This is a genomic window from Sulfurimonas sp., assembly GCF_047622445.1.
Taxonomy (GTDB): Bacteria; Campylobacterota; Campylobacteria; order Campylobacterales; family Sulfurimonadaceae; genus Sulfurimonas.
Genome location: NZ_JBLHOE010000015.1, coordinates 1 through 53,026, shown reverse-complemented (window position 1 = coordinate 53,026; position 53,026 = coordinate 1). Strand labels below are relative to the sequence as shown.

The window sequence follows — 53,026 nt, the reverse complement described above, 5'->3', positions numbered from 1 at the left end:
TGTAACCGAACTTTATGTAATGCCATTTTTACTTATAATTTTGTTTGTCAGTGTTTTTACAATTACTGCTATACTTGGAAGATTTTGGTGTGGATGGGCATGTCCTCAGACTATTTTTAGAGTTATATACAGAGATCTTATAGAAGGAACACTTTTAGATTTAAGAAGAATGAAAAACAAACAAAAAGAGGTTGACTACTCTAAAACAAGTAACTTTCTAAAAACAGTTGTTGCTATAGTCTTGTGGTCAATTATCTCTATAATTATTTCATCGAATTTTATCTGGTACTTTGTTCCTCCAGAAGACTTTTTTGTTTACATACAAGAGCCTATGGAGCATCTCTTTTTAATCTCATTTGTTCTCTCTACAGCTTTATTTTTAATTTATGACATGATATTTTTAAAAGAGAATTTTTGTACTTATGTTTGTCCTTACTCAAGAACACAAAATGTACTCTATGATGATGATACTAAACATGTCATTTACAATACAAATAGAGGTGGAGTGATTTATGAAAATAAGGCAAAATCTATATTTAATGTCAGTGAGTGGTCACAAAACGAAGAGTGCACAACATGTGAAGCTTGTGTTACAGTATGTCCGACACATATCGACATACGAAAAGGTTTACAGTTAGAGTGTATCAACTGTTTAGAGTGTTCTGATGCTTGTGCAACTGTGATGGGTAAACTTGATAAAGAGTCACTCATTAGCTGGGGAAGCAGTAATACAGTTATACATCAAATTAAAACATCACTTTTTTCTCCAAGAAATAGTGTCTACTTTGCTACTATACTTGGTTCGTTTATTTTAGCAGCTGTTTTTATCTCAGAAAAAGAGTACTTATTGGTTAATGTAAACAAAACAACTCAACTTTACAGAATTGATAAAAATGGCCTTGTAAACAACGGTTATGTAATGGCTATACATAACACACAAGACAGAGCGTATACTTATGATGTAAAGATTAGTGGTAATGAAAACTTTGAAATTAAGAAATTTAATCCTGTTACATTAGACGCTGATAAAAAGGCAAAAAAAGTCTTAATCATACAAAGCAAAGAAAATCTCAACTTATCTGAGAGAAAAGACACAGTACTAAAATTACAACTTACTATTTTTGCAAGAGAAGACGCTAAAGTGAAAATTACCCGAGATGTAGCTTTTATCTATCCAAGGAACGAACTAATTAAATAGCTTTCTCTAAATAGAGGGTAAATTCCGCACCCTCTATTTTATTTTTAACTTCGATTCTTCCTTCAAAACTTTTTTCGATTATCATCTTTACTAAGTATAAACCTATTCCTGTTCCACTATCTTTTGTTGAAAAGTATGGTTCAAATATCTTTTCAATATTTTTATCTTTAATACCCTTAGCATTGTCACTTATCTTTATAATACACTCAGCACTTGATGCATTCACTTCTATTTTTATCCAAGGGTTCTCTACGTTATGTAATGCTTCTGAAGCATTTGAAATGAGTGCGAGAACAACCTGAGCGAGCTCATTTTTAATGCCGTGTACTTTCATCTCCTCATATGTATTGAATTTAAGTTCAAAGTCAATATCTTTTTGTTTGAGGTCGGAGCTTAAAATAGTAATACTATTTTCAATGGCTTCTTTAACTATAAAGTCTTCTTTTTGTTTAGAGGGAACATAAAACTCTTTAAAATCATCTATAGTCTTTGAGAGAAACTGTAGCTGCTCTTCTGCTGAGTTAAATTTTTTATTGAAGTACTCACTATCCATCTTACCATTTTCATACTTCTTTTTCATATTTATTAAGATGTAAGATATATTGTTTAAAGGCTGTCTAAATTGATGTGTAATATTTCCTATCATTTCACCACTTTTTGCCATTTTTGATTGCTGTAAAAGCATGTTTTGATAATCTGTAGCTTCATTTTTTAAAAGAACGTACTTGTAAGATATGGATGTTGTAAATAGCACCGCTTCAACAGCAAATCCCATTAAAACTATATCCATATAGCCATTTTGGATAAAGTACTCTTTCATGTCAAACACAAAAAGAAAGAAACACAGTAGTGCCCATCCAACAACATAGACAATAGTAGGATACTTCCCTCTTTTTAAATTAAATATTACAGAACTAAAAAGTATTGCAAAAACTACAGTATATGGTAGATATTCAAAAAGTATATAGTGATAAAATACTGTAAGGATTACTATGTATAAGAGTAGGGTGTTAATAATGAACTCTTTATAATTGGTAATATCGGGAGTAAATTTCCCTTCATAAAAGGCTATTGCGAATAAAACAGCACTTGCTGTTGCCAAAATTAAAGAAAAATCTTGAATATAATGTGGTATGTCAAAAATAGTACTATAGGTAGCAATATAAGATAGAGAAAATACTTGCATAAAACAATAACAAATATAGATGATTTCTTTAGAATATATATACCTAATAAAGCTATAAAAAATACTCATCATCAAAATACCAAAAATAATACCGTATGCTAGTATTTCATTAGCTTCAAAGTGCAAGTTTATATCCGGTTCCAGTGAGATTGGAAATGAGATCTTTAGGTAGTTTGAATTTAAGATTTTTAATGAGTGTTTTTAATGCATCCTTTGTCATCACACTGTCTTGCCAAATGAGATTCTCTATCTCATTGTATGTAACATATCTGTTTTTATTTTTTAATAAAAGTGTAAAGAGCTCTAGTTCTTTCGTTCTTAGCTTTACTATTTGCTCATCCCTCACTAAAGTTTGATTATATATATCAAAATATGTACTACTTGAGAGGTCTACAATATTAGAAGATTCTTCATGAATACTTTGTACACATAAATTCAATGCATCATCAAAATCTTTTTCTTTAACAGGTTTTATAAGATACTTAATTAATTTTAGTTCAATAGCTTCTAAAAGATACTTAGTATCACTAAATGCAGTTATTATAATTACTTGAGTTTTTTTATCTTTGTGTCTTATTTTTTTAATAAACTCGAGACCATTTAATTTAGGCATTTGTATATCAGTAATAATAATATCGGGCTTATGTTTTTCGTATAGTTTGAGAGCACTGATAGCATCTGGTGCTTCATAAATATTATGAAAGTAGTTTTCTAAATACTCAACTCCATTCTCACGAGCGATACTGTCGTCTTCAACATATAGTATTGCTAGACTACTGTTTAATGATTTTTCCATCAAGTATTATAACCTAAATGAAAGATACTAAAATGTGCACAAATCAGCATAATTATGTGCTATTACTTTTGCATTTTATAGTAACTTTTTAAAAGCTAGAAAAAATTTGCTATTTTGTTTATTTGTACCAACTGTAACTCTTATGGCATTCATATCGTAACTATGTAAGTCTCTCACAATTATCCCTTTAGATAAAAGTTGATAGGAAATTTTAGATGAATTTTGATTTTGATTTAAATGAAAAGTCACAAAATTTGTATAGCTATTTGTTATGTTTATTTTTTGTTTTAAAGCAAAGTCTTCATAGCGATCCATCTCTTGGAAATTAAGGGAGCTAGTCTTATGTACAAATTCTTCATCTTCAAGTGCTACACTAGCCGCTTCTAATGAAAGTGTTGTGATATTAAAAGGTGGACGTAATTTATATAATTCTTTTATAATATTTTCATTTGCTACCCCGTAACCTACACGCATTCCACCAAGACCGTAGGCCTTGGAAAATGTTCCAAGGTAAATTACATTTTCATACTTTGAAACTATTAGTTTAGGGTCTACTTTTTTAGAATTATCTTTAGCTTGAGCATACTCCATATACGCGCCATCTATAACAACTAAAGTATCGCTATCTATTTTGTCTAAAAATGAGAAAAGCTCCATTGAACCTAGTGCATCCCCTGTAGGGTTATTTGGTGTACATAAGAAAATAATGTCTGGATTTTGATCTTGATAAAGAGTATAAAATTCCTCTAAGTTATGTTCTATCGAAGTTGTTTTGATAACCTCTGCACCTACATGTTTTGCATAAATTTCATACATTGCAAATGTTACACTGTTTATTAGAATTTTAGAATTTGCATTGGCTTTAGAATGCATTATAAACTCTATAACCTGATCACTTCCAGAGCCTATAATTATATTTTCTACTTCAATTTCAAATCTATTACTAAGAGCGATTTTGAGTTTTATCATAGAATCATCAGGATAAAGAGCCATACAAGAAATAATATTTACAATAGATTTTTGAACTTTTGGTGAACACCCATAAGGATTTTCATTTGAAGCTAACTTCATTATATCTTTTGATTCAATACCAAACTCTCTTACAACCAGCTCAATAGGTTTAGCAGTTTCATATGTGTTCATACTTTCTAGTTTTTTGTTAAATTTCAACCTTTATCCTTTTTTGATAAAGTTTTATTTTTATTTCTTTGTGTGATTTCCTCTAAGAAAATCATCATGCTCATTCCACTTTAGTTTATCGCAATGTTTAGTAGTAGAATATGCAAACACAAATAGAAACATATCCCAAGTTTTAAGTAAGTATTTCATAAGTATCCTTTTTTAGTTTTAGGTTTTATACCTTAGAGAAGAGGAGTATATCTACAAATGGTGTTCATTTAGTGGCTTCGTAAAAATAAAAAATTTAATCATCTCAGAGTATTGATTTTAAACTAAAGTAAAGAAATTTTTATAAACAATAATTACTTTTTTTAAAGCTATGTTTATTTCGCTTATACTAACTATACTTCCATAATTTAATAATCAAAAGGAAGCACTTTATGTATACAGTACAAATGGAACAAGAATGTGGATGTTTTAAAAAAAGTGAATACTCAAACAATAATTCATTCCAAACTCAGCAGGATGCATATAATTATGCAAATATTGTAGCCGAATTTATGAATGAAGAATTTTGTAGTCAACATACTTTTTATTCTGAAATAGCTGAAAATAATACCTTTGTAATTAGAGTGGCTATAAATGCTACTTCTGTCTCTGGTTGTAGTACGGGTGTCAGTTGTGATGTTGGTTGTGAATCTACTGATGACTGGACTCTTGAATCTACTGATACGGCTAATGATGAGAACTGTGGTACTGGCTGTGGCTGTTCTTAAATTGTAAGCTCTCAAGCAATGTTAAAGTATTGTTTTTATCTTTGGTTTTGCCTCTGTCGCGTACGTTTCTAAAATAAGGAAGATATATGAAAGTAATAGAACAAACCTCTGGGACTGTAGGAACGCTTAGTGATCTAGCAAAATTGGCAAACTACTCACTAATGGATACTCTTAACTGTGATCCTGAAGCCAAAGCAAATGGAGTTGATCATTCTCCTCGAGAAGTCTTCACCGGACACTATGTCCCTGTGAATCCAACGCCAATTAAAGACCCACAGTACATTGCGCACAGTAAGAACTTTTTTAGCGAACTAGGCTTTTCTGATACTTTGGCAGAATCGGCCGATTTCGTTCGTATGTTCTCTGGCGATATGAGTCAGGTACCAGAGCCGATGCGTCGTATAGGTTGGGCGACAGGATATGCTCTTTCTATCTACGGAACTGAATACTACCAGCAGTGCCCCTTCCAAACTGGTAATGGGTACGGTGACGGTCGAGCAGTTTCTATCCTTGAAGCTGTTATAAATGGAAAACGTTGGGAAATGCAACTTAAAGGTGGTGGTAGGACACCATACTGCCGGGGAGCTGACGGTCGTGCAGTTTTGCGTTCGAGTATCCGTGAATTTTTAGCACAGGAGCATATGCATGCGCTTGGAGTGCCAACATCACGCTCTTTGAGTTTGTATACATCAAAAACTGAGAAGGTTCAGCGACCATGGTTTCGAGATGGTTCATACTCTAAAGACCCTGAAGTAATGATAGAAGAAGCTGTCGCTATCTCGACACGAGTCGCACCTTCGTTTCTTAGAGTGGGTCAAATCGAACTTTTTGGTCGTCGTGCGCGTAAAAATGAGCACCCCAAAGCGATGGAGGAGCTCGAGATGATTGTCTTGCACTTAATCCATCGTGAGTACAGTGAGGTTATTGATACAAATTTAACTACGGCTGAAAAAGTGGTTTTACTTGCCGGTGAGTTCCGCAGTCGCCTCACATCACTTGTGGCAAATTGGATTCGTGTTGGTTACTGCCAAGGAAATTTTAATGGTGATAACTGTGCAGCAGGAGGCTATACACTTGATTACGGTCCATTCGGATTTGTAGATATGTTCGACCCTTCTTATCAGCCGTGGACGGGTGGTGGAAAACACTTCTCATTTCTTAACCAACCTCAAGCTGCCGAGCGTAATTTTAATATGTTTTGTAAAGCACTGCAACTCTTACTTGAATCACATGAAAACGAGCTACAACAACTCCAAAAGCTACAAGACGATTTCTCTAATGTCATGCAAGTTAAAATGATTGAGATGTGGACTTCTAAACTAGGTCTACAAAACTTTAATGCGACGCTATTTAATGAACTTGTAAAGCTAATGATAGCAACTTCTGTCGACTACACTATCTTCTTTCGTGAGTTATCTTGTATTCCTGAGGACATTACTCCACTGAGAAAAAGTTTCTATAAGGACATGATGCTTGATGAAGAACTTATCAAGAGTTGGTCTCTGTGGTTGGAGGAATGGAAATCAAGCATTAGCGGTTTGAATGTAGAGGAACTCTCTAAGAAGATGAAACTTGTCAACCCAAAATACAGTTTACGAGAGTGGTTCCTTGTACCTGCATATCAGCAAGCTACTGAGGGAGAGTATTCTCTCATTAAGGAGATGCAGGAAGTCATGACAAATCCATACGATGAGCAGTCCAAAGATGTAGAAAAAAAATACTATACTCTGAAGCCATCACAATTCTTTAAGGTTGCTGGTATATCCCATATTAGCTGCTCGTCGTAATTTTAAGGAGAAAGTCTTTTATATTTGTAAGTATCGTGGTAAGATATCTACATTAAAACAAAGTGAACTGATGTTATATAAGGATATTTTATGAAAGCAATAGTTGTATTGTTCACAATGGTAGGGATACTTATTGCGGGAGGTTTTGAGTCTTCTGAAGTAAAAAATGGAAATTTTCATATATATACAGTAGACAATAAAGATGCAAATATACGCCCTAAAATGATTGAAGATGCTTTGAAGTCAAATGGTTTTCTCATTGGCGAAAATGCCAATATTCAAGCTGAATTACTGCATATTTATAAAGAGGATAATTTTAAAATATACAACAATATATCTTTTTATCATAAGGATATAACACTAAAACTTCTTAATAAACACTCAGATGCTGGAGTTTTAGTACCAATGGGGATGGTGGTTTATCAGCATATTGGTGAAGATGATTTACATATAGTCGTTGTAAGAGCAGATATGCAAGCTAAAGTTATTGGAGTAAAGCCCCAAGAGTTACAAACTTTAGAAGTGGCTATTTTAAAAGTGATAACAACTCTTTTCCCAACGGCTATACATACTTATAATGATGAGAGTAAAGCGCAACCAAGAGAATTTTTAACAAAATACACACTTGATTTCAAAGATGCTGATTTTGAAGATGTTAGAGAAGAACTAGAAGAAAACTTTGAAGAAAAATTTACTAAGGCAGGTTTTGCGATGCCAAGTTACTTTGATCTTGCAGAGGGTTTGGGTAAAGACTCTCCTTATGATTTTTATGTAACATATGCGATATGTAAGATGGATGTACTAAGAGTTGTAATAAAAGTAAATCCTGAAGTACCAGTGCTAGGCCCATGCACAACAATGATATACAAGAAAAAAAATGAAAAAAAGATAGTAATGGGCTTTGCCTCAATATACAACTGGATAAGTAGTGCAAATATAGAAGATAAAGTAGCAGTGGATGGTTTGCTAGAAACACAAAGAATTTATGAAGCTATCTTAAAAGATGTGACAAAAACGAATAAGTAAATTCTCAAGTCCTCGTTATGGGAAAACAGAGGAAGTGAAGTTCTTCTAATCAATGGGTACTATTGTACAATAAGTAATAGATTGTAGAATTGCAGAATCATCAAAAATGCCAAAGGGATGGTAGTATTCGTTGAAAACCTCATGAGTGACAATGCATTTTTGGCATTATCAAGCGAAATAGAATAGCTCTCAAGCTTATCTTGGTCTTCTTGATTTAGCTTGTTACATATAACATTCATTTCCTCTGTTTCATAGAATGAAGACCACTCTTTTACTTGCCCGCTGTACTGTCTTGCTATCTTGTCATTTTTCATAAATAGCTTCCAATAATAATCTTTGAGAAAGAAGCTGGTTGTTCCAAATATTATCATAGTTGACAATATCAAAGCAACACTATCTCCTAAAGTTGGAGTGTCTCCAGTTGAGAACAAGTACGTAAGGTATGCTAAAAGTGCGGTAGGTATAAATATAATTAAAGTGTGTTGATACTTTTTTACTATACCAAATCCCTCAATGTTAAGATTGCGTTCTCTATTCTCGTCCACTTCTGTATTTATCTTGCTCATCTGCTTCTCCAATATAATTTATGTATTTTACAGAGTTTTTTAACTTCTGTCCAAGAATCTGATAAATTGGCATAAATAATAGTAAAGTAGTAGCTAATATACTCTGAATTTCACTTATCTTTTTCATAATAATTTTTTTATGTATGTTGTTTTCTCAAGTTAGGTAGTAGTTAAAAAATAAATATTAGTTATTTCATATTCTGTTACCCCAATATATGATATATTTATAAGATTATTTTATAAGATCTAAAGAATAGTTTTCTGTAGCCATACCGCTACTTTAGTAGTAGAGTATGCAAACACAAACATATTTTAAGTTTTAAGTAAATATTTTATAGGTGTCTTCTTATTAGTCGATATTAATATTAGAATAAATTATTGTTACAATCTTTTGTATGTAAAAAGGAAATTTTAATGTCAAATACTATTGAGACTCTTTTAGAAGAAAATGAAAAACTAAAGCATAAGATTGAACAATTTACAGGACTACTGGATTCTATTCCAGATCCAGTCTTTATGAAAGATGATGATTTACGTTGGATTTATGGTAATCCAGTTATCCTTAACCTTTATGGAATTGATCCAGATAACTATATGGGTAAAACAGAAGATCAGTTGTTGCCAGCAGAGTTTGCGGAATCGTGTATGGAAAGTGACAAACAAGCAGTAAAGGCTCGTGGTGTAACTAAATCTACAGAACGAGCACGAGATGAATTTGATAAAATCCATTTCTACGAGGTGTTTAAGGTGCCTTTTTATCAAAAAGATGAAAAGTTTAGAGGCCTCATCGGTGTAGGTCGGGACATTACAGAACGAAAAGAAGTTCAAGAAAAGCTCGAAGAGGCAAATGTTAAATTAGAAGAAGAACTAACTATTCGTCGTAAGCTTGAGAAAGAGAATGCACTTCAAAAGAAGATTATGCAACAGCAAAGTGAACTCGCTTCCAAATCTGAAAAACTTGTACAAATTAATAGAGAATTAGAAGAAGAAAATAAACAGCGTCAAAAATTAGAAGAACAGTTACGTGTATTGGCGAATACTGATTCTTTAACTGGCTTGAGTAATCGCCGTCATACAATGAATCTTGCTAATTTAGAGTTTGAACGAAGCGGACGTACTAGTAACTCACTTACCCTATTAATGATAGACTTAGATCTCTTTAAATGTATAAACGACACCTATGGTCACCAAGCAGGAGATCAAGTTTTAATATCTTTTGCAAAGTGCTTAAAAGACAATCTTCGTAAAATAGATATAGTTGGGCGAATTGGTGGAGAAGAATTTATGGTGCTGTTCTCAGGAGATACAAAAGAACAAGTAGAAGTAGTGATAGAAAAACTACATGTAGCTACGAGAGCTATTGTAATTCCTAATACTGATATCTCGCTATCAATGAGTGTTGGAGTGTATCAATTAGAAAACTATAAAATAGGATTAGAAAAGGCAACTGCAAGTGCTGATGATGCACTTTACCTTGCAAAGGAAAATGGTCGTAACAGAACTGAATGGGTATAACAATCTCTTTAGTACAAAAGATGTTAGATTCTAAGGTTTTCATTTGGCTTGCTCCAAGGTTCCTGTCAAGCCAAATTTTGTTTATATACAGTAATACTACAGTTGTGATAGAAATTAATGGTAAAATCAATTACTTTTACTTTTTTACAAAGGATTTATCATGCTAAAAGCTTACCTTGCCTTAACCCTATTCGTTTTAACTCTACCTTTATTTTCTGACTCTTCTTATGATGGAATAAAAGTAGGTCCATTCAAAATAGGTGGAGCCTTAAGAGCCAATTATGTGATAGGGGACTATGTTCTTTCTTCATCAGCTTATTCGGGTGCAGACAGAGGCGCCAAGTGGGGTGATGTTGAGCTAGATACTGTTCGTATCAACATTGATATTGAAGAGGGTTCCTATATTGGAAAATTTGAATACCGTTGGTATAATGGCTATAGCTTTATCCATACAGCCTGGTTAGGTTATAAATTTGAAAAGGGTAATCAGCTTGAAGTAGGTATTACCCGTGTACCTTTTGGTCCTGGAGATTATGGTATATCCAATAGCTGGTTTTTTGATCAGCACTATTATGTAGGCTTAAGTGATGACATGGACTTAGGGATTAAATATACCTCCTCTTTTGGGAATCTTACACTTGATTTTGCTTATTTTTATAATGGCGGAACAAATGGCATTGGTTCTTCGAATCAAGGAGCTAGATATGGATATGATATAGCCTTATGGGAAAGCAGTATTCAAAATGATGGGACAATCTCTGCTTCTGACCTAAATGGTTGGGAAGAAAAGCATCAATTGAACTTCAGAGCAATCTATGACTTTACGCATACAAAGCTAGGTCTTTCTTTTCTTTATGGAGGTCTAGAAGGCACCCAAGCTAACGATGCTACACGCTTAGCACTTTCTGGACATATGCAGAATTTTTGGAATAATTTTACACTACAAACCCAACTCACATGGTATGATATGGATATTGATAAACAAAACTTACTCAATACTGACGGTCTCATTCCTGCAGGTGGTTTTGATTTTACCTGGCCTATTGCAAGTAAAGCTTGGATATCCTCGATCTCTTTGAATTATAAAATACAAACTCCCGGTTTAAGTTGGCTTGATTATATGCTACCTTATATTGAATACAGTTCCATAATCAAAAAAGACGGGGCACAAAACAATTCTGATTTATTCGTTTTAGGATCAGCTTGGTCACGAGGGAACTGGTATATCTATACCGATTTAGCTTATTCTAATGGTAACTTATTTGTGGGTGATCTAGGCGATGACTATACAAATGTTTATAAGGGTGTAGGCGATTTTGGTGCCAATGGAAATGACCATTGGAATTACCGATTAAATCTTAATATTGGATACTACTTTTAGTCTATTCCTTAGGTATTTACTTCTAAGGATTCGTCTATCACAGTATTTCCAATAATCTCTTCTATGAAGTGCTCTTGTTCAACCTCTTCAATACGATCACTCACTGAATCTTCAATATACTGCTCTTCAGAAAAACCTACATATAGGGCATAAATAATAAACAATATGACAATAGCAAAAGGAAGTGCTGTAGAGATAGCAACTGACTGTAAGGTACTCAGACCCCCGCCTAAAAGTAAAACAGCGGCTATAACACCTTCTAGTATGGCCCAAAAAATTCTTTGTGCTGTTGGCGAAGTAAGTTTACCCCCTGAAGTTAAATGGTCAATAACCAATGAACCAGAATCCGAAGAAGTTACAAAAAAGACTGCTACAAGAATAATCGCGATAAAAGAAGAGACTTCAGCAAAGGGATAACTTTTCAAAAATACAAACATCCCTGTAGAAACATCTTCTTTCACTGCCACAACAAGGTTTACTCCATCATGCATTTGCGCATACAGTGCAGCAGAACCAAAAACTGACATCCAAAGAAAAGAAAGAAGTGTAGGAATCAAAATAACGCCAAATATAAACTCTTTTACAGTACGTCCTTTAGAAATACGTGCAATAAACATCCCTACAAAAGGAGACCAAGAAATCCACCATGCCCAGTAAAATATAGTCCAACTTTGTTGCCAATCCGTCCCTTTAAAAGTTTCTGTCCAGAAACTCATTTCAGGCAACTCTGTAATATAAAAGCCCAAACTTTGTGTAAATGCACCTAAAATATAAGAGGTAGGTCCAATGATAATAACAAAAGCCATAAAAATTGCTGCAAGATACATATTGGCTGAACTTAAGTATTTTACTCCTCGATCAAGTCCGGTAAAGACAGACACGGTCGCAATAGCTGTAATTATCGCAATAAGCATCACTTGAATTTCTGTACTTATCGTTATATCAAAAAGGAAATTAAGACCTGCATTAATTTGCTTGACACCCAATCCTAGGGAAGTTGCAATACCTATCATGGTTGCAAGTACAGAAAGGGTATCAATAAGATTACCCCAAAAGCCATAAATTTTGTTTCCGAGAATAGGATAAAAAATAGAGCGGATAGTCAAAGGAAGTCCTCGGTTGTAAGTAAAAAAAGCAAGTCCTAGTCCGACCAAAGCATAAATTGCCCAAGGGTGCAATCCCCAATGAAAAAAGGTTACAGTTAATGCTGCCTGTGCAGACTCAGGGGTCTGTGCCAAAACAGAAGAAAACATGGGAGAAGGAGAAGCGTAATGAAACATGGGTTCACCCACACTCCAAAACATTAGCCCAATTCCCATACCTGCACTTAACAACATAGCAAACCATGCCGGGGTAGAAAATTCTGGCATGGCGTTCTTCCCACCAATACGAATATTACCAAAACGGCCAAAAGCAAAATAGAGTGCAGCTATCACATAAAGATTTGCCACTAAAATAAAAAACCAACCTGCGCCACGTGTAATAGTACTAAGTAATGAAGAAAAAAATTCTTTTGATTCTGTTTGATACATCATAGTTAAGACAATAAAAGTCATGAGGATAGCTACAGAAAAGAAGGTTACTTGTGGGTGTATGTCCAAACCATATTTTTTCCAGTTATTTTCGCCAGTAACATGTTTGTCGTGATCGTCATAGATAGAAACCGTAGGCAAAATTTGAAGTCCAAAAAAACGGTCACGATTTTTTATAGCCTTTTTTCTTGCTTCTTGTTCAGCTTTTTTTATCTTTTGGAGTAAACTTCTTTTGGAAACCATCTCTTCTTTACTTAATCCGTCCATTTGTTTTCCTTAAACTGTAGCTAATGTCTTCATTCTAACAGAGAATTGATAAGAACACAAGCGAAATTTTAGTTGGGAGCATTATAAAAGACAGATATCATGCTCATGATGGAAATTTTCTACTAGTTCCTACAAATTCCATTGAAACTGAAGAAAGAGAGATATAGCTTTATTTACTAATATACATCATAATTGCAAATGTTTATTTGATTATAAAGTAAGTGTTCATAGATGGTTTTATAGTATTTCAGGCTAAGAAGAACGATTAAAAGAGTGGCAGTATATAGGCAGTTCAATCTGCCTGTTTAGCATATAAAATGGCGGATTTTTGCTCGTCTTGCTTGGAAGTCTCTTGTGTTAGTATAAAATAGTTTGATTCTGGATAGTTATTTTTTATTTTTTGCTAATTCTCTCATATCTATGTTTTTATCAAATTCATCTACTATCTCTTTACCCAATAGTGTTTCAATCGCATCTTCTAAGGTAACAATACCCTCGGTTTGATCGTAATTATCAACGACTATAAACATATGTTCTTTTTTTGTAATAAACATATCTAATAACTTTGATACAGGTATATTTTCATTTATTTTAAATACTGGTTTAATAAGCTTATTTTGTACTTTTCTATTCTCTTTAGTATATTCGTAAAAATATTCTTTAGAGAAAATTATTCCAACTATATTATCAATATTTTCCTCATAAATTGGAACTCTTGAGTATTCTTTTAGTTTTGATAAATTCAATATAACATCACTATTTTTATCAAAGCTTTTTTCAAGGTTCTCTTTACTTAGGCAAAACATTACACTTCTTGGTGTATGAATATCTTTTACTTTAATCTTGTTAAGGGCTAATATATTTTCAATAATTAGGGAGTCATTCTCTTTTAAAAGTCCTGCTTCTTCACCTAGTGAAACTGTCGCTTCAAGTTCCTCTTTAGATATATTTTTAAAAGAACTATCTTTAGGAGAGATTAGTGTTGTGATATGTTTCATAATAGTAAGCAAAGGGTAGGTTATTATAATAAGTACATTGATTAATCTAGCACTTATACCACTCAAATCTTTCCAATAATACGCCCCAATAGTTTTAGGAATAATCTCGGAAAATATTAAAATGAGTAGAGTTAAAAAAGCAGATATATAAAACATATACTCTTCACCAAATATTTTAACAGCTTCAGCACCAACACCAGCTGCACCTAATGTGTGAGCAAATGTATTTAAAGTAAGAATCGCACCTATAGATTTCTCTATATCTTTTTTTTGATTTTTTAATAAAGTAGCAGTTTTAGGTTTGGTATTTTTTATAGATGCAATATATGCTGGAGTTAAAGATAGCAAAACTGATTCAAGTATTGAACATAAAAAAGAGATACCAACAGCAATAAAAAAATAAAGAATTAGTAACATTTGACCTCTTTTGTATATAAATAATTTATATATTCATACATTTTACCAATATATAGATAAATATCCAAAGTGACTTATAACTATTTAAATTTTAAAGATAATTTTCTTAGTATAGAAAGCTTGTACTAAAACAAACTCCATATAAATACCAATCCAAGTCTTACACTGAGTATCTTTTAAAATACTCATACCTTCCGACATCGTTTTCTGAAAGTTTGCAGTGCTTCTTGATGATTTCCACGTGTATATAAGCGCATCAAGGTTTTATCGTATGTAATGTTACTATATGGTGAATTAAACATTATCTTAACTCCATTTTCTGTAGTATGATGTATTTACATACTTCTATACTAAATAAAGAGTTCAATGAACAAACTGGAGAACAAGTATTACATTTGAAGTTTGTTCGAAATTAAAGAATAATTGAAAAGGTGGTAGCATATAGGCAGTTGAATCTGCCTATTTAGTATAAAAAGAGGAAATTACATCGATAAATAAGGTTCTAAAACTTCTGGAATATCTATACTTCCATCTTCATTTTGGTAATTTTCCATAATAGCTACGAGAGTTCTACCAACAGCAAGAGAGCTACCGTTAAGGGTATTTACAAAGCTATTTTTCTTTCCATCTTTATAACGGATTTTTGCTCGTCTTGCTTGAAATTCTCTTGTATTTGAGATAGAAGAGATTTCGCGGTATTGGTTTTGACCTGGTAACCAAACTTCTATATCTGTTGTGTATGCAGCAGAGAAACCTAAGTCCCCTGTACAAAGATTTACTATACGATGTGGTAATTCAAGTGCTGTGAGAATATCTGATGCACATGATACCATCTCATCGAAGATTGTTTCACTATCTTCCGGTTTTGATAGGGCTACTAACTCAACTTTATGAAATTGATGTTGTCTTATCATTCCCCTCGTGTCACGTCCAGCAGCACCTGCTTCTTTTCTAAAACACGATGTGTAGGCTGTCATTTTTTTAGGAAGTTCGTTTGCTGCTAGAATCTCATTTTGGTAAAGATTTGTAACTGGAACTTCAGCTGTTGGAATTAGGAAAAGTTCTTGACCCTCCATTTTATATAAATCATCTTCAAATTTTGGAAGTTGACCAGTACCTTCTAGTGCTGTACGATTTACAAGGGCAGGTACACTTACTTCATTAAAACCTCTATCAGAATTGAAGTTAAGCATAAAGTTTATGAGAGCACGTTCAAGTTTTGCACCCATACCAAAAGAAACAGAAAAACGACTAGTTGCTAGTTTAACACCACGTTCAAAGTCTATCCATCCATTTTGTTCTGCAAGTTCCCAGTGCTCTTTAGGAGTAAATGAAAACTCTTTAGGAGTAAGAACACGTTTAAGTTCAATGTTGTCTTCTTCATCTTTACCATTGGGAACTGAATCATCGGGGACATTAGGAATGGTCATTGCCATTGATTCAAGTTCTTCTTGCTTTTGTCTTTGAATATCAAGTACTTTTGTGATTTCTATTTTATTTGCATCCACTTTAGCCTTAAGCTCAGCAATATCTTTGCCTTCTCGCTTATAAATACCAAATTCTTTACTCATAGAATTTTGAAGTGCTTGGAGTGCTTCAAAGTTCTTTTTTGCAATTTTTAATTCTTCATTTTTTGTTTTTAAATTTTCAAGTAAAGAAGCATCAACACCTTTTCTCATGAGCTTTGCACTCATGCTCTCAAAATCTTTTTGGAGTAGTTTTAAATCAATCATTATGTTCCTTATTTATACTAATATATCGTGAGCGAGCTGAAATTGGTTCGCTGTCATGAGGTGAAGTTTTGGGTGAAGTTGCTTTAAGTCATCGAAAAGATTTTTACTTAATTCAAATCCAACTTTATACTCTTCTTCAGGGCTTCGTGTATTTGCAACGCGAAGTTTTTCTATCCAAATATCTGGAACATTGATTCCTGGAACATGTGCAGATAAAAATTGAGCTGTACGAAGCTTTGTTATGGGAAATAGTCCTAAAATAAGTTCAGCACTTTTATTTTCGCTGCAACATTCTTTTTTTGCATTTTCAATTAGTTCTAAAAGTAGTTTAGCATTTTCAAGGCCATATACTGGTTGTGTAATGATTCCCAATGCTCCATTTTTAATCTTTTTTTGCATTTTCTTTTGAAGTGTTTTAGGGTTCTTTGCATATGAATTGATGACGGCAAAAGGGTATATCTCTTTTGGTTTATGCACAAAAGGTTTTCCTGCATAATTCATCCCAGAATTAAAAGCAGAGATAATTTCTAAAAGGAGAGAGCTATCTGCCTCAAAAACACCTTTTGAATGAGGTTGATCCGAACGTGTCGCGGGATCTCCTGTTAATGCTAGTATAGCCCTAACATCAACTTCATTAGCACCTAACAAATCAGATTGCAAAGCAATCTTGTTTCTATCTCGCATACTCATTGTCGCGATTACAGGTTTGTTAAATCTTTCTTGAAGCATCTTTGCAGCAAATAAGGCGTTGTATTTTAACTTTGCCAAAGGATTGTCTGTCGTTGAAAAAGCATCAACGAGATTTTCTAAACCAAGCGCTTCAATTTTGTCTATGGTTGGAGCAAATTGTGGCGAATGACCCGGTGTAGTTTCTAGTGTTATATATGTATCGTTTTGTAGTTTATGTATAAGTGTAGTAAACAAAAAAAATCCTAGGAATATGTATAAGTTCGTAATTATAACAAAATATATAGCTAGTTTAATTTAGCCATTTTTTTAAGTTCAATTATGAGTTCTTTTTGTCTTTCATAAACGTATTGTAAAACTATATCTAGATCGTGGGAGTCTTGGTCTAAGTCACAGACTATTTTGTAATGATTAGATTCATCAATCTTTGTTACTACGATAATATTTGCAGAAAGATGCAACTGCAAATAACCATCCTCTGAGGCTTTATCTAATATATTAAAAACCAAAGATACCTTGTTCTTTTCAAGTATCGGTATTTTTGGTATATGTTTTACTCTAATAGCAATTGATTTGATAGATATATCTAAAATAAAACCATTGACTATTTTTCCAGATGTATTAACAACTATGGGTATTTTTATTGGAGTTGTAACTCTTGCATATTCTCTAGAATTCGCATTTGTTTTTAAAAATCTAAAGTTCTCTAAGACAGCTACTCTTTTACTTAGATTTATTTGTTTTACTTCGGCATAGATGTCCTGAGAAAAAGTATCAGACTGGATAACAGTTGCTTTTTCAAGGTTAAGAATAACACCTTGGAGTGCTTCAAAACTTATATATACATGTTCCTCAGTGACTTTTAGTATTTTAGAAGAGCTATTAATTACAAGGCCATTATAAATATTGAGTATCTTAAATGTAAGTTTTTCCTGATACGCATCATCAAGTAAGCTTTTAGCATTTACTTCTCGGTTTGGATTGCTAAAATGCTTGATATAACTATCGTTGTTTAGATTTTCTTTGAGATCTCCATTTTCAATTTGATTAAGGGTGGTAAGTACCGTACTAAATTCATGATTTTTAAGCGAAACTGTAAATAAATCTATATTTATTCTGTTGTCTGTAGTATTTATATGGTTTAAAATTTTCTTATGAAAATACTCCGTCATTACATTAAGTTGTTCAAAAGTCATATCCTCAAAACATACAACATAAAAATGTTTTTCTAGTTGTGCAAAAATAAGCTTATTTTCTAAAATTGATTCCATAAATAATAACATCTCAAGTAAGACATCTTCAAACTCAACTACTTTGTATTGCGTAAGTAAATTTTTGATATTCTGTATGTTAATGGTAAGAAGACCCAGTTCTTTATAGTTTACATTTCTTTGTAATATATTTTCTTTTAGTAATTCTATAAACGCGAAGCGACTTGAGAGCAAGCTAAGCTTTTTCCCTTGTGTATTGTTTTTATCAATGTAGATTATTGTTTCATTGTCGGATGCACTTACACTTTTGAAGATATATTTATTTTGTGTATTTGTATTATCTTGAACATGAAGAGTAATACTAGTATTGTTTGTGAGAAGTGTTTTAATGTCTACTTGAGAGAGAATATCTAATTCAAAAAGACTGTTGTCTTGAGATGAAAATAAACCTAGCAAAGACTGACTTACAAATATAAGGTGTGAGTTCTGATAGATAATGAAATTCTGAGTTTGAAGTTTTAGATGTCCTATCCAACGTTCTAAATTGTTTTGTATAAATATTTCTCTATCTGTCTTAATTTTAGTAATGGTTTTTTCTATATTTTGATTATGTGTAATAATAGATTTTGTTTCTAATAAAAAAGTTAACTGGAATAGTAGCAGAGTATAGTTTTTAGGAATAATAAAATAGATAAGAGAATGTTTTCTTTTTTTAAATAGATTTACTAATTTTTTTGAAATTTCTTTATCTGCTTGATATAATTCAATAATATAAATATCAAAGTCATCGATTATCTGAATAGTCTCGATTTCTAGAGTTACACTTTTCTTGAAGGCTTGAAGTAGTTCTTGTTGGTGGGGATATGATGATGACTTAGAATATAAATAGCATAAACTCAAATAAATCCTTTTAAATTAAATGTATTATAGCAAATAAAAAAGCTATGAAACGGGTATAATTCCATCATAATAATATAAGAGAGAAAATACATGTTAAAACTAGCGGTTTTTGATTTCGATTCTACACTTATGGATGGTGAAACAATCGATTTTTTTGCGGATGAACTAGGAATTGGTGAAGAGGTAGCGAAAATTACAGAAGAGGCTATGAGTGGTAGACTTGATTTTTTTGAATCACTGCAACAAAGAGTAGGACTTTTAAAAGGGCTTGATTACTCAGTGGTGAAGAAGATCAGCGAGAATCTTCCCTATATGCCAGGCGCACGAGAAACAATTGCAGAGCTTAAAGAAAGAGGAATAACAGTAGTTTGTTTCTCCGGTGGTTTTCGCTCAGCAACAGGCTATGCAAAAGACATCTTAGGCTACGATGCAGATTTTTCAAATGTTTTACACGAAAAAGATGGGAAATTGACTGGTTTGGTTGGTGGAGACATGATGTTTAACTATTCTAAAGGGGATATGCTCCAAAGATTGCAAAATATTCTTGGAGTAAGCGAAGAAGAAACATTAGTATGTGGCGACGGAGCAAATGATCTTTCGATGTTTGCGCATGCTGGAACTAGAGTGGCTTTTTGTGCAAGAGAGATTCTTGAGAAAGAAGCAAATATAATTATAAAAGATAAAGATTTAACACAGATATTGGAGAAAATTTAATGTTAGAAAGCACAGTATGGAGACAGTATAACGAGGACAATAACTTTCGTGAACTTTTAGCCGAGTTTACGCATATAGATAGTATAAATTTAATTGAAGATGAAAAAGAACTTTATGGAGTACTTAAAGCTAAGTTAACGAAAAAAGAGTTAAAGCTCTTTGCAATGGATAGTGCGAAACTTGATGATGCAAAATTGAAGGAAGCCTTTTCGTATACTGATGAAGAGTTAGAACAAGCAAAGTTTAAACTATATAAGAAATTTAAACAAGACAAAACTCGTTTGAGCTTTCGTCTACAAGAATCGTAAAATATACACAATTCTTACACAATTTAGCGTTAGAATAGCGCTGAAACAAAAAGACTAAAAATATCTAGTGTGAAGTTTTGTATCTAGTTTTTGATAAATATTTATTCAAGTATAAGTCTTAATCGAATATTTATCAACAAAGATGTAAACTATCACAGATTTATCACAAACAAAGGAAAAAATATGACAAAAACAAGTTCATTACTATTAGCTGCGTTAGTAGCAAGTTCAATGTTTACTGCGACAGTATCTGCTGATGCTAAAAAAGGTCAAAAATATTATCTTAAAAAGTTAAAAGCTTGTAAGAAAGATGGTCTTAAAAATGGTGCACTATTTGCTGTTAAACATACTCGTGCTGAATGGGAAACACTTAAAGCTGATGATGCTTTAATGACAGAATGGAAAGCACTTTGCCCTTCTGGTGTAAAGAAGTTTGACAAAATGAAAGAAAAACATGTAACAGATTTCTATGATTTCGTACACAAATATGCTTCAGACGGTGATATCCCTTCTTGTGGTTAATCTCCTAAAATAGATTCAAGTTTTCTTGAGTCTATTTCTTCTCATTTAACAATATTTTAAATACCACTCTTCTAGACTTTATCTTATTCTCAACCTTATTATCAAACGTTACCTGCTTTGAAGAAGCAAAACCACTACCTCTTAATACTCTGGATAACCACATTTGAGTAGATTCGGTTTGTTCTTTAAATAAATAGCTTAATGTTGCATAAGAACGGTTCATGGATAGCTTTTCATTATTGAGGTAGTTTGAGCTAAAAGTAGTTCCTCCCCATTCACTTGATGTATGACCATTAATCTCTAATGTAGATATAAATTCCCTATTGGCATTTAAAAATGGAATCAATTTTTTTCCTAAGAGTGTAAGAAATTCTTCCTGAGGTTTTGTAAGCTTATATACCCCTTGTTTGAACAATAAACTAGAATCAACAATCTCGATAGATAAATTCTCTTTAATCAGAAGTTTTTTAGCATCAATTTCTTGTTTAAATATTCTTTGTAGTTGTGTATAAAAACTTTCAATTTTAGTTGAAAGTTGAACTACAGTTGCATCCCGATTAAGCTTAACTATCCACATATTTGATTCTTGAGATTCTTCTGAAGTGTTTATTCCCGCAACGGCTGCTTGGGAATTGTGTAAAATAGTTACTGCGTTAAATGCATCATAGTTTTGAGCGCCAAAATGTTCTTGGTGTGTCATGTTGAGAGCCGAGTCCAAAAGCATGACTAGAGCATTGGTGTTATAGGTGTCTTTGACATAACCAACGCCAATTATCCCACCATCAGAGTACTCTTTTATATCACGTAAAACACTTGAATATGAAGTATATATCTCTTTATCAATTAATATATCTCGTTGTAGATTGAATTTAATAAGTCTAATCTGCTTTTTTTTTATTTCATTTTCTTGTGCAAGAGAGAGTAGAAAATTATTGTCTCTAAGTTTAATTATTTTGTATGGGGTAAGGAAGTTTTTCTCTTTGTAATGTTTAATCCAAACTTTATCTCCGTCTCCGGTAACTCTAAGAAGTGTTATATTTTTGTGAGCATCGTATTCGGTTGTTCCAACAATGACTATGGAACCATCTCTTGCTTCAACTGCGTCTAAGCCTCTGTCATCGTACTGGGTTCCATATTTCTTTCCCCAAAGTTTTCGTCCATCTTTTGTAAATCTCGTTATATAGATATCGTTTAAGCCAAGTCCAGTTTCAAAGATATTATCTTGTGATGAACGAGATGTACTTGATGAGCCTATAGTTAGGATTCCTCCATCTTTAAGTAAAATGATATTGTTCATAACATCATGATTCTTTGTACCAAATGTTTTGGTAAAGATGAGTTTTCCATTAGCGTTAAGTTTAGAAATGAGTAAAGAACCATCTAATGTATAGCCACCTATTATATAGCCATTTTGGGGAGTCTTCACCAATGCAATTGCTTCATTATATTTTGCTAAGTTTGCAAGTTTATCTACTAGTAGATTCGCTTGATTATCCACTTTTAAAAGATGCATCTGTGTTCCATGGCCACTAGATATACTACTAAGATAATCAAATGCATTTGTATATGCAGTTGTATCTGCTTTTGTAGCTTCATAAGAGGAAGAAAAACCAACAGCAGAGATAGTTCTGTCGTAATCTTCTACAATGTCAAATAGAGCACTATTAAAAGGTTTATCTATGACAATAGAAAAGTCTTTAGCATATATGGAAAGAATAAGGGTAAGAGTTATTAAAATATATTTCATAAGCTATGTAAAAGCAAAAAATATTCCTAAATAAATTCAGTTGATATGGGGACTTGTGTAGCTAGATTCCATCGAGTAAGAAAATCATGACGAGTGTATATTTTACACCCAAGTTTTTGTTTGTAGGTCATATGAGGATGTCCAAAATTCCAAAATTCCAAATTATTTTCTTCTAAATATTTTGCAAGTAAAACAAGCTGTAGTGTTCCACAATTAGTATGAATTTTATTTTTAGAACTAAATCCACTGAGACTTGTATATGTTTTACCTATGATATATCCAACTTCACCTGCAATTAATTCTCCTGATTCTTTACAAAGAAGTTCTACAGAGATTACTTTAAAGTTATTTTTTGGATGGTAGTTGAGATGTAGATTTTTTAAGAGTTGGGCATACTTGCCTTTTAACCAATTATACTTATGTTGCTGTGAAAACCTTTCAATAACTTCTGCAAAGCGATTATTGATACATAGTTCATAATCATTGTTTTTAAGTAGCTTTTGTACTTTATGTGAAATATGTAAATCTTGAAAATCTAGTAATGCATAGTCATATTGAAGTTCTGGAAGAAGTAATAAAATCTCTTTTTCATCATGTGTAGTGCTAATAAATCCAGCTTTTGCTAATTCAATATAGAATGCTTCATTCCAGTCATCACTCCAGTAGTAGGAATTTTGCATATTTGAACAAATATATTCATTAAAATAATTTTTGTCATTTAGTATTTTAGATGTTATGTTGTAAATTTGTGATTGAATAGAGATAGTAGGTTCTTTAAAGTGTGAGTTTTAAGCTCCTCAAAAAAGAGGAGTTAAAAGAAAGCCTATTTAAGGTTTTCGAATGGTTGAGTAATAACCGCTTTACGAGTTACTGTATAAGGAACTAATGCTGCAGCACGAGCTCTTTTAATAACGATAGAGATCATATCTTGGTGACGTTTACAGTTACCTGTTAAACGACGTGGCATAATTTTATATCTTTCTGAAAGAGAGAAACGTAAAGCTCCTACATCTTTATAATCCATAAAATCAACTTTTGATTCACAGTATTTACAAAATCTTTTTTTATATTTTCTTTTTTCTGACATGGTATTTCCTTTTATTATCTATTATTTTCTAGAATGGAATTTCATCTTCATCGATGTCAATCACTGGAACAGAATCAGGACTAGGCATAGCACGACTTTGAGCTGCAGCTTGGTTGTTATACGCAGGCTTTTGTTGCTGTTGTTGTGGTGCTTGATAGCTTTGTTGTTGCTGCTGTGCAGGCGCTTGATAACTTTGCTGTTGTTGCTGTGCTGGTTGTTGATACGCAGGTTGTCCACCTTGAGCAGGAGCGTTATATCCACCACCACCTTGGTTGTCACCTTTAGAATCTAACATTTGCATAGTTTCAACTACAATAGAATGTTTCGAGCGTTTCTGTCCATTTTGATCTACCCATTGGTCAAAGTTAAGTCTTCCTTCTACTAGGATTTTACTCCCTTTACGAAGGTATTGGTTCGCTATCTCTGCACTTCTTGCGAAGAATGTAATATCTACAAAACATACTTCCTCTTTTTTTTCACCATTACTAGTGAATTTACGGCTAGTTGCAATAGCAGTATTTGCTATGCCCATACCTGCTTGAGAGTATCTAAGTTCGATATCACGAGTTAAGTTTCCAACTAATATGACTTTATTGTACATGGGTTTTCCTTACTAATTTAAGCTTAACGCTAATTACTCTGCTGCTGCTTCAGTTACTGGAGCTTCTGTAGCTTCAACTGCTGGAGTTTCTACTGCTGCTTCAGTTGCTGGAACTTCTTCTGCTACTGGAGCCTCAACTGCTGCTGGAGCTTCAGTTTTCACTGCTGCTGCTTTTTGAGCTTTTTCAACAAGATGATTCCATGCTTTTATTTCACGGTTTGTGTCATACTTGATAGTAACGAAACGAAGAAGTTCTTCGTTGATACGGAAACGTCTTTCAATTTCATTAATTGCTGCTGGAGCAACTGAATAATAGATAACATGGAAATATCCACGCTCATTTTTTTCGATTGGGTATGCTAATTTTCTCATTCCCATTGAACTTGTAGTAGCTATTTCGCCACCGTTTGAAGTGATCACTTCTTCAATCGCTGCTATGTTAGCTTGGATCTCTTCTGCTGTTAATGTAGGTTTAACGATAACTAAGTTTTCGTAATTTCTCATAGAGTATATTCTCCCTTTGGTATTTGCCTCATCGGCGTATGTTTCCCTTTCGGATATCTAAAATATATCATCATAAAAATGATACAAAGAGAAAGGAACCCGCGATTATATAGAAAACTTGCTTAAAACAAAGAAATATAAATAATTTTTTACAACTGAGATATATGAATAAATTTTGTAGTATAATTTTCTAATATATTAATAAAGGGTTAGAAATGAGAAAAATTGTTATATTTATGATAATATTTTTAAGTATTACATCATTATACGCGAATGGAGATTTACATATTTATACTGTAGACAACAAGGCGGGGAAAATAACTCCTTCAATGATTCAAAAAGCATTTGCAAAAAATGGTTTTACGATAGGAATTAATTCTGACATACATGATGGATTGACTAAAGGCTATGGCGAAAGTGGATTTAAGATTTATAATGCTATTTCTCTTTATCATAGCACTATATCTTTACGTCTGTTAGAAGAACAAGCAGATGCCGGTATTTTTGTACCGATGGGTGTAGCAATATATCAAACTGAAAATGAAACTAATTTACATATTGCTGTTGTATCAGCCCAAGCTCAAACTAAAATCTTAGCAAAAAAGACAAAACTTTTAGGTGAAGTGGAATCTTCTATAAACAAAGTGATTATGGATTTATTGCCAAATGCGAAACACGCATACTCTCAAGAGAGTTTAAATGAGACAAGACGACTATTAACAAGCTATTCTTTAGATGTAAAAGGCAAAGACTGGGAAGAATCAAAAGAAACATTAGAAGAAAATTTTGAAGAACAGTTTGCAGAGGCGGGTTTTGTAATGCCGAGTTACTTTGATTTTAGTGATGAGTTTGGTAAAGATAGCCCATATGATTTTTATACAACATATTCAATTTGTAAAATTGATGTTATCAAGGCAGTTTCTAAGGTAAGACCTGAAGCAGCAGCATTTGCTCCTTGTACAACTATGATGTATAAGAAAAAAGGTGAAGACAAAATAGTAATGGGCTTTACAGCTGTTTATAACTGGCTAAGTAGTGCAGGCATTACAGATAAAGCTTCCATAGATGCTCTTGTGAAAGCACAAACTGATTTTGAGTCTATCTTAAATGATGTAACTAAATAGTCTTTATTTATCTCGCTCTTATATCGATGAATATTTGAGCGAGTTTTACCTAAGTACCTGTTCAAAAATCAAACCTTTCTAAAATTCCCCTTACTTTATAGCTATGATTTTATATAGAATTATTATGTCGATATTTAAGTACTAGAATGACTCCCTTTATCTAAATATTATCACTTATATATAATAATTGTTGAAGGAAATTTAATTATATTTTAACTAATTGTAAATTAAAACTACTAATGTTACAAAATGAAATATCTAGTTAAAGCAGTTTATTTTTCTTATGGTATTGACTTCAATGTATTAGGATGTATGTTAAGATGTATATATGATAAAAGCTTCAATTTATTGCAGTGAAAATATATTTAATAAAAGGAAAAGGAAATGAATAAGCTTTCCATTAGCAAAAAAATACATATCCCACTTATTCTGTCAATCGCTTTAGGATTTGTCATTATTATGATTAATTATTTTTATTCGATTGACGAGATGAAACATGATGTGTATACGAAGCAAGAGAAGTCTCTTCGATCTATGTACCAAGAAGCTATAAAATCTAAAGAGAGCATAGGTCTTACAAATGCAATCAATATTTCTCATAATTATGATGTAGTTAGGGCATTGAAAGAGAAGGATAGAAGTATAGCGATACAAGGACTTAGTTCTGTATCCCAAGTATTTAAAGACTATACGGATTATAAAAATATTAAGATACATATTCATGATGCTAGGGCGCATAGTTTTTTAAGAGCTTGGAAACCGAAAAAATTTGGGGATGATCTAAGTTCATTTAGAAAAACAGTAGTAAGTGTTAAAGAGAATAAAAAACCACTTGTTGCTATTGAATTAGGTCGTGCAGGTTTAGTTCTTCGTGGATTAGCTCCAATAATTGCGAATGATGAATACCTTGGTTCAGTCGAATTTATGCAAGGCTTAAACTCTATCGTAAAATTAGCAAAGAAATCACATTCATATGATATAGCGATAGTAATGAAAAATGATTTTTTATCCACGGCTACTGCATTAGAAAAAGCTAAGAAGATAGGAAACTACACTTTAGCTGTAAAAGAAAAAGTTGTAAATCAAGATTTTATAAAAGATTTAGAAAATATAGATATTTCTAATGCTAGTTCATTTCAAGTTACAGATAACTATTTCATAATATCTGAACCTATAAAAGATTTTTCAAATAGAGTAGTTGGCTTTGCTGTTGTTGGTAACAAAATTACAAATGTTAATAATATAATTGCCCAATCAGAAGATTCCCTGATAAGACAAGTTTATATAATGGCATTAATAGATCTTTTTATTTTAATATTCCTAACTACGGTTATTAAAATTGCCGTAGTAAAACCTATTTTAAATCTTGATAAAGTTGCGATAGAACTTGCACATGGAGATGCCGATTTATCTAAAAGACTACCAGTTAAGTCCTGTGATGAGTTAGGGCATGCAAGTGAAAGCTTTAATAAGTTTTTAGACAAAGTAGAGATTTTATCTAATGAGGCTAAGCAAGAAACGAAAAGGGCAGTTGATTCTGCCAGAGAAGTAGAGAGTGCAATGAATAAGAACAAATTGAATTTAGCACTTTCAGATGGAATGATTAGTGGCGCAATTGATAATGCAAATAACCTAAGTGCGAGCATGAAAAAGAATGTTGAAAAGGTCAGTGATGTTAATGCATTAAACAAAGAGACAGAAGCTGTTATTTCTAAGGTTACAATCTCTACGGATGAGATTATAGAGACGATATCAAATATTACAGAAATGATTAGTGATTCTAGAATCTCTGCTGAACAATTAAATGCTAATGTTGAAGAAATATTTAATGTTATTTCTTTGATTAAAGATATTTCTGATCAAACAAACTTACTTGCGTTAAATGCAGCCATAGAAGCTGCCCGTGCAGGTGAACATGGTCGTGGTTTTGCAGTTGTTGCTGATGAAGTTAGAAAACTAGCAGAACGTACACAAAAGGCAACGAGTGAAGTAGAAGCAAATATTAGCGTACTTAAACAAACTTCTGTAAGTATGACTGTAAATAGTGAATCTATAGAAAAACATGCTCAATCATCACAAAGTAAACTTGATTTATTCAAAGGTACTCTTGGTGAACTTATAGTGAACTCTGAAAAAATCACGGCAGATAATACGATTATAGGCCACGAATTGTTTATTAATATGGCGAAATTAGATCATATGGTATATAAAAACTATACATACTCATTAGTTTTTGAAGGTAAATCAGAATCTACATTAGGTAATCATACTAGTTGTAAACTTGGAGAATGGTACATAAAAGACGGTAAAAATACATTTACTAATAATGCCGCTTTTGACTCTTTAAATAAACCACATAAGAATTTACATGACAATATTGCTCGTGTAATGAAGATGACTGAAGAAAGTAGTACTATGAATCCGAGTGAGATTATAGCTTTATTTAAAGATACAGAGCTTACGTCTAAAGAGATGTTTGATATCTTAGATAATATTGTTTAAAAATAAGATTTCTTCTCTTCCTCGAACTAATTGACAAGTAATTGCTTACTTATCAATTAGTTCCTATCCCTCAATAAAATATATAAAAATTCTTCAATTTGTCATAAAAGAAAAAAGTTTATTCTTTTTGGATATAGTGTCAAAATAATAAAGAATGCAAGGTATACATTTGTCAAAAAGTAAAAAATCTCAAGCTAAAAATGATTCAAATATTTTAAAATATATAGCATGGCTTTTAGGTATTCTCATCTTAGCATTAGTTGTCCTTGCTGGTGGTTACTACATGGGTTTTGAAAATGCAAAATCTGAGTTACAAGAAAAAGAGAGTGAAAAAAGAGAGAGACGATTAGCCTTACTTAAAAAAATCGAACAAACAAATGTACCAACAGTAGATAATATGAACGATCGGTTGAAGAAAGTTCTTAAAGATAATATTAAAGTAAAGAAAGAAATAAAAGAGACTTTCGTAGCTAAAGAAAAACAACTAAGTAAAATCTCAAAAACACTAAATAAAGAGATTCTAAAGGTAAGAGAATACGCTGGTGCATCGCATGAATATGCAAGTGATAGCACACAAAAAGCTCCATCTCGTATTAAAAGAGAGGTTAAGGTACTTAACTCAAACAAGCCAAAACTAGCAATCATTATAGATGATGTTTCAGTTCGTTCACAAGTTGCCGCAGTGAAAGCTTTAGGCTTTGATGTGACGATGTCTTTTTTACCTCCTAGTGCAGCTCGACCAAACTCTGCAAAATTAGCAGCTAAAGAAGATTTCTATATGGTTCACCTACCTATGGAAGCACAAAATTTTAGTGCGGAAGAACCAAATACTTTACGTGTAAGTAGCTCTCAAAAACAAGTTTCCTCAAGAGTTAGGGATATTAAAAATATGTTCCCAAAAGTGAAATATATTAACAACCACACGGGAAGTAAGTATACAGAAGATGAGAGAGCTATGAATAGACTTATTTTGGCGCTCAATTCAAATAACATTAGTTTTGTGGATAGTAGAACAACAAGCAAAACGCAAGTTCCTAAGGTAATGAAAAATTTTGCTTTAAAGTATGTGGCAAGAGATGTGTTCTTAGACCATCATATGGAAAAAAGTTATGTTAAAAAACAAATTAAAGAAGCTATACGTATTGCCAAATCTGAGGGTATTGCTATAGCTATTGGTCATCCTCACAAAAATACAATTGCAGCGCTTAAAGAGTCTAGAAGCCTTTTCAAAGATATAGATTTGGTACTTATAAATAAGGTGTACTAAATGCAAAAGGTGATAGACAAAATTCCTGAACTATCGTTGATGAAAAAATATCCAAAAGAGCTTTTCTTTTCGGGGAACATTTCACTTTTACAAAAAACAAAAATCTCCATAGTCGGAACACGAAAACCTTCAAAATACACACGAGAACAGACACAGAAGTTAGCTTCTCTTTTAAGTCGACACAATATATGTGTTGTAAGTGGTGGTGCTATGGGCGTAGATGCAGTTGCACACGCAGGGGCTACAAGTTCTAATACCATAGCAGTGCTTCCATGTGGGATAGATATAAAGTATCCCTCTGTAAATAAAAACCTCTTAAGCGACATAGAAATGAATGGACTTTTACTTTCCCAGTTTGAAGTAGGATTTAAAAGTAGACCTTGGAGTTTTGTGACTAGAAATGAGCTTGTAGTAGCTCTTGGCGATGTTCTTGTAGTTGCTGAGGCAGATATTGGAAGCGGTAGTATGCGAAGTGTAGAATATGCTCTATCGATGGGAAAAGAGATTTATGTTTTACCTCAAAGACTTGGTGAAAGTAATGCTACAAATGAGTTGTTAGAATCGGGCAGGGCTAAAGCGATATATGATATTGAAGTATTTGTATCAATATTTAGTGGTGGTGAAGTAGGTATTGAGAGTAATGACCCATTTTTAGAATACTGTAAAACAAGTCCAAGTTATGAAGATGCTTTGGCAAAGTTTCCAACGAGAGTTTTTGAGGCAGAACTAAATGGTGAAGTAGAAATTGTTAATGCTAGGATTATACTTAAATAATTAACATAGCATCGCCATAAGAATAAAAACGATATTTTTCCTTAATAGCTTCTGCATAAAGTTCTTGAGTTTTTTCTAGTCCTACAAATGAAGCTACTAACATGAGTAAAGTAGATTTAGGTAAGTGGAAGTTTGTAAGTAGATGGTTTACTCTACTTGGTTTATTTTGTGGGTGAAGAAAAAGGTTAGCTTCCCCTCTTTGGATTTTTCCATGCTTGTCATAAAACTCGACTGTTCTTGTAGAAGTAGTTCCTATACTAAGTATGGGAATAGTTGTATCTAAAATATTTTTTGCTTTATCTGAGATGTCATAGTACTCTGCATGCATTGGATGTTCTGTGATGATTTCCGCATCTACAGGTTTAAATGTTCCACTTCCGACGTGTAAAGTAACATAAGCATGATCAAAGTTTTCACATATGCGTTTATGTTGTTCATCGGTAAAGTGCAGAGATGCTGTAGGTGCAGCGACGGCACCTTCTTCTTTAGCAAAGACACTTTGGTATTCACTTTCATCTTCTTTGTTATCTTCTCTTTGGATATATGGAGGAAGAGGTACATGACCAATTTTATCTATGACCGGGAGTATGTCTTCAAAACGTAAGAGTCTTTTTTTATTATAAAAGTGGACTATACGACTTCCATCTTCATTGAGTTTTTTTACCGTTACTTTAAAGTTGTCATTGAAAATTATTTGCGTATCTATTTTAACTTTCCCACGTATATAGACATTCACATCATGTGCATTTAGGGCACGATTTATAAGAAGTTCAATTTTTCCACCACTTGGTTTACTTCCAAAAAGCCTTGCTTTAATTACCTTTGTATCGTTAAAAATAAGTGCACATTCTTTAGGAATATAATTTTCTAATTCACTAAATACTGTATGTGTTATCGTATCTGTTTGAGTATTATAAACAAGAAGTTTTGCGCTATCTCTTGGAGAGGCTGGATGTGTTGCTATGAGCTCACTCGGTAGAGTAAAGTCATAGCTCTGGGTTAGAAGTTCTTTATCTTGTGCCATTATTATTGTCTTGTACAGTTAATCTTCTCTTTACTCTGTGAGTAAATTGACTTCTTAACCTTTGTTAGATTCATTAGTAGACTCTGAATTTACACTTAGCTCATCTAGGCCAAGCATTTCTGTAAGTGTTTCAGCTTCACCCTCACCTTCACTTTCTTCCTCATCTTCTTCTGGATCTGCAGGGTTTACGGCTTTAACAATTAAAATTGAGAAACCATAAAGAATGATTAGTGGACCAGCCATAAGAAGCTGAGTAAGTACGTCTGGAGGAGTTAATAGTGCTGCAACCATGAAGATAATAACAACAGCATATTTAAAAAATGCAATCATCTGTCTGTCATCAACTAAACCTAAAAGAGCAAGAAAGTATGCAAAAACAGGAAGTTCAAATGCAAGTCCAAAACCAAATAAGATTTTAGTGAGAAAACCAACATAGTCTTCGATATTTATAAGTGGAGTAAACTTAAAACTACCAAAGGTAATGAGGAAGTCAAATCCAAATGGGGTAACGACATAGTAAGCAAAAAGAACACCCACTAAAAACATGATTGTTCCACCCAAGATAAATGGAATAATCATCTTTTTCTCATTTGCATAAAGACCAGGTGCAACAAATAGCCAAAGTTGAGAAAGAATAACAGGAATAGAAACAACAATAGCAGCGAAAAAGGCAACTTTTAAAGCTACGAAAAATGCACCACCAACTTGAGAAGTTGTTACCATACCGTTTGCTGCATGAACTGATGTTTTTCCTACTTCTATTAAAGCAGTGTTTAGTGGAGCTACCATCCATTCTAGGATTGGCTCATGAAAGTAAAACATTACAAAAAACATTAGAATAAGACTTCCAACGGAAATTCCTAGTCTTTTTCTTAATTCAACTAAATGGGGTTTTAAATCATCAAACATCAGTATCTTCTTTTTCTATTTTTGTAGTCTTCTTCTTTTTCTTAAAAGTTACTTCTTCTTCTTTTGGTGAAGTGTTATCAATGTCGCCTATGAGGTCATCACTTAAGTCTGTAAGCTTAGCCCCAATATCAGGCATCTTAGTGATTTTTTCAACTTCATCTTGTGCATCTAGGAGTTGTTTTTTATACGCTAGTGCTTCTTGCTTGATTTCACTTACATTCATCTCTTCTTCAAGAGAGTCCTTTACGGTACCAACAGTTTTTTTCATTTGTCTAAAAAATTTAGCGATATCAACCATTGCACTAGGTAGCTTATCTGGACCTAAAAATAGTATTGCTATCACTGCAATGATAAGTATTTCTGTAAAACCCATTCCAAACATAGTTAACCTTCAAAAATTTATAATTTAAAACGTGATTTTATCTAAAAATAACTTCAAGAAGATATAAAGAGAGTGATTTCATCTGCTAAAAGATATTCTAAATTGTAAAAAGTATCGTTTTTAAAGTCTAGTTTTTTCTCTTGCACTAAGATATTTGCACGAGACAATTCTTCTTTATTAAAAGTATCTATGCCCACTCCAACAATAGAACGAAATCCTAAAAATATTTTCTCTATTTGAATATCCTCAGCACTGAGTTTCTCTTCTCTTAAATCAAGAGGGTTTTTGATGTAGTTTTCAATATTTGGAGTAGGGTAGTATCTTGTTTGATTTAAACTTCCAACTGCACCACTTCCTAACCCAATATAGTCTTTATATTGCCAGTAACCGAGATTATGAGAGCTTTTATAAGAACCGAAATTACTTATCTCGTATTGTGAAAAGCCAGAGTTTTTTATTTGCTTAAATATCCACGAAGTTAGTTCTAAAGTTTCCTTAGCCATATGCGGCTTGGTTTCAAAAGGCGTTCCTTCTTCTATGGTAAGAGCATAAGCACTTATATGATTTATTGGTAAGCCAAGGGCTGTTTGAATATCATGTTGGAGTAACTCTTTTGTATCACCTAATGTCGCATATATGAGATCAAGAGAAAGATTTTCAAAACCAATAGCCTTTGCATTTCTTATAGCGTCGAGTGCGTCTTGTGGTGAATGCGCACGGTTTAGGATTTTTAATTTTTCTTTATCAAAGCTTTGTACCCCAAAACTTATACGATTTACTCCAAGCTCATACATCCCTTTGAGCCACTCTTTTGTAGCGCTGTTAGGGTTTGCCTCTGATGTTATCTCAATAGAATCTTGAAGATAAGGCTTGAGAATTTCAAAAATATTTTTATAAAGTTTAGGCTCTACAGTAGAAGGTGTTCCTCCACCTATAAAGATAGATTCGATACTTTTTTCTTTTGCTTGAAATCGTTGAAGTTCGTGGTGAAGTTGCACTTCAAGGGCCTTCATGTATTGTTCTTTTAAATGGAATTTATCTACGTAAGAGTTAAAAGAACAGTAAGAGCATTTTGAGTCACAAAAAGGTATATGAATGTATAAAAGCATTAAAATTACCTAGATTAACCAGCTAGATACATTCGCTGGTTCTTTTTTTATATTTAAAGCCTTAAGACCTTTTGCACATCGAATAACATACCAGACGAAAGTAATTGCAAATGTTATAAAGCCAATGAAAATAAAAGTTAAAATGTATGAGAGTGCAAAATAAAGGACTCCAATCCAAAAAGTTCTAATTTGATATCTATAATTTTCATCAAGCCATAGCGGACCGTCTCCTTTGTTAACATAGGCAACAATCAGAGCGATAATTCCTATAAATGGAACTAAAAGGCCGACCATGAGGACTATGTAAATGATTTTAGCAGTTGTGGTACTTGTTTGATTCTCTGACATTTTCATTTCCTTAAATTTATTTTATATGAGATGTTTCCAGTCGCAAGAGCATGTATGACGAGAGAATCTTTAGCGGCAAATATATCTTCAACTCCAATGAGGTTTAGTTTGCCAGTTATGATTTTTTTACCTGATGCATGTTCTATGTTTGAAAGCTGACGAGAGAGTTTTATAAACTCTTCTCTATAGTTGAAAATTACATTTTCCTGAATAAAGTTTTTTATCTCTTCATCTAAAAGCCAGTTAGCCGTATTAATAAGTGCATTTTTACTCTCTAGCGTATAGTCTAAATCTTTTAAAGTGACAAACATCTCTTGTGTATTTATATCGGGAATTCCCGATAGGTAAAAGCTAAAGATTTTATTTTTATCATCTTTATCTATTAAGTCAAGGGACAATATAATATTTGTATCACTAGGATAGAGAAGAGCACCAGATATAGAGTAACCTGAATCAGGGTATTTAGTATTTATAAAAGAGTTAAGCTTTTGTGTAATTTTATTTGCAATAAAATCATACTTTATATTGAGACTTGGATAAAGATATACTTTTGGAGTAATTTGCTCACAGACAATTGGGACTGACTTTAGCGGATTTATAATTGGCTTCGTGATACTCGTAATAAGTTCTGGTTGTGCAATGAGACCAACATTAATGGAAAGGCTATTAGAACATATTCCACCTTTACCTTGAACTTGAGAGATAGAAATTTTATTTGCTCCAGGAACAAGCCACAAATCTTTTGATAGAGCAAGTGGATAGGAATTTTCATAGACAAGTTTTTGTATTCTCTGCGCTAGTTTAATATCGACTTGTTTTTTTGTAATTTGTTTTTCTACTTGGGCGAAAATATGTTTATTGATAGGCTCTTCAAGAAGTCTTTTAGTAAGTACATCTTCGAGCTTAGTTACTTTTAATATCTCAAGTAGGTTGACAGCCGAAGGGAGCGCAATTTTAGTAAACTTTATTTCTGTACCATCTTCAAGTGCCTTAAGATGAAGTTTTGCATTCTCATCAATGGAAATATTCCCTATTAAGTTAATACTTGCTTCTATAGTACCATCTAAGAGACCTTTGATTTTATATGCGTTAGTGATTGGTATTATAGCCTGCTCATAGTCTATAGAGATATCAACTTTATAGCTTGTATAAATTTTGACCTTAGAACCTTCAAAGATAATGTTTAAATCTTTGAGATATATTTTATGTTTAACCCACATACTAGTTTTAAAAGTTTTGTTTATAAACTCTGTTATATCTTTTGATAGAAATTTATAGCTAGATTCAATCGGGTTGAACCATTGAGTAGGTGTGTCTTTGTACTTGTCTATGAGTTGTTTTTTTGTAATCTCTTCAAGAGCAAAGATATCTGAAGTGATTTTTTCTGAAATACCAGAAGATAAAGGCTCTTGTATTTCCGCCATAATTGCTTCTTTAATTTCTTGTGTGTTGATACTGACAGGTATTTGAATTACAGAGTTCTGTTGATGATGTGGGTGTTCAGGCTCTTTGAGGGGAGGTTTTGTGATTGGATCGTTAGAACATGCCTCAAAAAAGAGAAGGAAAAATGACGTAAAAAAAAGAGTTTTTATTATATGCATGTATTTAAATATCTATGATAAAAATGAACCAATAACTATAACAACTATATACATCATTGTTACAATATAACCAAGAACAAGTCCTAATGATGCCGTTTTACTTTTTCTTGAGATATGACCTGTGAGAATTGCAAATAAAGATGGAATAGTGTAAAAGTAACCTTTCTCAACGTAACTATGGTTGTAAGCAAAATATAAAAATGCAAATACTCCAATCAATCCTGCAATAAGACTTACCTTTGCATACATAGAAATTTTAAGGTTTTGATTTTTGTTAGTAGAACTATTTGTTTCTTTTATGGGATAAATAAAGATGGCACTTTCTTCTTCAAGCATAAATTCAACAGGTCCACCTTTTTTAGGATAGGTACCTTCATCTTTGTACTCAGAGATATGAAAGGCATATTTATTTCCACTCTCTGTGACTATAAGACCACTGTTCTTTTCACGATTGAATTCTAAAATTTTACCTATCATGTTATATATTCCTTGTTCTGTAAATGAAATATTATCTTAATTTAATTACATTTTTTGTATAATCGCGTTAATTATAATATGAAATAGGTATATGAATGAGTAAAAAAGAGTTGTATCGTCCTAATGTTGCGATGATAATCGTCTCAAATAATTATCCCCAAAAAAAAGAGATTTTTATTGCCCAGAGAAATGATTTAAAAGATATTTGGCAGTTTCCTCAAGGTGGAATAGATAAGGGTGAAGAAGTTCACGAAGCACTATTTCGTGAACTTGAAGAAGAAATAGGCACAGATAAAGCAAAAATTATTGGTGAATATCCTGCATGGATTTCTTATGATTTTCCTGAAAAAATAGCCAAAAAAATGAAGCCTTATAAAGGGCAAACGCAAAGATATTTTTTACTTAAACTCAAAAAAAATGCAAAAATAAATTTAAATACGGAGCATCCAGAGTTTGATGAGTACAAATTTGTAAGTGTTAATGAAGTTTTAGGTCTTACTGCACACTTTAAAAAACCTGTATATGAAAAAGTTATAAATTATTTTAAAAATGAGGGACTACTTTAAATGTTAATAGTTCAAAAGTTTGGTGGAACAAGTGTTGGAGATTTAGAACGTATCCAAAATGTTGCTAATCGTGTTAGTGAAACAAAGAAAAAAGGTAATGATGTTGTAGTTGTTGTTTCTGCCATGAGCGGCGAAACAAACAAGCTTGTTGGATATGCGGAGTATTTTTCTAAAAATCCTGCCCGTGCTGAGATGGACATGCTACTAAGCTCTGGTGAACGAGTAACAGCCTCTCTTCTTTCAATTGCACTGCAAGAGATGGGTCATGATGCTGTAGCTATGACAGGAAGAAATGCAGGGATTTTAACAGATAGTTCTCATACTAAGGCGAGAATTGAAGATATTAATCCAAATGCAATATATAAAGCCGTAAAAGAGGGTAAAATAATTGTTGTAGCTGGCTTTCAAGGTGTAAATGAAGCGGGTATTGTTACAACTTTAGGTCGTGGTGGAAGTGACTTGTCTGCTGTTGCTATTGCTGGGGCAATACAAGCTGACTTATGTGAAATATTTACAGACGTGAGTGGAATTTATACAACCGACCCTAGAATTGAGCCGAAGGCTAAAAAACTTAACGCAATATCTTACGATGAAATGCTTGAACTCGCATCACTTGGTGCAAAAGTATTACAAAATCGTTCTGTAGAAATGGCTAAAAAATTAAATGTAAATCTAGTAACAAGATCAAGCTTCTCAAATGAAGAGGGGACATTAATAACCAAGGAAGAAAATATTATGGAAGCACCATTAGTAAGCGGAATCGCATTAGACAGAAATCAAGCTCGTATCTCTTTAATGGGTGTGAAAGATAAACCAGGTATTGCTTCTGATATTTTTAATAAGTTGGCAGATGCGGAAGTCAATATTGATGTGATTATTCAAAATAAAGCACATGATGGAATGACAAACATTGACTTTACCGTTCCTGTTAGTGAACTTCATGACGCAAAAAAGATAGTAGATACTTTTGTGCAAAGTGGTGATATTGCAGATGATTCATACAATGAAGATATTTGTAAAGTTTCAGTTGTCGGTGTTGGTATGAAATCTCATGTAGGTGTTGCAGCAAAAGCATTCTCTACAATGGCGAAGAACAACATTAACATCAATATGATTGCTACTTCAGAGATAAAAATATCTATGGTAGTAGATGAAAAGTATGCAGAACTAGCAGTTCGTGGTTTACATGATGCATACGAGTTAGATAAGTAAGTTTATGCAAGAACATATACCAGATTTTGCACAATGGAGCTTAGATGCTATTCGTGAAGAAGATGGAGCATTAAGTTGGTTGGAAGAGCAGCGTTTTAATTGGGCAACAACATCTTCTGCTACAATTGATGATATATTAGCTGGGAAAACAATTATTCTCATTACAGATACAAAAAGAAAATGGTTTGAAAACTACATTCTTTCTTCTATAAATAATGACAAAATAGATAGACCAATTCTACCAATAGTAAGTATAGATAGTGTGTACCAGCATTACAATAACATTAATGGTGGTGAAATGATTGATATTTTAGATGATATGATTTCATTATCCTATAAAGAGAATTATATTTTTTGGTATATAGGCGCGGGTGAAGATAGACGTTCAGACATTGCTAAAAGAAGAGATTCCAGTTATTTTTGGATTTTTGATGAAGAATTTCATAATGCATTTAGTCTGAAATCTTATGACTCGCACTTAGATATAAAATTGTTACAACTATATAGACTTTTTAATGCCTCCCTTAATGCTGCAATGTTTGGAGAGGTTAATGTCGAGTCATGAGAGTAATAAAAGTCATATAATTATTTCTTCAGATATTGAGTCTTGCCATGAGAGAATAAAGACACAACTTTACCCCTCTCGTATTGTTAGTTTTATTGAAGATGGCGAATTTAAGCTTGAAAACGCGAAAGCTGTTATCGCTGAATCGTATATAAGTGAATCGCAAGTAAAATATATTGTATTAGGTGCACACTCATACAATGTAATTTCTCAAAATGCACTTTTGAAAGTTTTAGAAGAACCTCCAAAAAATATAGAATTCATAATCATTTCCCCAACAAAATCAAATTTACTTCCTACTGTTCGTTCTCGTCTTCCAATTATAAAAGGGGATGTGAGTCATAAAGTAAAAGAGATAGATATAAATCTTTTGCGCATTGATTACGCACAAGTTTTTGCTTTTTTAAAAGAACATACCCGAACTTCAAAAGCTGAAGCAAAACTTTTAGTAGAAGCTTTGTACCATAGAGCAATTGCAATAGATAAATTACTTTTAAGTGAACAGCAACTAGAAAATTTTGATAAAGCATATAGACTTCTAGAATTAAACTCAAAACCACAGAATGTTCTTTCTTTACTACTTATGAGTTTTGTAGGTGAAAAATAATGCAAGTGGAAAAACTCTCAAATAGTGTAAATGCTAAAGAATTATTAATAAAGCTTGGTGTTGATGGTGGCGGTATAAGTATCTTAGCTTCGAAAATGCAACAGCATATTATTTATATTAAAGATTTGCATGTTGGTGGAGCTAATATTTTAAAGCAAGATGCTCTCTCTATAGGTGCAGATTTAGCTGTACCTCGTGGGACTGTGATTGCTAAAAATCCTTTTGTAGATTGTATTCTTATTGCGACGCAAAAGCAGCTTAGTAATTTAAGTAGAAAAGAATTAGCACAACCTTTTGGTTTAAAAGAGCTAGCACATAAACTCCAATCGATAGTTAAAGTAAAAAAGCCTCAAAAAATAGAAATTATGGGCGTTATTAATCTAACGACAGATAGCTTTTTTAATGGAAGTAGATTTAAAGGTACACAAGCGATCCAAACAATAGAGAGTATGATAGAAGAGGGTGCAGACATCATAGATATTGGTGGTGTGTCTTCGAGACCAGATGCTCCAATAGTAAGTGCCAAAGAAGAGCTTAGTCGAGTGCTTCCAATTATGCAAGAGATAAAGAAAAATAAACTCTATGAGAAAGTACAGTTTAGTATTGATAGTTATGTTCCTTTAGTTGTATCTCAGGCCTTAGAAAATGGTTTTAGTATTGTTAATGACATTACAGGCTTAGAAAATGATGAGGTTTGTGCGTTATGTGCAGCGTATGACGCAAAAGCTGTTATTATGCATATGCAAGGAAACCCACAGAATATGCAAAATAACCCTGATTATTCTAGTATCTTAAGTGATGTGTATGAATTCTTAGAGAAAAGAATACAAAAAGCAGAATCCTTTGGAGTGAACAACATAATAGTAGATATTGGAATAGGTTTTGGAAAACGTTTGGAAGATAATATTTCTTTAATTAAAAATCTAGAACATTTTTTGAGCTTAGAGAAAAGAATCCTTGTTGGTGCATCAAGAAAATCAATGATAGATACTATCCATCCCTCAACTGTGGATGAGAGATTAGCAGGAACTTTAGCAATTCATCTTGAAGCTATAAGAAATGGAGCTTCTATACTAAGAGTACATGATGTAAAGGAACATGTACAAGCAGTAAAGGTTTTACAAGCTTTACTTTAAGCTTGAATCATAATACCCTTAATAGTAAAAAATAAAATAGCCGCAAGTGTAGCTGCTGCAGGAACTGTTATAAGCCATGCAGCAATAATTTTCTTAACGGCATCTCTTTTAACATACTCAACTTTTTTCGTTCTTTTTATATCTTTTTTTGTAGATTTAATGATTTTATTTTCTTCAGCTATTAGCTTATAGAGTGTAACAATTCTAGCATATTCTACTTCACCTTTATCCGCTTGTGACTCAAGTGTCTTTCTTTCTTTTGTATAGGCTGAGATATTTTCTTTTTCATCTTGTATAATAAGTTCATTCTCTTCTATACTAGGTTCTTTAGAATTTAAGTGTAAGTATTCTCTTAAAAACCCAACACCAAATACACCGCCAATTGCAATGTGAGTAGAACTTACAGGAAGACCAAGCTGTGATGCGATTATCACCGTAATAGAAGCTGCCATAGCAATAGAAAATGCTCTAATCTGATCAAGTTCAGTTATCTCAGAACCAACAGTTTTAATAAGTTTTGGCCCATAAAGTGCAAGTCCTAGTGCAATACCAAGAGCTCCTACCCCCATTACCCATAGTGGAATACTCGCTTTACTTGAGATGCCACCATTTACTACAGCGTCATTAATCGCAGCTAATGGTCCAATTGCGTTTGCTACATCATTTGCTCCATGTGCAAAACTAAGTAGTGCTGCTGCAAATACAAGAGGAATAGTAAATAATGTATTTACAGATTTTTTATTATTTTTAAGTGTAGCAGTGTTGCGTTGTAGGTTATTTCTAACTAATGTATAGGTAATTATTGCTACGATTAAACCTAAAATAAGAGCAGTTACAAGTGTAGGTTTTTTTGTTATCTCTATAGATATCAATGGAATCATATTTAAAAATTCAACAATACTTGGCCAAATTTTCTTGAGACCTTTTAATGTTAGATAGGTAACAAAAGCCCATGCCATAAGTGCTACAAAAACAGGAACCCATTTCTTAGCGGCTGAGATTTTGTCCTCTTTAAATACAATTGATTTTTTTATGGAGTAAAGGAATGCAGCAGCGATTACACCACCAAGAACTGGTGAAATAACCCAAGAGGCAGCGATTTTAGCCATTGTGCCCCAAGAAACTATACTAAAGCCAGCCGCTGCGATACCTGCACCCATTACACCACCAACTATTGAATGTGTAGTTGAAACTGGAGCTCTCATCATTGTAGCAAGGTTCAGCCATAGTGCAGCAGCTAAAAGTGCTGCCATCATAGCCCAAATGAAAGGATCGGGATTCCCACCAAATGCAGAAATATCGATGATACCTTTTTTGATAGTTTTTACTACTTCACCCCCAGCAATAAGAGCACCTGCGCCTTCAAAAATAGCAGCTATAATAATTGCCATAGTCATAGTCATAGCTTTTGATCCAACAGCAGGACCAACATTGTTTGCTACATCATTAGCTCCAATATTCATAGCCATGTATGCACCGATGAGGGCAGCAACTGCGAGGAACATGTTGTTGGAGATTCCACCATTACTTAAAAAAGTAAATGTTAATACACCTATCATAAAAAAGAGTGCAAACCCGAGTCTTGTAAAGTCTGTCCCACTCTCTTTTAATGCTTGTGTTTCAAGCTTTTGCATCGTCTGGATTTCCATACTTACCTCGCAATTAAATTTATTGTGAAATTATACTCAATAAATTTATTTTTTCATATAGGCTTTGATGATTTCCTGGCGTTCAAGAGGTCTGTCCCCTCTCATAGTAGAAATATTGTTGAGCTTTTGGATTGTAAGCATAGATGCAGCACTAGCTTGCCCAAAGATTGTGTGACGACCATTTAACCAAGGTGTATTTGCTGTTGTGATGAAAAACTGGCTTGCATTTGTATGAGGCCCAGAATTAGCCATTGCTAAGATACCGACTTTATCAAATGTTTTACCTTTATACTCATCTTTAAAAGGTTTTCCCCATATACTTTTTCCACCGCGACCACTCTCTGTAGGATCACCACCTTGAATCATAAAGTTTTTTATAATTCTATGAAAAGCGATACCATCATAGTAGCCATTTTTAATATGTGTTGTGAAGTTCTCTACGGTAAGTGGAGCGACATCTGAAAAGAGTTCAAGTTCAATAACTCCGGCAGTTGTTACTAGTACAGCAATTTGTTTCTCATTTGCACTTAGGTTGAATGAAAACACCATTAAAAGTGTTAGAAATATTTTTATCATAATTATTTTCCTTTAAAATCAAGTGATACAGAGTTAATACAATATCTAAGTCCAGTTGGATTTGGTCCATCAGGAAATACATGTCCAAGATGAGAGTCACAAGAGTTACATCTTACTTCTATTCGTACCATTCCCATAGCAACATCTTTTATTTCACGTACTGAGTCTTCAATACATTCGTAATAGCTTGGCCACCCAGTACCTGAGTCAAATTTTGTATCTGCTTCAAAAAGTGGTGCATCACAACAAATACAGTTGTATGTTCCATCTTCTTCATTCGTGTAATACTTTCCAGAAAACGGTGCTTCAGTACCATGTTCTCTACACACATTGAATTCTTCATCTGTAAGTTGTTCTTTCCACTCGTCTTTAGTTTTTGTTATATTCAAAATTATTCCTTAATTGTTGTAAATTATCAGACTCTTCCTCATAAAGGATATATACACCTTTACGACATAAGTTAAAAGCATACTCTATTTTCCTGATATCTGAAGAAGCTATATCCATGAGTATTACAAAATCTACATCTATCGAACATATATCATTATATGAAGCAAGAAGTAAGTTATTTAAATCTTGTTCAATGAAACCTTTTGTAGCGTCCAATAGAGTAGACTTATCCTCTATATAGAATTCTAAATCATCTTTAATTTTAAGTGTATTTACTTCGTCTCCTACTACTAATATATCACTTGATTTAGATGTTAATAAGAGTGTTGCAATTATCTGTAATGTTTTAGCGTAGGGATTTACTTGAAAAAAGAAAGTGTCTTTGTACTGATTTTTAAAATTTTTAGTGAAATTAACTTTGCCTGTTGAGTTATTCGAACCCTCAACTAGGATAACATGGTTATTGTTTCTAACAATTTTCAGTTCATCTATAAAACTCTTTGCACATGCCCAAGAATCATCACAAATACTTAGGTCATAACGTGTGGATCTATTTGTATAATTGGCTGGAGTTAAAATTTCTATAGATGTTAAGTCAATCTCTATAATTGCGTGTTCAACTGTTTCAAGTAGTCTTTTTTTCAGTATATCGCAGGCTAAGTTTGTAGGTTTGATAATAACAATTTTATAGTGAGGATTCTTAAGTTTTTCTAAAATAGCCTTAAGTAAAATAGAACTTGTCTTTCCACTACCGGGTGGTCCACAAAGTACTTCATACGAGACGAGAGGTGCATTTATAAACTTCATTTGCTCATCAGAAGCTAAGTGTATTTGTTTATTTCTATCTATAAGTGCATATTGAATAAGGAGAGTAGACATAACACTTGATAGATCATAGAAAGTTGTCATTTCTTCGTTGTTTTGCATCATTTTTTTAAGGATAGATTTTTCTGTTGAATCATTGAACATAATTTTATTTTCAGGAAGAAGCTCATGAAAAGAACTGTTAAGATGTGTATATTGGTCTGAGTTAAGATTTTCCATAAGAAGAAAATTGGAAATTGGAACGCCATCATTATGAATAAGTTCATTGAATTTACGTTTGATAAATTCATGCGACTTTTCAAATGCTAATGTGTTGTTTGATGTATCTTGGTTACTTGCTTTTTGCGCTTTCGCATTTTTCAAATCATCGTATGACCAACCTTTATATTCAAATAAAAAAATTCCTCGGCTCTTTTCTAGAATGAGTAAAGGGATAAAGAAATTTTTGGCATGATGGTATATTGTGATGTTTTCAAAAATAAGAAATTCATTGGTTTGTGCTAATATTTTTAGCTTTTTAACAAGTAAGGACTCTGGTAAAGATAATGTTTTAGAGCTATTTTTCTTAAAAAGTGAAGTAAAAGAAGAAAGGTTCATATAATTAATATTAGAAAATATTCTCTGCAAAAAATACAGAGAATATAAATGGACTATTTACCAGCAGCTACACGGTCTTTAAGACCTTTACCAGCTTTAAACTTAGGAACCATTTTATCTTGAGTTGTATAAGTTTTATCAGTTCCTGGAACCTTACCACTTTTACCTTTTTGTAAAGCAGCGTTAAAACTACCAAAACCTACTAAAGAAACATCTTCTTTCTTTACTAGTGCTGTTGTAACAGCTTCTGTAAATGCTTTAATTGCAGCTTCTGCTTCAACTTTAGTTTTGTAATCACCACTTGCTTGTACTAATTCAACGAATTGTGCTTTATTCATATAAATACCCTTGGATTTTAAATATTTCCGAAATTATCTATACACTAGCGCAGTCGGAGTTGTTATCAGATAATTCAGCTACAAACACTTTATAGTTTATTTGCTTAATTTTTTCTTCTTTTTACTAGTAAATGATAAAAAATGTGAAAAACTAGTCTGTTTGATACCATATTTAGCTTGTTTTAAGAGCTTTGTAGGGAAAAATCCTTTTTCTTTAGAAATAATAAAAGCTGATAATTCTTTAATATACTTATATTTATTATTACTCGAATGTATAGATGAAAACACATCGTCTAGACCGTCTCTTTCATTTTGGGTTAGTACGCTCATGCATTATCCTCAAGTTTATTGATTTTTCTTACTGTTCTAATAATTTCATCATCATCCAATCGGCCAAGCATTTTTATGACAATCGCAGCTGCTTGCGGTTTCGCTCGTCCAAGTTTCCAGTCCTGATATGTTCGCATTGCTATTCCTAATGAAGAAGCCATATCTTTAAGAGATATTTTTTTTCCATTATTTTCAGATTCGAGAGAATTATGGAGTATATTAAATAAGTCATCAATTTGCATTGAAAAATTATACGTTATAAATACTTAAATATACATTTAATTTATATTAATATTACTTATATACTATTAAATACAAATTTAATAGTATATTTAATAGTATATATTTGACTTAATATGAAATATTAACTGTTTAATATACGGTTTTACGTGCTTATTTAGTATTAGAAATGAATAGTGTATAAATAAAAATTTAATTATTTGATGTATTAAAGAAAAATTAGGTTTAGAAAGTGATTATAGTTTGTGTAGGAAGAAGTTTGACTATTGTATTTGTACATTCTAAGTGAAAAGGTGTATAACAGTTATTTTGTGTTGTATAGGCAATGGTATGCCCTTTAATAGTAAAAGAAATGAAATTTCCATCTTCTACTGCATTCGTAATTGATATTCTGGCAGATTTACTGGATTCTTCAATGAAAGTAAGTTCTTTTCTTAGTCTTTGAATTTCACCTTCTATATCTTTTTGCGAGGGGGCATTATTAACTTTTGCTTTTTCAAGTAAGAAAACAAGTTCTTGGATATCTTCTTCAATTAACTCTATCTTACTAAGTAGTATAGGTACTTCTTGGTAGTTAATATTAAAGCTGTTGTTTGAATCATTTACAGACTCTATAGTAATGGAGTTTGATGCATATATTTGAACTTGTCCAGAAACATTTTTGATAGTGACATCTTGTACATAAATTTTCCCACCAAGGCAAGTGTCGATAGTAAGGTTTGAAGCATGGACTTCGCCACCATGTAAGGTATTTATATGTGCTTCATGGCATCGTAACATGCCATGATGCTCTTGAATTTGAGCATATTTAGTAAATTGACTTGTCTGGGAGTGGATAATGCCTTTGACAAATAATTTATGTGTATCAATGAGGCTATCTTTGTGTACATCCCCGAAAATAGTTATTTCTTCACCAATGAGTTCCGTGCCTGGGGCTACTTCGAAAAGATTCTGCACTTGAGACATATTATCGTCCTAGTACTCTAAAAGATCACTATAATCGTATTTGGAAAAGTCAAGATATAGCTTACCGTTTTGTTGGATGATTCTTATGTCGCTATCATAGACAGCTAAGAATCTTTTTTTAATGACCTTTCTTTGGTAAGACTTTAAATCAAGTGTTCTTACATAAGATCTCAGTTCTATTAGTTTAGAAGAAGAATCTTCTTTTTCTATCTCGTCACTTGAACTTCTTTCAATTGTTTCTATTTCATGAACTTCTGGGCTGTGTTCCATCATAAGTTTTGTATTCACAAGTTCTAAAATTGTTTTAAGTTGCTCATCTTTGGCACTATACACATGCTCAATCTTTTGCATTTCATCACGTAACATTTGTTCTTTATCATCAATGAGTTTATCAATCTTTTCTTCAAGTTTTACTATCTTATCTTTTAGTTGTTGATTTTCTCTTTGGTAGAGTGCTAAAACAGTGGCTACAGTCGTTCTTGGTTTTATGGGAAGTTTTGTTGGTTTAGCTTTGAGTGCTGGAATTATTTGTGTATCTGAAGTATCTTGATGCATTGATTTATCCGTTACAATTATATATGTACTAGAATTTTCTATGATATAGTTTAGCTTTTTAGCTTTGAGTTTAGAACTGAGCATCTCTTTAGACATTTTAAAATGTTTACAATATTCATCAATAGTTAATCTCAATTTTTTCTCACTTACTTTTTAGGTATTTTATCATAATAAAGATATTTAAAAAAGTTGTTTTAAATAAAGCCTATTATATAATGGCATAATTAATTTTTAGGATTTGAAATGAGTACAGGTATTTTAGACATAGTAAACCCAGGTGTTATTTTTGGAGATGATGTTCAAAAAGTTTATGATTATGCGAAGAAAGAGGGTTTTGCAATCCCAGCTGTGAATGTTGTTTCAACTGATTCTATAAATGCTATTTTAGAAGCTGCTGCAAAAGTTTCTTCACCGGTAATTATTCAATTTTCTAATGGTGGAGCATCCTATTATGCTGGGAAAGGTTTAAGTAATGAAAATGAACAAGCTGCTCTTATTGGTGCTGTTTCAGGTGCGATTCATACACATATGATGGCAGAAGCGTATGGTGTTGCTGTGATTCTTCATACAGATCATGCAGCTAAAAAACTTCTTCCTTGGATCGATGAACTACTGGACGCTGGTGAAGCATACTATGAATCACAAGGAAAGCCTTTATACTCTTCTCATATGTTAGATTTATCAGAAGAGTCACTTCTTGAAAATATAAGTACATGTAAAGCATACTTTAAAAGAATGGATAAAATTGGTATGAGCATTGAGATTGAACTTGGGTGTACAGGTGGTGAAGAAGATGGTGTAGATAACACTGATATGGACAATTCACTTTTATATACACAACCAGAAGATGTAGCTTATGCATATGAAGAATTGATGCAAGTGTCATCACACTTCACTATTGCAGCTTCATTTGGTAATGTTCATGGTGTGTATAAACCAGGTAATGTTTCCTTAACTCCTAAAATCTTAGACAATTCTCAAAAATATATAGAAGAGAAATTCAACACTTCAGCGAAACCTGTAAACTTTGTATTTCATGGTGGTTCAGGTTCTGAGCCTTCAGAGATAGCAGAAGCTATTGGGTATGGTGTTATTAAGATGAATATAGATACAGATACGCAATGGGCTACTTGGGTAGGTGTAAAAGACTACTATGAGAAAAACAAGGAATATATGCAAGGTCAAATCGGAAATCCAGATGGTGAAGATAAGCCAAACAAAAAGTATTATGACCCTAGAAAATGGTTAAGAGATGGACAAAAAACTTTGGTTTCTAGAGTTGAAGAGGCTTTTAAAGATTTAAATGGATTAGATAGAAATTAATTTATAACCTTCTTTTTTATTTATTTTCTGCTGTGATAGTGGAAAATAGGTGGCAATACTTTTAATGTTGGGGTAGGGTGTGAAAAATACCTATACTTCAATAATTGACAATTACTCCTTTACTTCTTTTATTCTTCAAATAATCATTCATTAAACTCAGTATAAACACGGTTATGGCTCAAACAATATAGTTTCTTATTACTTATGTAGGTAATGTTTTTTGTGACTTGTAGCGTAGTCGTTTAGAGGGTTATTTATTTTTTTAAATTTTACAAGGAATGAGGGTTTGATTAAAAACAGCCCTCCGATAACTAAATGCTAAACTAACTTACGTCAATTAAGTTAATGATTCGGTTTTCATAGATTTTATAGTAATTAAGAAGGATATGAAGAAAAGCTTAGATATATATGAGACACACGAAAGTAGGAATATTCCTGATAGAAACGATGTAATACAACTTTGCCCATCTTGGGTCAGAAACTATACTTTCTTTTTTAATAAATATGTCAATTATTTACAGCTATCTCATTTAAGAAATTTTTTAGCAAAAAAATATAAATTTAGGAGTATAATTTCGGTGCGAGTAAGAAGAATAAATGTTGTATATCAATGTAACCGCCAAGTAACATTGATATACTCCTAGTAAAAACGCCAATTGTAGTTTTGTCTCTAGGGTTCTATATACGATTTTAATTAAAACCGTATTGAAATCCTAACAGAACAATCTTATTAAAATATTAAATATAATATTAAGGATTTGTAATATGAAAATATCAATACTCTCTACAACACTCTTTTTAGCCTCTTTATTACTAACACCCTTGAGCGCTCAAGGTAATGAAAAACTTGATTGTGCTGATGCTTATGACTTATGTAGTGCTAAATGTGAAGCACTTAAAAAAGGTAATGACAGATGTGTTGACAAATGTGACGAAAAAGAAGAAAAATGCTCTGAGCAAGAGGAAAAAGCTTCTAAGTAAAATACCCCTATAACATAAAAATTACTTCTTACTACCGCAAATAGACTTACTGCTTATTGCAGTGAGTCCTCTATAAAAAACTTAAAGGTTGTTCATGCACTTTAATGTAACAAATAAACCAATGCAAAATAACAGTAATGTAGGTTGTATAAAAAGCGAAGTTAATCGAATAAAACCATTAAGAAAAAATGAACTATTTAGATTAAATATTCAAACAGATACAAAATATTTTACTGCTACGTGTGAAGAAAGAAAAGACTATTAATATTGAAATTAAAAGTATCTGACATAAAAAAATAGGAAAACCAATGATAAATAATAAATATGTAAAGTGTAATAATAGAGCATTTTTTGAAAGAACTTCTGCAGAATCAGGCACTGCATTTTTATTTCATTCAAAACAAAAAAAATCAAGTTTCGAAAGAACTTCTGCAGAGTCAGGTACTGCATTTTTATTTCATTCAAAACAAAAAAAATCAAGTTTTGAAAGAACTTCTGCAGAGTCAGGTACTGCATTTCTATTTTGTAAAAAATAGTCCTGTAAACAAGTATTAACATAGTATATAATCATAGGAAATAAATATGTATTCATTTATAACAACAAAACCAACACAAAAAGATATTAAAGCATTTAAAATGCAAGAATATAGTAATGAAAACTTTATAAATTATAAAGTTGATCCAACAAAATTATCACTAAAAGACAAAGAACTCTTTATACTCAATTATCAATTAGATGAAAAAGCTAATAACTATAAAGATTTTATTTTTTTATCTATGCCTTTATCTACGTTAAGAGTTAATGAATAATCATGTCAACAATTAAATCTGCTAATCTAGCTAATTTATTACAGATATTTTTCTTCATATCTATTTCTATTGTAGAATATATTACATTTGGATTTTCAATTTTATTACTTATTGCTACTTTTATTAATCTTTCAGTTGCCTTATTTTTAAGACATCAATTGTTATTAATTATACAAAGTGTTGAACAGATGAATGATGCTTTAAATCAATTCTCACATGGTAAATATGACACAAGCCTAAAACCAATTGCTAAGGGTATATTAGAGGATAATGTTAATTTATATAATAAAGCATGTTCTCAAATCAAGAACTTTATTATCCAAGTTAAGCTTGTTAAAACTCAACTTATCAAACAAAATATCGAAAAAAGAGATATTGAAGAATTGAACCAAACACTTAATGATGCTCTTAAAGTTGTAAATGCTTCCTTTGAAAATATAATACTATCAACAAATGAACAAGCTTTGAAGCTATTCCAAGAACTTACTAATAAACCTACTAGTAATTTTAATCATTTAAATATTTTGCAAGATACTATTTCTATAGCAGTAAATGAGTTTAAAAATATTGATACATTACATATGAGTACTAAGCAACATATCAATGATATTGATACCAATATAGATAACATCATTGGTATAACACGCCATATTATGGAAGAGATAACGGAGACTTCTGAAATTTCTGATAGTTTAAATGAAAGTGTTGATAGTATTAGTTCCATAGTTTCACTAATAAAAGATATTTCAGAACAAACAAACTTACTTGCTTTAAATGCTGCGATAGAGGCAGCAAGAGCTGGGCAACATGGAAGAGGATTTTCCGTTGTTGCAGATGAAGTTAGAAAATTAGCTGAGAGAACTCATAAAGCAACTTCGGATATTCAAATAAGTGTTCAATCTTTAAAACAAAATACCACAGAGATAAGTAAAAAGGTTCATGTTTCACATGAGTTGACATCAAAAGTAGAGAAATCCATTCTTCTATCTAAAGAAAGGACAACTAAACTCAAGAATAACTTAATCCATACAATAAGTTATATTAAAAAAGCTGAGAAAGCTAATTTAGCAGTAGTTGGTACTCTTGAAAAAGTACTTCAAGAAGAAAATAAAATTCAAATACAAGGATAATACAATGCATATAGGATTTATAATAGCAAACTGGGGTAAAATGGACCCCTTAACAAACTCATCATTAACTATAATTAAAGAGTGTATAGTTAGGGGACATATTGTTTCTATACTTTATACAGACAACTTAACAGTTAGAAATAATGTTGTTCATGGTTTTATAGAAACTATTCAACCTATGGATAAGATTCCTGATAACATTACATCTTTTCATAAGAAAGTTACATTTGATAAAAAGCTAAGAGCACTTCATGTATTTGACTGTATGATGATTCGTAAAGACCCTCCAATAAATCCTTTAGTATTAAACTTTTTGGACGCTATTAAAGATGAAGTTGTTATGGTAAATGATGTTGATGGAATTAGAAAAGCAAACAATAAACTCTATACTACAACTTTTCATGACCCTCACAATACTTACCTTCCAATGACCCATGTATCTGGAAGCAAAGGCTATATAAATAGAATTATTGATGAATCAGAAGCAGAAAAAATGATACTAAAACCTCTTGATGGTTCAGGTGGTAGAGGTGTTATTGTTCTTGAGAAAAATGCACGTTCAAACATTAACTCTTTACTTGATTTCTATATAGATGAATCTGGAGATAACTATGTTATCTTACAAGAGTATATTGAAGGTGCTGAAGAAGGTGATGTTCGTGTTCTTATGCTTAATGGTAAATTTATAGGTGCATACAATAGGAAACCTGCAGAAGGTGAAATAAGAGCAAATATTCAAACTGGTGGTACAGCTCATAGATATAAAATGACTGATAGCCAAATGAGGGTTTGTAAAAAAGTTGGTACAAAACTAGTTGCTGATGGTCTTTACTTTGTAGGTTTAGACATGATAGGAGATAAAATCTTAGAAGTAAATGTTTTAAATCCAGGTGGAATTACAAATATAAACAAGTTAGAAAAAGTAAAACTTCAAAAACAAGTTGTTGACTTTTTAGAAGATAGAGTAGATGCTAAAGCTGAAAAAAGAGTTGAGCTAGAGTATTTATTAAAAAGATTTAGTGAACTTAGAGAGTAGTATATTTATAATATACAAAGATAACAATTTAAAATTTATATTAGTGTTATCTTTTTGTAGATGTAGTTTCCAACCTCTAGGTTTTGGAGTAAATTAAGCTGTTGTCAATTTTACTCCAATACGAATTAGAAGATGAAGAAAGTATAGAATAAGTTTCATTCTAAACTTTTCTAAATTTACTTGATACTATTCTAAATAAAGAACTAAAGGGAGATAAAATATGTTAAAAAATATCAAAATATTAAGGTGTATTATTTTTATGATGTTATCAATGAATGTATATGCAAAAGAAATAGCAAAAATACCTGAAGCTTCTGGTATTTGTTATGTGTCAAAATCCAATAGTTTATTTGTAGTAAATGATGAAGGGACACTTTACGAAATTAGTAAGAATGGAAAAATTAAAAGAAAAAGCTATTTAGGTAAATATGATTTAGAGGGTATTGCCTATGATAAAATAAATGATAAATTACTAATATCAGTAGAAGGTTCTGAATCTATATTAGTTTTAAATAGTGATAGTCTAGAAATCGAAAAAGAGATAAAACTAAAACGAAAATATAAAGGAATAAATCTTCTTAAAAAATCTAAAAAAACTGGATTAGAAGCAATTGCAATTGATGAGAATGGAGATGTATATGTTTCTAATCAATCAACAATTACATATAATAAAAAAATAAAGGAAAATGCTTCTGTTATATTAAAAGTAGATTTTTCAAAAAAGCAAAAAGCAAAAATTATTGAAGTTTATAATCATGGATATATTGATATATCAGGCATGACTTTTCATGATGGTTATTTATATATGACAAGTGATAAAAAGAATCTACTCATAAAATATGATATAAAAACTAACAAAACAATAAAAAAAGTGAAATTACCGAAATCAGCGCAGGAAGGTATCTGTTTTGATGATGAAGGGAGGATTTACATTGCCGATGATAATGGAAAAGTTTTACGATATAAAAGAAAGAAACTTGATATTTAATGATCAATAGGGAATGGGCTACTTGGGTAGGTGTAAAAGACTACTATGAGAAAAACAAGGAATATATGCAAGGTCAAATCGGAAATCCAGATGGTGAAGATAAGCCAAACA

The 53,026-nt window shown here is 32.3% G+C and carries 58 protein-coding genes; 26 read left to right on the top strand and 32 right to left on the bottom strand.

The window, feature by feature from the left end; genetic code table 11:
• On the top strand, nucleotides 1-1,198 hold a 1,198-nt coding region (gene ccoG / locus ACI9TV_RS05230; protein WP_415249712.1), incomplete at its 5' end, for a cytochrome c oxidase accessory protein CcoG.
• Here ccoG and ACI9TV_RS05225 read toward each other — a convergent pair.
• The 4 genes from ACI9TV_RS05225 to ACI9TV_RS05210 all read right to left on the bottom strand — a co-directional run bounded on the left by ACI9TV_RS05225 (nucleotide 1,191) and on the right by ACI9TV_RS05210 (nucleotide 4,509).
• Nucleotides 1,191-2,510 (bottom strand): ATP-binding protein, encoded by a 1,320-nt coding sequence (locus tag ACI9TV_RS05225; protein ID WP_415249711.1) that lies wholly within the window; start codon nucleotides 2,508-2,510, stop codon nucleotides 1,191-1,193. The two genes, ccoG and ACI9TV_RS05225, sit on opposite strands and share 8 nt — an antisense overlap.
• Nucleotides 2,500-3,180 (bottom strand): response regulator transcription factor, encoded by a 681-nt coding sequence (locus tag ACI9TV_RS05220; protein ID WP_415249710.1) that lies wholly within the window; start codon nucleotides 3,178-3,180, stop codon nucleotides 2,500-2,502. Before ACI9TV_RS05220 ends, ACI9TV_RS05225 begins: the two co-directional genes overlap by 11 nt.
• Before the next feature lie 75 nt (nucleotides 3,181-3,255).
• Nucleotides 3,256-4,350 carry a histidinol-phosphate transaminase gene (gene hisC / locus ACI9TV_RS05215; protein WP_415249709.1) on the bottom strand — a complete coding sequence of 365 codons (1,095 nt, stop codon included), beginning with the start codon at nucleotides 4,348-4,350 and terminating at the stop codon, nucleotides 3,256-3,258.
• 30 nt (nucleotides 4,351-4,380) lie between these two features.
• Nucleotides 4,381-4,509 carry a hypothetical protein gene (locus ACI9TV_RS05210; protein WP_415249708.1) on the bottom strand — a complete coding sequence of 43 codons (129 nt, stop codon included), beginning with the start codon at nucleotides 4,507-4,509 and terminating at the stop codon, nucleotides 4,381-4,383.
• A 230-nt stretch (nucleotides 4,510-4,739) separates the two neighbouring features.
• On the opposite strand from ACI9TV_RS05210, the gene ACI9TV_RS05205 reads away from it, so the two are divergent.
• The 3 genes from ACI9TV_RS05205 to ACI9TV_RS05195 all read left to right on the top strand — a co-directional run bounded on the left by ACI9TV_RS05205 (nucleotide 4,740) and on the right by ACI9TV_RS05195 (nucleotide 7,888).
• Nucleotides 4,740-5,075, top strand: a complete 336-nt coding sequence (locus tag ACI9TV_RS05205) for a hypothetical protein (protein WP_415249707.1) — start codon at nucleotides 4,740-4,742, stop codon at nucleotides 5,073-5,075.
• Nucleotides 5,076-5,161: 86 nt separating this feature from the next.
• The gene (locus tag ACI9TV_RS05200; RefSeq protein ID WP_415249706.1) at nucleotides 5,162-6,862 is read left to right on the top strand and encodes a protein adenylyltransferase SelO; all 1,701 of its coding nucleotides are present in this window, start codon (nucleotides 5,162-5,164) and stop codon (nucleotides 6,860-6,862) included.
• Between the two features lie 90 nt (nucleotides 6,863-6,952).
• A complete protein-coding gene (locus ACI9TV_RS05195) occupies nucleotides 6,953-7,888 on the top strand; it encodes a DUF302 domain-containing protein (RefSeq protein ID WP_415249705.1) in 936 nt (311 codons plus the stop codon).
• Between the two features lie 59 nt (nucleotides 7,889-7,947).
• Here the strand turns inward: ACI9TV_RS05195 and ACI9TV_RS05190 are convergent, their stop codons facing one another.
• Nucleotides 7,948-8,454, bottom strand: coding sequence for a hypothetical protein (locus tag ACI9TV_RS05190; RefSeq protein ID WP_415249704.1), 507 nt, complete (start codon nucleotides 8,452-8,454; stop codon nucleotides 7,948-7,950).
• Nucleotides 8,420-8,581: a hypothetical protein gene (locus ACI9TV_RS05185; RefSeq protein WP_415249703.1), complete on the bottom strand. Its 162-nt coding sequence runs from the start codon at nucleotides 8,579-8,581 to the stop codon at nucleotides 8,420-8,422. Before ACI9TV_RS05185 ends, ACI9TV_RS05190 begins: the two co-directional genes overlap by 35 nt.
• A gap of 287 nt (nucleotides 8,582-8,868) precedes the next feature.
• Here ACI9TV_RS05185 and ACI9TV_RS05180 point away from each other — a divergent pair, with 287 nt between their 5' ends.
• Nucleotides 8,869-9,969 (top strand): diguanylate cyclase, encoded by a 1,101-nt coding sequence (locus ACI9TV_RS05180; RefSeq protein ID WP_415249702.1) that lies wholly within the window; start codon nucleotides 8,869-8,871, stop codon nucleotides 9,967-9,969.
• 160 nt (nucleotides 9,970-10,129) lie between these two features.
• Nucleotides 10,130-11,350: a hypothetical protein gene (locus ACI9TV_RS05175; protein WP_415249701.1), complete on the top strand. Its 1,221-nt coding sequence runs from the start codon at nucleotides 10,130-10,132 to the stop codon at nucleotides 11,348-11,350.
• An 8-nt stretch (nucleotides 11,351-11,358) separates the two neighbouring features.
• Here ACI9TV_RS05175 and ACI9TV_RS05170 read toward each other — a convergent pair whose 3' ends face one another.
• The 5 genes from ACI9TV_RS05170 to ACI9TV_RS05150 all read right to left on the bottom strand — a co-directional run bounded on the left by ACI9TV_RS05170 (nucleotide 11,359) and on the right by ACI9TV_RS05150 (nucleotide 19,095).
• Nucleotides 11,359-13,149: a BCCT family transporter gene (locus ACI9TV_RS05170; RefSeq protein ID WP_415249700.1), complete on the bottom strand. Its 1,791-nt coding sequence runs from the start codon at nucleotides 13,147-13,149 to the stop codon at nucleotides 11,359-11,361.
• A 386-nt stretch (nucleotides 13,150-13,535) separates the two neighbouring features.
• Nucleotides 13,536-14,564 (bottom strand): CNNM domain-containing protein, encoded by a 1,029-nt coding sequence (locus ACI9TV_RS05165; protein WP_415249699.1) that lies wholly within the window; start codon nucleotides 14,562-14,564, stop codon nucleotides 13,536-13,538.
• Nucleotides 14,565-15,046: 482 nt separating this feature from the next.
• On the bottom strand, nucleotides 15,047-16,297 hold the full coding sequence (gene serS / locus ACI9TV_RS05160) for a serine--tRNA ligase (RefSeq protein WP_415249698.1): 1,251 nt from the start codon (nucleotides 16,295-16,297) through the stop codon (nucleotides 15,047-15,049).
• 12 nt (nucleotides 16,298-16,309) lie between these two features.
• A complete protein-coding gene (locus ACI9TV_RS05155; protein WP_415249697.1) occupies nucleotides 16,310-17,221 on the bottom strand; it encodes a methylenetetrahydrofolate reductase in 912 nt (303 codons plus the stop codon).
• A gap of 50 nt (nucleotides 17,222-17,271) precedes the next feature.
• On the bottom strand, nucleotides 17,272-19,095 hold the full coding sequence (locus tag ACI9TV_RS05150; protein WP_415249696.1) for a PilZ domain-containing protein: 1,824 nt from the start codon (nucleotides 19,093-19,095) through the stop codon (nucleotides 17,272-17,274).
• Between the two features lie 90 nt (nucleotides 19,096-19,185).
• Here ACI9TV_RS05150 and serB point away from each other — a divergent pair, with 90 nt between their 5' ends.
• From serB to ACI9TV_RS05135, 3 genes are all read left to right on the top strand, one after another.
• Entirely contained in the window at nucleotides 19,186-19,809 is a 624-nt protein-coding gene (gene serB, locus ACI9TV_RS05145) for a phosphoserine phosphatase SerB (protein WP_415249695.1), read from the top strand.
• A complete protein-coding gene (locus tag ACI9TV_RS05140; protein WP_415249694.1) occupies nucleotides 19,809-20,117 on the top strand; it encodes a hypothetical protein in 309 nt (102 codons plus the stop codon). Before serB ends, ACI9TV_RS05140 begins: the two co-directional genes overlap by 1 nt.
• Before the next feature lie 183 nt (nucleotides 20,118-20,300).
• Nucleotides 20,301-20,639, top strand: coding sequence for a cytochrome C (locus tag ACI9TV_RS05135; protein WP_415249693.1), 339 nt, complete (start codon nucleotides 20,301-20,303; stop codon nucleotides 20,637-20,639).
• A 31-nt stretch (nucleotides 20,640-20,670) separates the two neighbouring features.
• On the opposite strand, the gene ACI9TV_RS05130 is transcribed toward ACI9TV_RS05135, so the two are convergent.
• The 5 genes from ACI9TV_RS05130 to rpsF all read right to left on the bottom strand — a co-directional run bounded on the left by ACI9TV_RS05130 (nucleotide 20,671) and on the right by rpsF (nucleotide 24,578).
• Nucleotides 20,671-22,386: a hypothetical protein gene (locus tag ACI9TV_RS05130; RefSeq protein ID WP_415249692.1), complete on the bottom strand. Its 1,716-nt coding sequence runs from the start codon at nucleotides 22,384-22,386 to the stop codon at nucleotides 20,671-20,673.
• A 26-nt stretch (nucleotides 22,387-22,412) separates the two neighbouring features.
• Nucleotides 22,413-23,066, bottom strand: coding sequence for a hypothetical protein (locus ACI9TV_RS05125; protein ID WP_415249691.1), 654 nt, complete (start codon nucleotides 23,064-23,066; stop codon nucleotides 22,413-22,415).
• A 143-nt stretch (nucleotides 23,067-23,209) separates the two neighbouring features.
• Nucleotides 23,210-23,473 carry a 30S ribosomal protein S18 gene (gene rpsR / locus ACI9TV_RS05120; protein ID WP_415249690.1) on the bottom strand — a complete coding sequence of 88 codons (264 nt, stop codon included), beginning with the start codon at nucleotides 23,471-23,473 and terminating at the stop codon, nucleotides 23,210-23,212.
• Between the two features lie 28 nt (nucleotides 23,474-23,501).
• Entirely contained in the window at nucleotides 23,502-24,074 is a 573-nt protein-coding gene (locus tag ACI9TV_RS05115; protein WP_415249689.1) for a single-stranded DNA-binding protein, read from the bottom strand.
• 33 nt (nucleotides 24,075-24,107) lie between these two features.
• Nucleotides 24,108-24,578, bottom strand: coding sequence for a 30S ribosomal protein S6 (rpsF, locus tag ACI9TV_RS05110; RefSeq protein ID WP_415249688.1), 471 nt, complete (start codon nucleotides 24,576-24,578; stop codon nucleotides 24,108-24,110).
• A gap of 215 nt (nucleotides 24,579-24,793) precedes the next feature.
• Between rpsF and ACI9TV_RS05105 the strand changes: the two genes are divergently transcribed.
• The 4 genes from ACI9TV_RS05105 (at nucleotide 24,794) to ACI9TV_RS05090 (ending at nucleotide 30,245) form a co-directional block, all read left to right on the top strand.
• The gene (locus tag ACI9TV_RS05105; RefSeq protein WP_415249687.1) at nucleotides 24,794-25,702 is read left to right on the top strand and encodes a DUF302 domain-containing protein; all 909 of its coding nucleotides are present in this window, start codon (nucleotides 24,794-24,796) and stop codon (nucleotides 25,700-25,702) included.
• Between the two features lie 384 nt (nucleotides 25,703-26,086).
• Nucleotides 26,087-28,204 carry a cache domain-containing protein gene (locus tag ACI9TV_RS05100; protein WP_415249686.1) on the top strand — a complete coding sequence of 706 codons (2,118 nt, stop codon included), beginning with the start codon at nucleotides 26,087-26,089 and terminating at the stop codon, nucleotides 28,202-28,204.
• 169 nt (nucleotides 28,205-28,373) lie between these two features.
• Nucleotides 28,374-29,471 carry a divergent polysaccharide deacetylase family protein gene (locus ACI9TV_RS05095; protein WP_415249685.1) on the top strand — a complete coding sequence of 366 codons (1,098 nt, stop codon included), beginning with the start codon at nucleotides 28,374-28,376 and terminating at the stop codon, nucleotides 29,469-29,471.
• Nucleotides 29,472-30,245, top strand: a complete 774-nt coding sequence (locus ACI9TV_RS05090) for a DNA-processing protein DprA (protein WP_415249684.1) — start codon at nucleotides 29,472-29,474, stop codon at nucleotides 30,243-30,245.
• Here the strand turns inward: ACI9TV_RS05090 and queA are convergent.
• Genes queA through ACI9TV_RS05055 form a run of 7 tightly spaced genes read right to left on the bottom strand, consistent with a single transcriptional unit; the run spans nucleotide 30,238 to nucleotide 36,095 of the window.
• The gene (gene queA, locus ACI9TV_RS05085) at nucleotides 30,238-31,269 is read right to left on the bottom strand and encodes a tRNA preQ1(34) S-adenosylmethionine ribosyltransferase-isomerase QueA (RefSeq protein WP_415249683.1); all 1,032 of its coding nucleotides are present in this window, start codon (nucleotides 31,267-31,269) and stop codon (nucleotides 30,238-30,240) included. The two genes, ACI9TV_RS05090 and queA, sit on opposite strands and share 8 nt — an antisense overlap.
• Nucleotides 31,270-31,323: 54 nt before the next feature.
• The gene (gene tatC / locus ACI9TV_RS05080) at nucleotides 31,324-32,178 is read right to left on the bottom strand and encodes a twin-arginine translocase subunit TatC (RefSeq protein ID WP_415249682.1); all 855 of its coding nucleotides are present in this window, start codon (nucleotides 32,176-32,178) and stop codon (nucleotides 31,324-31,326) included.
• Nucleotides 32,171-32,560 carry a Sec-independent protein translocase protein TatB gene (gene tatB / locus ACI9TV_RS05075; RefSeq protein WP_415249681.1) on the bottom strand — a complete coding sequence of 130 codons (390 nt, stop codon included), beginning with the start codon at nucleotides 32,558-32,560 and terminating at the stop codon, nucleotides 32,171-32,173. The genes tatC and tatB overlap by 8 nt, the downstream gene beginning before the upstream one ends.
• Nucleotides 32,561-32,613: 53 nt before the next feature.
• Nucleotides 32,614-33,669 (bottom strand): radical SAM family heme chaperone HemW, encoded by a 1,056-nt coding sequence (gene hemW, locus ACI9TV_RS05070; protein WP_415249680.1) that lies wholly within the window; start codon nucleotides 33,667-33,669, stop codon nucleotides 32,614-32,616.
• Nucleotides 33,670-33,678: 9 nt separating this feature from the next.
• The gene (locus tag ACI9TV_RS05065) at nucleotides 33,679-34,017 is read right to left on the bottom strand and encodes a DUF4870 family protein (protein WP_415249679.1); all 339 of its coding nucleotides are present in this window, start codon (nucleotides 34,015-34,017) and stop codon (nucleotides 33,679-33,681) included.
• Between the two features lie 2 nt (nucleotides 34,018-34,019).
• Nucleotides 34,020-35,618 (bottom strand): DUF4403 family protein, encoded by a 1,599-nt coding sequence (locus ACI9TV_RS05060; RefSeq protein WP_415249678.1) that lies wholly within the window; start codon nucleotides 35,616-35,618, stop codon nucleotides 34,020-34,022.
• A 12-nt stretch (nucleotides 35,619-35,630) separates the two neighbouring features.
• A complete protein-coding gene (locus ACI9TV_RS05055) occupies nucleotides 35,631-36,095 on the bottom strand; it encodes a hypothetical protein (protein WP_415249677.1) in 465 nt (154 codons plus the stop codon).
• Between the two features lie 95 nt (nucleotides 36,096-36,190).
• Here ACI9TV_RS05055 and ACI9TV_RS05050 point away from each other — a divergent pair, with 95 nt between their 5' ends.
• The 5 genes from ACI9TV_RS05050 to folP are packed head-to-tail and all read left to right on the top strand — an operon-like array spanning nucleotide 36,191 to nucleotide 40,181.
• Nucleotides 36,191-36,661 (top strand): RNA pyrophosphohydrolase, encoded by a 471-nt coding sequence (locus ACI9TV_RS05050; protein ID WP_415249676.1) that lies wholly within the window; start codon nucleotides 36,191-36,193, stop codon nucleotides 36,659-36,661.
• On the top strand, nucleotides 36,662-37,873 hold the full coding sequence (locus ACI9TV_RS05045; protein ID WP_415249675.1) for an aspartate kinase: 1,212 nt from the start codon (nucleotides 36,662-36,664) through the stop codon (nucleotides 37,871-37,873).
• A 4-nt stretch (nucleotides 37,874-37,877) separates the two neighbouring features.
• Complete coding sequence (locus ACI9TV_RS05040) at nucleotides 37,878-38,438, top strand: HobA family DNA replication regulator (RefSeq protein WP_415249674.1); 561 nt, start codon at nucleotides 37,878-37,880, stop codon at nucleotides 38,436-38,438.
• Nucleotides 38,425-39,045 (top strand): DNA polymerase III subunit delta', encoded by a 621-nt coding sequence (locus tag ACI9TV_RS05035; protein WP_415249673.1) that lies wholly within the window; start codon nucleotides 38,425-38,427, stop codon nucleotides 39,043-39,045. The genes ACI9TV_RS05040 and ACI9TV_RS05035 overlap by 14 nt, the downstream gene beginning before the upstream one ends.
• Nucleotides 39,045-40,181 carry a dihydropteroate synthase gene (gene folP, locus ACI9TV_RS05030; RefSeq protein WP_415249672.1) on the top strand — a complete coding sequence of 379 codons (1,137 nt, stop codon included), beginning with the start codon at nucleotides 39,045-39,047 and terminating at the stop codon, nucleotides 40,179-40,181. The genes ACI9TV_RS05035 and folP overlap by 1 nt, the downstream gene beginning before the upstream one ends.
• On the opposite strand, the gene ACI9TV_RS05025 is transcribed toward folP, so the two are convergent.
• The 9 genes from ACI9TV_RS05025 to ACI9TV_RS04985 form a co-directional block, all read right to left on the bottom strand.
• Nucleotides 40,178-41,830, bottom strand: coding sequence for an inorganic phosphate transporter (locus ACI9TV_RS05025; protein ID WP_415249671.1), 1,653 nt, complete (start codon nucleotides 41,828-41,830; stop codon nucleotides 40,178-40,180). The genes folP and ACI9TV_RS05025 overlap by 4 nt on opposite strands.
• Before the next feature lie 45 nt (nucleotides 41,831-41,875).
• On the bottom strand, nucleotides 41,876-42,406 hold the full coding sequence (locus ACI9TV_RS05020) for a peptidylprolyl isomerase (RefSeq protein ID WP_415249670.1): 531 nt from the start codon (nucleotides 42,404-42,406) through the stop codon (nucleotides 41,876-41,878).
• A 2-nt stretch (nucleotides 42,407-42,408) separates the two neighbouring features.
• Entirely contained in the window at nucleotides 42,409-42,795 is a 387-nt protein-coding gene (msrB, locus tag ACI9TV_RS05015) for a peptide-methionine (R)-S-oxide reductase MsrB (protein WP_415249669.1), read from the bottom strand.
• Complete coding sequence (locus ACI9TV_RS05010) at nucleotides 42,776-44,218, bottom strand: hypothetical protein (protein ID WP_415249668.1); 1,443 nt, start codon at nucleotides 44,216-44,218, stop codon at nucleotides 42,776-42,778. Before ACI9TV_RS05010 ends, msrB begins: the two co-directional genes overlap by 20 nt.
• A gap of 53 nt (nucleotides 44,219-44,271) precedes the next feature.
• Nucleotides 44,272-44,556 carry an HU family DNA-binding protein gene (locus ACI9TV_RS05005; RefSeq protein ID WP_415249667.1) on the bottom strand — a complete coding sequence of 95 codons (285 nt, stop codon included), beginning with the start codon at nucleotides 44,554-44,556 and terminating at the stop codon, nucleotides 44,272-44,274.
• Between the two features lie 96 nt (nucleotides 44,557-44,652).
• Nucleotides 44,653-44,886, bottom strand: a complete 234-nt coding sequence (locus ACI9TV_RS05000) for a hypothetical protein (RefSeq protein WP_415249666.1) — start codon at nucleotides 44,884-44,886, stop codon at nucleotides 44,653-44,655.
• Nucleotides 44,883-45,128 (bottom strand): XRE family transcriptional regulator, encoded by a 246-nt coding sequence (locus ACI9TV_RS04995; RefSeq protein WP_415249665.1) that lies wholly within the window; start codon nucleotides 45,126-45,128, stop codon nucleotides 44,883-44,885. Before ACI9TV_RS04995 ends, ACI9TV_RS05000 begins: the two co-directional genes overlap by 4 nt.
• A 223-nt stretch (nucleotides 45,129-45,351) precedes the next feature.
• Nucleotides 45,352-46,092, bottom strand: coding sequence for a hypothetical protein (locus tag ACI9TV_RS04990; RefSeq protein ID WP_415249664.1), 741 nt, complete (start codon nucleotides 46,090-46,092; stop codon nucleotides 45,352-45,354).
• Nucleotides 46,093-46,101: 9 nt separating this feature from the next.
• The gene (locus tag ACI9TV_RS04985) at nucleotides 46,102-46,782 is read right to left on the bottom strand and encodes a hypothetical protein (RefSeq protein WP_415249663.1); all 681 of its coding nucleotides are present in this window, start codon (nucleotides 46,780-46,782) and stop codon (nucleotides 46,102-46,104) included.
• Between the two features lie 108 nt (nucleotides 46,783-46,890).
• On the opposite strand from ACI9TV_RS04985, the gene fbaA reads away from it, so the two are divergent.
• The 8 genes from fbaA to ACI9TV_RS04945 all read left to right on the top strand — a co-directional run bounded on the left by fbaA (nucleotide 46,891) and on the right by ACI9TV_RS04945 (nucleotide 52,915).
• A complete protein-coding gene (gene fbaA / locus ACI9TV_RS04980) occupies nucleotides 46,891-47,970 on the top strand; it encodes a class II fructose-bisphosphate aldolase (RefSeq protein ID WP_415249662.1) in 1,080 nt (359 codons plus the stop codon).
• Between the two features lie 765 nt (nucleotides 47,971-48,735).
• Entirely contained in the window at nucleotides 48,736-48,951 is a 216-nt protein-coding gene (locus ACI9TV_RS04975) for a hypothetical protein (RefSeq protein ID WP_415249661.1), read from the top strand.
• Nucleotides 48,952-49,045: 94 nt separating this feature from the next.
• Complete coding sequence (locus tag ACI9TV_RS04970; RefSeq protein ID WP_415249660.1) at nucleotides 49,046-49,216, top strand: hypothetical protein; 171 nt, start codon at nucleotides 49,046-49,048, stop codon at nucleotides 49,214-49,216.
• A 43-nt stretch (nucleotides 49,217-49,259) separates the two neighbouring features.
• Nucleotides 49,260-49,487, top strand: coding sequence for a hypothetical protein (locus ACI9TV_RS04965; RefSeq protein ID WP_415249659.1), 228 nt, complete (start codon nucleotides 49,260-49,262; stop codon nucleotides 49,485-49,487).
• Between the two features lie 46 nt (nucleotides 49,488-49,533).
• Entirely contained in the window at nucleotides 49,534-49,761 is a 228-nt protein-coding gene (locus ACI9TV_RS04960) for a hypothetical protein (protein WP_415249658.1), read from the top strand.
• Nucleotides 49,762-49,763: 2 nt separating this feature from the next.
• Nucleotides 49,764-50,891, top strand: a complete 1,128-nt coding sequence (locus ACI9TV_RS04955; protein ID WP_415249657.1) for a methyl-accepting chemotaxis protein — start codon at nucleotides 49,764-49,766, stop codon at nucleotides 50,889-50,891.
• Nucleotides 50,892-50,895: 4 nt separating this feature from the next.
• A complete protein-coding gene (gene gshB, locus ACI9TV_RS04950) occupies nucleotides 50,896-51,927 on the top strand; it encodes a glutathione synthase (protein ID WP_415249656.1) in 1,032 nt (343 codons plus the stop codon).
• A gap of 220 nt (nucleotides 51,928-52,147) precedes the next feature.
• Entirely contained in the window at nucleotides 52,148-52,915 is a 768-nt protein-coding gene (locus ACI9TV_RS04945) for an SdiA-regulated domain-containing protein (protein ID WP_415249655.1), read from the top strand.
• Nucleotides 52,916-53,026 lie beyond the last annotated feature (111 nt).

Bases quoted from the DNA above. Each gene is read 5' to 3' on its own strand.
- ACI9TV_RS05220 (WP_415249710.1), bottom strand. From the start codon at position 3,180: ATGGAAAAATCATTAAACAGTAGTCTAGCAATACTATATGTTGAAGAC.
- ACI9TV_RS05210 (WP_415249708.1), bottom strand. From the start codon at position 4,509: ATGAAATACTTACTTAAAACTTGGGATATGTTTCTATTTGTGTTTGCA.
- ACI9TV_RS05205 (WP_415249707.1), top strand. From the start codon at position 4,740: ATGTATACAGTACAAATGGAACAAGAATGTGGATGTTTTAAAAAAAGT.
- ACI9TV_RS05200 (WP_415249706.1), top strand. From the start codon at position 5,162: ATGAAAGTAATAGAACAAACCTCTGGGACTGTAGGAACGCTTAGTGAT.
- ACI9TV_RS05195 (WP_415249705.1), top strand. From the start codon at position 6,953: ATGAAAGCAATAGTTGTATTGTTCACAATGGTAGGGATACTTATTGCG.
- ACI9TV_RS05190 (WP_415249704.1), bottom strand. From the start codon at position 8,454: ATGAGCAAGATAAATACAGAAGTGGACGAGAATAGAGAACGCAATCTT.
- ACI9TV_RS05185 (WP_415249703.1), bottom strand. From the start codon at position 8,581: ATGAAAAAGATAAGTGAAATTCAGAGTATATTAGCTACTACTTTACTA.
- ACI9TV_RS05180 (WP_415249702.1), top strand. From the start codon at position 8,869: ATGTCAAATACTATTGAGACTCTTTTAGAAGAAAATGAAAAACTAAAG.
- ACI9TV_RS05175 (WP_415249701.1), top strand. From the start codon at position 10,130: ATGCTAAAAGCTTACCTTGCCTTAACCCTATTCGTTTTAACTCTACCT.
- ACI9TV_RS05170 (WP_415249700.1), bottom strand. From the start codon at position 13,149: ATGGACGGATTAAGTAAAGAAGAGATGGTTTCCAAAAGAAGTTTACTC.
- ACI9TV_RS05165 (WP_415249699.1), bottom strand. From the start codon at position 14,564: ATGTTACTAATTCTTTATTTTTTTATTGCTGTTGGTATCTCTTTTTTA.
- serS (WP_415249698.1), bottom strand. From the start codon at position 16,297: ATGATTGATTTAAAACTACTCCAAAAAGATTTTGAGAGCATGAGTGCA.
- serB (WP_415249695.1), top strand. From the start codon at position 19,186: ATGTTAAAACTAGCGGTTTTTGATTTCGATTCTACACTTATGGATGGT.
- ACI9TV_RS05140 (WP_415249694.1), top strand. From the start codon at position 19,809: ATGTTAGAAAGCACAGTATGGAGACAGTATAACGAGGACAATAACTTT.
- ACI9TV_RS05135 (WP_415249693.1), top strand. From the start codon at position 20,301: ATGACAAAAACAAGTTCATTACTATTAGCTGCGTTAGTAGCAAGTTCA.
- ACI9TV_RS05130 (WP_415249692.1), bottom strand. From the start codon at position 22,386: ATGAAATATATTTTAATAACTCTTACCCTTATTCTTTCCATATATGCT.
- ACI9TV_RS05125 (WP_415249691.1), bottom strand. From the start codon at position 23,066: ATGCAAAATTCCTACTACTGGAGTGATGACTGGAATGAAGCATTCTAT.
- rpsR (WP_415249690.1), bottom strand. From the start codon at position 23,473: ATGTCAGAAAAAAGAAAATATAAAAAAAGATTTTGTAAATACTGTGAA.
- ACI9TV_RS05115 (WP_415249689.1), bottom strand. From the start codon at position 24,074: ATGTACAATAAAGTCATATTAGTTGGAAACTTAACTCGTGATATCGAA.
- rpsF (WP_415249688.1), bottom strand. From the start codon at position 24,578: ATGAGAAATTACGAAAACTTAGTTATCGTTAAACCTACATTAACAGCA.
- ACI9TV_RS05105 (WP_415249687.1), top strand. From the start codon at position 24,794: ATGAGAAAAATTGTTATATTTATGATAATATTTTTAAGTATTACATCA.
- ACI9TV_RS05100 (WP_415249686.1), top strand. From the start codon at position 26,087: ATGAATAAGCTTTCCATTAGCAAAAAAATACATATCCCACTTATTCTG.
- ACI9TV_RS05090 (WP_415249684.1), top strand. From the start codon at position 29,472: ATGCAAAAGGTGATAGACAAAATTCCTGAACTATCGTTGATGAAAAAA.
- queA (WP_415249683.1), bottom strand. From the start codon at position 31,269: ATGGCACAAGATAAAGAACTTCTAACCCAGAGCTATGACTTTACTCTA.
- tatC (WP_415249682.1), bottom strand. From the start codon at position 32,178: ATGTTTGATGATTTAAAACCCCATTTAGTTGAATTAAGAAAAAGACTA.
- tatB (WP_415249681.1), bottom strand. From the start codon at position 32,560: ATGTTTGGAATGGGTTTTACAGAAATACTTATCATTGCAGTGATAGCA.
- hemW (WP_415249680.1), bottom strand. From the start codon at position 33,669: ATGCTTTTATACATTCATATACCTTTTTGTGACTCAAAATGCTCTTAC.
- ACI9TV_RS05065 (WP_415249679.1), bottom strand. From the start codon at position 34,017: ATGTCAGAGAATCAAACAAGTACCACAACTGCTAAAATCATTTACATA.
- ACI9TV_RS05060 (WP_415249678.1), bottom strand. From the start codon at position 35,618: ATGCATATAATAAAAACTCTTTTTTTTACGTCATTTTTCCTTCTCTTT.
- ACI9TV_RS05055 (WP_415249677.1), bottom strand. From the start codon at position 36,095: ATGATAGGTAAAATTTTAGAATTCAATCGTGAAAAGAACAGTGGTCTT.
- ACI9TV_RS05050 (WP_415249676.1), top strand. From the start codon at position 36,191: ATGAGTAAAAAAGAGTTGTATCGTCCTAATGTTGCGATGATAATCGTC.
- ACI9TV_RS05045 (WP_415249675.1), top strand. From the start codon at position 36,662: ATGTTAATAGTTCAAAAGTTTGGTGGAACAAGTGTTGGAGATTTAGAA.
- ACI9TV_RS05040 (WP_415249674.1), top strand. From the start codon at position 37,878: ATGCAAGAACATATACCAGATTTTGCACAATGGAGCTTAGATGCTATT.
- ACI9TV_RS05035 (WP_415249673.1), top strand. From the start codon at position 38,425: ATGTCGAGTCATGAGAGTAATAAAAGTCATATAATTATTTCTTCAGAT.
- folP (WP_415249672.1), top strand. From the start codon at position 39,045: ATGCAAGTGGAAAAACTCTCAAATAGTGTAAATGCTAAAGAATTATTA.
- ACI9TV_RS05025 (WP_415249671.1), bottom strand. From the start codon at position 41,830: ATGGAAATCCAGACGATGCAAAAGCTTGAAACACAAGCATTAAAAGAG.
- ACI9TV_RS05020 (WP_415249670.1), bottom strand. From the start codon at position 42,406: ATGATAAAAATATTTCTAACACTTTTAATGGTGTTTTCATTCAACCTA.
- ACI9TV_RS05010 (WP_415249668.1), bottom strand. From the start codon at position 44,218: ATGAACCTTTCTTCTTTTACTTCACTTTTTAAGAAAAATAGCTCTAAA.
- ACI9TV_RS05005 (WP_415249667.1), bottom strand. From the start codon at position 44,556: ATGAATAAAGCACAATTCGTTGAATTAGTACAAGCAAGTGGTGATTAC.
- ACI9TV_RS05000 (WP_415249666.1), bottom strand. From the start codon at position 44,886: ATGAGCGTACTAACCCAAAATGAAAGAGACGGTCTAGACGATGTGTTT.
- ACI9TV_RS04995 (WP_415249665.1), bottom strand. From the start codon at position 45,128: ATGCAAATTGATGACTTATTTAATATACTCCATAATTCTCTCGAATCT.
- ACI9TV_RS04990 (WP_415249664.1), bottom strand. From the start codon at position 46,092: ATGTCTCAAGTGCAGAATCTTTTCGAAGTAGCCCCAGGCACGGAACTC.
- fbaA (WP_415249662.1), top strand. From the start codon at position 46,891: ATGAGTACAGGTATTTTAGACATAGTAAACCCAGGTGTTATTTTTGGA.
- ACI9TV_RS04975 (WP_415249661.1), top strand. From the start codon at position 48,736: ATGAAAATATCAATACTCTCTACAACACTCTTTTTAGCCTCTTTATTA.
- ACI9TV_RS04970 (WP_415249660.1), top strand. From the start codon at position 49,046: ATGCACTTTAATGTAACAAATAAACCAATGCAAAATAACAGTAATGTA.
- ACI9TV_RS04965 (WP_415249659.1), top strand. From the start codon at position 49,260: ATGATAAATAATAAATATGTAAAGTGTAATAATAGAGCATTTTTTGAA.
- ACI9TV_RS04960 (WP_415249658.1), top strand. From the start codon at position 49,534: ATGTATTCATTTATAACAACAAAACCAACACAAAAAGATATTAAAGCA.
- ACI9TV_RS04955 (WP_415249657.1), top strand. From the start codon at position 49,764: ATGTCAACAATTAAATCTGCTAATCTAGCTAATTTATTACAGATATTT.
- gshB (WP_415249656.1), top strand. From the start codon at position 50,896: ATGCATATAGGATTTATAATAGCAAACTGGGGTAAAATGGACCCCTTA.
- ACI9TV_RS04945 (WP_415249655.1), top strand. From the start codon at position 52,148: ATGTTAAAAAATATCAAAATATTAAGGTGTATTATTTTTATGATGTTA.